Source organism: Lentilactobacillus farraginis DSM 18382 = JCM 14108, assembly GCF_000583655.1.
In the GTDB taxonomy this organism is placed as follows: Bacteria; Bacillota; Bacilli; order Lactobacillales; family Lactobacillaceae; genus Lentilactobacillus; species Lentilactobacillus farraginis.
This window is the reverse complement of sequence record NZ_BAKI01000003.1, coordinates 57,672-115,342: the sequence shown is the minus strand read 5'-3', so window position 1 is coordinate 115,342 and position 57,671 is coordinate 57,672. Positions and strand designations below refer to the sequence as shown.

The following is a 57,671-nucleotide window of genomic DNA, read 5'->3' as shown; positions in this document are numbered from 1 at the left end:
TAAGCGCTGGTATATCAACGATTTAAAGACGATTTTTAAAAAAACGGAATAAAAAATTAGCACTCAAAATTGATGAGTGCTAACGTATTTTGTAATTATTTAATTAATATCAAAAGTGAATTCAACCGCATCTTTTAACGTATTATGGACTGTACACAAGTGAATCGTATCTTCAATAAATTGGCGGTTTTCTTCCTGATTCAAGTTGGTTTGACAGGTTAACTTAACGTTGATTTTTGATACCCGCGATGATTTGTCGGCAAAGCGTTCAGTTTCACCAGTGACGATTACTTCAAATTTCTTAACTTTGATATTGGATTTGGGTCGGTTAACCAATGACGCAGCGCTTGCACCAAGGCAGGCACCGACAGCTCCCAACAAGTATTGGACCGGATTTGGGCCGGCATCTGTTCCCCGGAAGATGGTCGGCTCATCAGCGATAAACTGGTGATCGCCGGCTTGATTCAGCGTTTGGGCACCAATGTTTCGATACGTTGTGTGAATTGTATAAGTTGCCATTTTAAAAGCTCTCCTTTATCATTTTGGTTGATATAGCATACAATAGCAGGTAATAATGTGAATGGAAAGTAAGGTGATTACGTGAAAACATTGATTTTAGTTTCTCACCCAAAAGTTGATGAATCTGCGACACAAGCGTTTTTGAAAACCAGTGCTGATTCCTTGGACAATGTTACTTGGCGGGTGATTGATAGACTTTACGCGGCCGATCGTTTGGACGTGATTGCTGAACAAACGCAATTGCAAAATTTTGACCGAATTATTTTTCAGTTTCCTATGTATTGGTATTCGTCACCGGCAAGTTTAAAACGGTATATGGATGATGTCTTTTCCAGAAAATTTGTGATTGCCAAGCGGGGGCTGAAAAACAAAGAGTTTGGGCTTGTCATAACAATGGGCGATAAGCTGGTCGATTTTCAGGCAGGTGGTCGCGAAAAATTCACGATTTCGGAGCTTATGAAGCCATTTGAGGCTTTTGCCAACAAAGCAGGGATGATTTACTTGGCACCGCTTATAATCGCCCAGTTCGGCTATTGGAGCGTTTTAGAGAAGCAAAAAAAATTGGTTGATTATTTGCAGTATTTGAGCGCACCAATGCCCTTAAACCTTGAAAATCGCGAAAAGTGGCTGCTCGTTCGTCTTAAACAGCTGCAAGTCGGGAAAAGCGCGCAACAAAGAGAGATGCTTGATTTAATTATTGATTCAATTGACAGCCGGCAAGACCAAATTGATGATTTGAAAATGAACATAAAGATGATTCGGGACCAGGAGGAATAGACCATAATGGACGATACTCAAGATGGGGCTGTTCAACAGCTTGCAAAAATGGCAGAAGCTGAACCAGCCTTTATTAATAAAGCTGTTTTAAAAGCGGCTCAAAATTTGATTAGAGAACAAACCAGGCGAATCGATCAGGCTCAGCAGGAAATAGATGGACGAATTTGGAGCCCGGAGAAATGGTAACTTTGATCGGGCTCGTCAGCACGTTAAATGATTATTAACTGATGACACTAAAAACCACCAAATCAATTTAGCCGGCGGCAAATGGTTTGGTGGGTGAAAAGTTATTGTATTTTTGGATTAAGCTGTTTGGTTATAGTTGGTCTGCGGGTGCCCAATGATTGATTGGACCGAACTTGTGACCAACCTGGATTTCATTTTCAATCGCCGTATCAACGAATTTTTTAGCAATCCGGCAGGCAGCTTCAATAGAGGTGCCCTTTGCCAATTCAGCAGCGATACATGCGGAGAGCTGTCGCCAGTACCGTTTTTACGGTCGGTATCAAAGAAAGCACCGGTTAACCAGAAACTTTTCCCGGATTCAAGCAGGATATAGTCGGAAACCTCGGATTGATTGGGATCGTGATGACTGCCCTTTAAAACAATATTTTTGGCCCCGAGTGCTTTTAGTTTCCGAGCAGCGGTTTGCATATCGTCTTTGGTTTCAATTGTCATTTCAGCTAACTTTTGGGCTTCAAAAAAGTTGGGGGTAATAACCGTTGCTAATGGAATCAGTTCGTCTCGAAGCGTCTGATAGGCACTTTGTTCCAGCAGCATATTGCCATGCTTGGTAGTAATTACCGGATCGACAACCAGCGGGCCAAAATCATACTTTTGATAATTTTTAATCACTGTTCGGATTAATTCGGAATCGGAGAGCATTCCCGTCTTACTTGCCCGAATGTGGTAATCGTCCGCCAAGTCTTTAAATTCCTGATCGATAAACGATGTCGGCAGGTTGACTGCGTCGTGAATCCCGTAACTGTTACCGGCAACACACGCTGTTAGAACGGAAGTCCCATATACGCGGCGTCTAAAGAAGGTGTGAAGATCAGCCTGCATCCCGGCACTGCCGTCACTATCTGATCCTGCAATTGTTAATGCTTGTGGAAATTCATTTGCCAATATAATCACCCTATCCCGATTTCTTAATTGTTTAATAATAAGATACCACAGATAGGGGCAGCGTGTTTATTTTTTTGAATTTGTTGAAGCGGTTGGCTTAAATCAGAGTGTTAATCCGCTGGTTAATCGATGTGGGGATCAAACACCCAAATAAATTTGCTTTCAAACTGCTATTTGTATTATAATAATTTAGTCTATTGGAATTTTATAATTGGAAAAATATTAAGGAGAGTTTTACTATGCGTATTTGTCATCCAAACGGCGTTCAGGGCCGTCGACCAATCAGCCGCAAGAAAGATATCAAGCGGAACAAAGCATTAGCAGATCTGCAACACTTCTTGAAGCAGAAACCTGCTAAGTAATGCAATCAAAAAAGCACCAGGATAAACCGAAAGGCGAATCCTGGTGCTTTTTTAGTTATTTGGTTGCCAAATCTTCGAATTTTTGAACGTCCTTGCGGGTGCCGATAATCGTCACAACATCGCCGGGCTCGACGATGGTTGACTGATTGGGAATAGCGGCACCTTCTTCATTGGCATGGGAAATGGCAATAACGGAAACCTGGTAGCGGTTTGTCAGATTGAGTTCCTTAAGCGATTGGTTGAAGAATTTCTCGTTGGTTAATTCGAATTCAACGACGGCCAGTTCGCCCTTTAACTTTAAATCGTTTAAAATTTTAGGCTCCATGACATGAAGCGCGACCCGTTGCCCCATGTCACGTTCCGGTTGAATAATTTCATCGGCACCCAACTTTTCCAAAACCTGCGCATGACGGGCATTTTCTGCTTTACAGATCAGGTGTTTAACGCCAAGATCTTTGCAGATTAACGTTGTCATAATGCTGGCCTCCAGATCGGTACCGATTGCAACAAAAACGTTATCGAAGTTACCAATTCCAAGTTGCTGAAGCGCCAGTTCATTTTGAGTATCGGCAACCACGGCTTCAGTGGCGACGTCTCTGAATTTATCGACGTTTTCTTCTTTTTTATCAATTACCAGGACTTCCTGGTGGTTTTTAATCAGTGTGTTAACGATACTGCTGCCGAAAAGTCCCAGTCCGATGACGGCGTAATTGCTTTTCATTTAAAAATTCCTTTCAATATAATTTGTAAGGGATGGTTATCCAATCATGACATTTTCTTTTGGATACCTGAAAGCATCTTCCGGTCTTTTGGAGTTAAGCAGTGAATACATAACGGTAAAGATACCAACCCGGCCCATAAACATCAATGCGGCAAAAATCAGTTTGCCGATAAAAGTCAGATGGGGTGTCAGCCCTAAGGTTAAGCCGGTCGTGCCAAAGGCTGAAACGACGTCGAAGAGAATGTATTCAATACCAAAGTGCTTGGGGATACTTTCAGTAATACATAAAATCAGCGTGGCAATTGACAAAACTACGGAAACCAGGAAAACCAGCGTGAGCGACCGTGAAATGTTATCGTTGGTGAAGCGGCGACCCATGAAAGTGGCGTCCCGTTTTCCCCGTAATGTGGCCCAAACCCGGATTAACAGGATGCCGACGGTGGTTGTTTTAATTCCCCCGGCTGTCGATCCGGGCGTCCCGCCAATTAACATTAAAATCATTGTAAAAAACATACCGGCCATCGAAATTTTGGGATAGGGGTAGATATAAAAGCCGGCGGTTCGGGGAGTTACAGCCATGAAATAGGTATCCATGAGGCGCTGAAAAATATTTAAATGGGTGTTTTCCCCGAAGTTTCCTTCTGTCAGCAGGTAAACAATAAAACTGATGCCGATTAGTCCCAAGTAGGTTGTCAGTGCCAATTTGGTATGCAGACTCAGAAAGTGGTCCTTTCGATACAGTAGAATATCTTTCCAAACTAAAAACCCGAGTGAGCCGGAAATAATTAGACACGTTAGCACAAATAGGAGATAAGGGTCGTTTTGAAACCGAACCAGGCTGTTGTCAAACAAATCAAAGCCGGCATTACAAAAAGCACTGATTGAGTGAAACACACTGTAACCGATTCCCCGTATCAAACCATAACGCGGATAAAAATCAACGAACAACAGACCGACTCCCAAGGTCTGAATCGCTAATGACAGTCGAACCACGAGAAAAACAACGCTTCTCGTATTGGCAAATGTTTCCAGGTTTAGGGATTGCTGTGTTAATAATTGGGTTGTTAAATCAACTTTTTGCCGCATAAAAACAAACATTAAAACCGCAAAGGTCATAAAGCCCAAGCCACCGATCTCAACTAAAACCAGAATCACGATTTTACCGAAGATACTCCAGTGAAGCGCCGTGTTAACAACGGTCATTCCCGTTACGCAGGTTGCCGATGTTGCGGTAAAAAAAGCGTTAAGGTAATTGGTGGTGGTCCCGGATTGACTGGCAATGGGTAATGACAGTAAAAGCGTGCCGATTAAAATGATTGTTAAAAATCCCAATGTTAGGATTTGTGGTAAAGAAAGTTTTCCCCGCCAACTCACAGTAATTGTGCCTCCAAATTTTTTATGTAATTTCATTGTTTAACTATTCACATTATCTCACATTTTTCAAGAATCTTCTTATTTACCGCTTAAATAAGTTATAATACTAATAAATATGTGTCATGTAAAGGACTGGGAAAATGCTGATTAAAAATGTTCATATTCAAAATGAAGTACAAACAAGTGACTTAAAAATTGAAAATGGCAAGTTTGTGAAAATCGCTCCGGCAATTAAAGCTGAAGCGGGGGAGCAGGTGATTGATGCTACCGATAAATTGTTGCTGCCGCCCTTTGTCGATCCCCACGTTCACCTGGATGCAACGCAAACTGCCGGTGATCCCGAATGGAATCAAACGGGAACGCTGTTCGATGGCATTCGAATTTGGAGCGAGCGTAAAAAGAAACTGTCAGTTGCGGATGTTAAGCATCGGGCCAAGCAGGCGATTAAAACCCAGGTCGCAAACGGTATTCAATTTGTTCGCAGCCATGTTGACGTAACTGATCCTGAATTGACGGCCTTAAAAGCATTAATTGAGGTGCGGGAAGAATTAAAAGATCAGGTTGAATTACAGCTGGTTGCTTTTCCTCAGGAAGGCATTCTGTCTTTTCCACACGGTAAAGACTGATGACAGCGGCCGCCGAGATGGGTGCGGATGTTATTGGCGGGATTCCTCATTTTGAATTTACCAGGGAATACGCTGTTGAATCGTTAAAATTTCTAATGAAGCTGGCGGAAACCCAGGATAAACTGGTTGATGTCCACTGTGACGAAATTGATGATCCGCAATCACGCAGTTTGGAAACTTTGGCGACGTTGGCTTTGGAATCCGGAATGGGTGATAAGGTAACTGCCAGTCACACAACGGCTATGGGGTCCTATAACGATGCTTATACGTACAAATTATTCAGACTGCTTAAGATGTCACACATTAATTTTATTGCCAATCCACTTGTTAATACCAATCTCGGCGGGCGCTTCGACAGTTATCCGAAGCGTCGCGGCATGACCCGGGTTAAGGAATTGACTCAAGACGGCATTAACGTTGCCTTCGGTGAAGATGACCTTAAGGATCCCTGGTATCCAATGGGCAACGGCAACATGCTTGATCCGGTTGAGATGGGCATTCATGTCGGTCATTTAATGGGTTACAATGATATTTTAAATGCTTATCAATTTGTGACAACCAACGCTGCAAAAGCCATGCATATTACGGACCACTATGGGATTGAAGTTGGTAAGCCGGCTAATTGCATTATTATGAATAATGACAATTTCTACAATGCCTTGAATGAACGCTCTGAAATCTTGTATTCCATTCATAAGGGCAATATTTTGGTTAAAACAACACCTAAGAAAGTCGATAATCGCTTGAGCCTTTAATGCTTGACTTTGATTTCCAGATACAACAAAACCACTCCAATCCTGCTCTTGGATATAGGCTGTCTTCAGAGCCGAAGTTAAAGTGGTTGGTATGGTTTAAGTTTTTGGTTTCTGATGTGAAGCGGTATTAACTGCTTTGCTTCGCACACTGATTTAGGACTGCTACACAAAGCAACGTTCTGCATATAAGGGATCGCTTCAAAAAATCCAAATGCAGGATTTCCCGAAGCGACGCCTTATACTCCGAACGTTAAGCGCTTTATTTCGCACACTGTTTAGGACTGCTACACAAAGCAGCACCGCTTCGCACACTACCTTTTTATCTTTTTCTTCTTCGCTGCTGCTGCCGCTTTTCTTTCCAATGACCGTTTGCGGAGAATGTCCTTTAAGACGTTAATATCATCTTCATGTTGCGCTTTCCACTGTTTATAAGAAGTGCTGGTATCCGTATCAGTTGGTTTAAGACCGGTATCCAGCCAAAATATAGCTTCTGTTAAGCTTGGAAAATTGTGCATCCATAATGTTTGCCCGTTTTCTGAGTCAAAAGCAACGTAAGAACGTGGATGTCGCTGCAAAAAAGTATGTTTCCTAATTTTAAAAGCTTCCCGCTTTCTTGTTAGTCGATAATCAGGCAAAATGTATTTTCCCTGCTTTTTGAGTTGCGGAAAACGTTCATTGATTTGGTCGGAACGATCTTTAAGAAGTGCCTTGGCCTCTTCGACCGTGATTAATGTAGCTTTGGTACGGGTCATAATAGTCTTTGCCCCCTTTATTAACTATTTTCGCATAGATTTATCTAATTGAAAAGCAGATAGAAATATTATAAGTAATTTTTTCTGAAAATTTATAAAAAAAGAAGTGATCCTTTGAAATATTACGCTGTTAGGAAGGGCCGAAAAACCGGCATTTTCACTACTTGGGATGAAACCGTCAAGCAGGTTTCCGGCTTTTCGGGTGCCGAATATAAAAGCTTTAAGACGCGGGCGGCCGCTGAAACTTTTTTGGGACAGTCGGAGCAGCCCCAAAATGATAGCCATCGTAAAGAAAATCAATCCAAGTTCCAAGAGATCGTGGAGCGACCGGTTGAGCTTGATTTGAGTGACGAAATTGTGGTCTATACAGATGGTGGTACCAGGAATCATGGTAACCATGCCGGTGGTCACGTTAAAGCTGATGATAAAGCCGCATGGGCCTATTTAATTATGATTGCGGGTGCCGACGCAGTTGCTGACACAGGTGGTGAGTATGGCGCGACAAATAATCGAATGGAAATTATGGGACTGCTGCAGGCGCTAACTTATTTGATCGACCATCACCTTGAAAAACGGTCTGTAACAGTGGTTGCCGATTCCAAGTATGTTTTGGACGCGATTACCAAGGGATGGCTCGAAGGTTGGCAGCGCCGGGGGTGGAAACGAAGCGCTGGGCCACTTTTAAACAAAGAATTATGGCAGCGGGTTGCCGATCTTTTGAAAAAGTTTCCAAATATTCACTATCAATGGACTAAAGGCCACAGTGACAATGACGGAAATGTTTTTGTTGATCAATTATTAAACCAAACGATGGATCAAATGGCTCCCAAGGAGAACCGGGGAGGTAAGGTCACTTTGCCCAAGCTTGAAATTAAACAGCCGAAAGATCAAAAAAACGCTTCGGTGCCTTCACATCATGAAAGTAAGAAGCGAAAAATCAAATTGGACACTGAAAGCATTCATCCAAGTCAACCAACTCCGGAAAAATTATCGCCGGAAGTTGAGAAATCGGTGCATGATATTGAAGAGAGTTTAAAGCAATTGGGCTTGTTTGATGATGATCATCATCAACATTAGTGGTGATCTACACCATGATAACGCCGATCGACCTCTTTGCTCCAAAAACCACCGGATAGTTGAACGGGTTCCTGAACCATAATGAAGGCATCTGGTGAAATTTCCTTGATCTGCTCCATCAGGCGGCGGTCAGCTTTTCGAGGTGCTAAAATGCTGAGTACCAGTCGGGCACCGGAACGACCCTCGGCTCGGCTGACCGTAACACCATATCCAAGGTCGCGCAGCTTTTCGGCAAGCTCTTCGTTATGCGCATGGACCGGATTTTGAGGATCAATTTGAACTGTAACTTGGAAATTAACATATCCCAAGGCAATTTTATTTTCGATAACGATTCCGATGTAAATCCCGACTCCGAATCCAACCGCATAGGACGCGACATTCAACGGACTATCAATGTGATCAAGGGCAATCGCCAAAGCGATAACATAAATCAGTTCTTCACCAACTGCGACCAGTGGTGCCAGAAATTGGTGCCCCTTGACGACCAGCATTGTTCTGAAAGTATTGATTGAAATATAGAGTGCGTTTAAGATAAAAATCGTAATTGCAAGTTCCATCAGCATTTCCTCCCAAGTGACTTTAACTATTAGTTTACACTTCTTAGCGTTAATATAGTACTATGTTGGTACTAACGAAAGCTGGTTTGATAAGGGATGCGGCTTGTTAACGTTGACAACTAATGTAATTAACGGTATTCTAAAATTTGAACAAAAATCACGAAAATAATAATATCTTAGATAGTAAGGGTTGCTGACCTAATGGCTAATACAAATTTAATTCCATACTTAACATTTGAAAACACAAAGAGTGCGCTTGAATACTATAAGCGGGTGTTTGGCGCAACAGATGTTACCCGCGAATCGCCAACCGAAAAGCAGGCCGAGGAAATGTCTTTAAATCCAGACGTTAACCTCGATAATCTCACGTTACAGGCGAGTTTTCGGGTGCTGAATCAACCGATTTATGCGGCTGACAGTTTTCTTGGCAAGCCGGTTGTCTCCTCTCTAATTTCGTTAATGTTGGAGGTTGATGCCCACGATTCTGATGCCGAATCTGCGTTGGAAAGCCTTTATAAGCAGGTTTCTGATTCTGAAGAGGTGAAGGTAATCGTAACGTTTGAGAAAAAATCGTCCGGTAATAAATACGGTCAGGTTGTTGATAAATACGGGATCACCTGGATCTTCAGTGCTGTTAAATAGTGTTAATGTGAAGTTAACGATTATTAAAAAAACGAGGGAGAGAAAATAAACCTATTTTCTGGCCCTCGTTTTATAATATAAATTAATGGGTATCCATCTTGATAGAAAGGGTGGTTATAGAGATGAGCAATTTTGCAGACGTAAAAGGTGTATTGTTTGATTTAAATGGCATTATCACCGACTCTTGGGCTTACCACAGCCAATCGTGGCGCCAAATCGCCGATCAATTGGGAATTGAGTGGTCGGCCGAATTAGAAGAAGCAATAAAGGGGCGTGACCGGATTGATTCACTGGATGCAATCTTGGATTCTGCGGGCAAGAGAGGTCAATACACCCGTCAACAAAAAGAGGCGCTTGCGAATCAAAAAAATGATATTTATCAAACCATGTTGGATAAGATGAATCCTAGCGATATTTTGCCGGGAATTCTAGCTTTTCTAGATGACTTAACCCGTCATGGTTACAAAATGATTATTGCTTCGGCGTCAGCCAACGCACCTAAAGAGATTCGTAAGTTGAAACTGGAAAATTACTTTCCACTAATCGTTGATTTAAAAACGATCAAACATAATAAACCGGCGCCGGATGTTTTTGCCAAGGCAGCTGAAATGCTTCATCTGCCGCCGGAAGCCTGCGTTGGGATTGATGATGGAATTGTAGGAATTAAATCAATTAACGCTGCCGGGATTGTCTCAATTGGGGTTGGCGATCCCCAGATACTCCATGAAGCGGCTATTAATTTCGAGCGAACCGATCAGCTGACTTTGGCTAACATTCGTCAGGCTTGGCCCAAGTGAGTTTCCAAGTACTGTTTTAAAACAACGGCTTGGTTGTGTTCCCGATCCTTTGCACCGTATAACAAGATAACGTTATCAGTTTTAAGTTTTTCCTTAATGGTAGTCATAAAAGTTGGTAGTTGATCATTACCATCCAATTCAGCGATGTATTTTTTCTCGAACTCGGCAAACTTGGCCGGATCATGGGAGAACCATGAACGGAGCTCTTTTGAAGGCGCAATCTCTTTTTCCCATTCGTCCAATTTGGCATTCACCTTTGAAATTCCCCGGGGCCAAAGTCGGTCGACTAAGATACGGTAGCCGTTTAGATCCTGTGGTTTATCGTAAATTCGTTCAAGTTTTAGTTCCATTAGAAAATCCTCCTCGTAAAAAATAAATTTGAAAGCTGTGATAATTTGAGTACCAGTGATCCATTTTATGCCAGCGCCTCGACTGATCAAGTTGCCCAGGAAATGTTGGGGATGCTGCTTACATATCAGTCACCGAAAGGATTGGTCGGCGGCTGGATAGTTGAAACGGAAGCGTATCTGGGCCAGCTGGATTCGGCAGCCCATGCTTTTAAGGGACGTCGAACCGCATCCAATGAACCATTGTATGGGCCTCCAGGTACAGTTTACATCTATTCGATCCATGGCAGGTACCTGCTTGATGTCGCTGCCCAGGCTAAAGATGTCCCTCAAGGAGTCTTAATCCGTGCCGTTGAGCCGTTTATCGGCAAAGAAATAATGCTGAAAAATCGGGCAAAAACCGGATTCGATTTAACAAATGGTCCCGGTAAATTAATGGAAGCCTTTGGTATTTCCGATAAAAAAATGAATTTTGAAATCTTTGGTGATAACAGTAAGCTTGATATCCACAAACATCGCAAAAAAATCCCTCAGATGATTGAAACTTCGAATCGAATCGGCGTTTCAAACCAAGGGGATTGGGCGGGAAAACCGTTGAGATATTTTGTGAAGGGCAATCCATTTGTCTCTGGTATGAAAAAACGGGATATGGATTTAGATCATTTTGGGTGGCGGTGAAGTAGGGGCTGAGTGATTTGTTCCGCATGCTTTTTAGGACTGCTACACAAAGCAGCACCACGCCATATAAGAGATCAATCTGAAAAATCCAAGCCCGGGATTTCCCAGATTGATCTCTTATACTCTGGGTGCTAAGCGCTTTGTTCCGCACACTTTTTTAGGACTGCTACACAAAGCAACGTTCTGCATATAAGGGATCACTTCGAAAAATCCAAGTGCAGGATTTCCCGAAGCGACGCCTTATACTCCGAACGTTAACCGCTTTGTTTCGCACACTAAACTGAAACGTGTTCCAAGAGACAGCTTCCGGCCATATAACTTAACTAAGCCAACATTCCAAAATCAGGAATATTCGCTTAGTTAAGTTATATTGTTTTTAGGCAACGGAGATGTAGGACTGCTCCGCTAACCATAAACCTGCATGTAAGGATTCATTTCAAAAATCCAAGTCCAGGATTTCCGAAATAAATGCCTTACACGCCGGTTTATCCCAGGTTAGCTCCGCACACTAAGCTGAAATGTGTTCCAAGAGACAGCTTCCGGCCATATAACTTAACTAAGCCAACATTCCAAAACCAGGAATATTCGCTTAGTCAAGTTATATTCTGGAAGCTAACCGTCTCTTTCCACACTCTAATTATTTCTATGCGCAATTCTTGCCGATACCGCACTTGCTATCGCGCCCACTATATCATCAACGAATGTATTGGACTTGCCGTTTTTTGACTCGTCCAATTTTTTAACAACGCCGGTTTTGTCTCGGTCGATATAACCATAGTTAGTGATCCCAATCGTGCCATAAATGTTGGCAATATTAAGGGCAATCCCTTCATCGACGCCGAAAACGCCTGAATCGTTCATAATGATGCTTTCAAGGGGTTCCTTTAACAGCCCTTCAGTTGCCAAGCGGTCCAATTCCAAGCCAACCATGGCATTATTTAACACTTCCCGCTTGTGCAAAACGTTGGTGGTATCTTTTCGGACTTCTTCCATCGAAAGGTTTGGAATGAATGGCTTTTGAAGATCAATAGCCATTCTTGAAATATCGTCAGGTGTGATGCCCCGTTCTTTTAATGCTTCGATAACAAAATTATAGGCTTTGGTATCTGGAAATTTAAATTGTTTGTTGTTCAATGAGTTGACCTCCAAGTGATTGCCCTGTGGCAGATTTCTCTAAAAATAAGTAATGGGTTCAAAAATGCATTTGAACCACTTTTAATGTTTAACCATTTTGTTCAAAATGGCATATTCAATAAAAAGGCTGTACAAAATTACTTTTGCGCCAGCCTTTTATCGGTTGAAAATTAGTTATTATGATAAATATACTTTGCGTCGATATCCGGATCCTGAATAGTCAAAATCTTGGGACCATCTTTGGTAATCGCTAAAGTGTGTTCATACTGAGCTGATGGACTGCCGTCTGCTGAAACGTAGTAAGTCCAATCGTCCGCCTTGTCGTAGCGGTCCTTGATTTCCCAGGTGCCGGTGTTGACCATTGGTTCAATGGTAATGGTCATCCCTTCTTTCAAGCGAAGTCCTCTGTGAGGCACACCGTAGGCAGGAACGTTTGGCTCCTCGTGCATCTTAGGCTGGATACCGTGACCAATCAGTTCACGGACGTCGCCCATGTGATGCTCATCTTCAACGTAAGTTTGAATTGCGGCACCAATATCACCCAGACGGTTACCGATAACAGCTTGGTCGATGCCAAGGTATAAGGCCTTGCGGGTAACATCCATTAAGTTTTTAATTTCAGGCGAAACATCACCGACAGCATAGGACCAGCATGAATCACTTTCAAAGCCGTCTTTGTTGACCGTTAAATCAACCTTGACGATGTCGCCGTCCTTTAGGATTAGGCCCTTGCGGGGAATTCCGTGGGCAACTTCATCATTGACGGAAACGCAGGTTGCAAATTTGTAGCCCTCAAATCCCATTTCGGAAGGGTAGGCATTGTGGTCCTTGATATACTGGCGGGCAAACTCTTCAATATCCCATGTGTCCAAGCCGGGCTTGATCATTTTACGCAGCCCCAAATGAACACCGGCCAAAACTTTTCCTGATTCGGCCATCTTTTCAATTTCACGTGGTGATTTTAATGTAATCAATTCATTTTACTCCTTAGGAATTATTTACTGAGTTTATACTATAATCGATTAAACCACAATTAGTGGTATTTCTGCAACCAAGGCAGCATAATTTGAGGAGAGCCGCCCTCTTAATCTAACGATAGGAGTGGCCCGGTTAACTATTAATCAGCTTTAACATGCGACCTATCTTAACGCAAATAAAATGAGGTTGCCAACAAAACGACTGTTTCGCCTCAACCTCGTTGTTATGCTTCGTCGATGATGCCTTTTTGCAATGCTTCCAAAATTAACTTAACTTCCGTTATTTTAGAATCAACTAAATATTGCGTGGTTTCATCTTTTTCCTTTTTCGCTGAACTCATTTGATCGTTCAAAAATTTCAATTGATCATGAAGATATTCTGTTAGTTTCATGATGGTCACCTCACAGGTTCTCTTTACTTATATTATATATCATTTATAAAAAGTGTACATGAATATGTTCCCGTATCATGATTGCGCTTCGGGTCGGCAGCTTGATGATTAATCTTAAATTCAAACCAGCTATAAATGACAATTAGCCTTATCATATCACAAATTCAGAATGCCGACATTTGAAATGTATTGACGTTAGTTTTATTCTGGTTAATAAGGGGATGAGAAGATGATGGTCAATAACATTTGGCTAAAGTGGTTCTTTGTATTGTTTTATTTGGTAATGGGAATCCTGCTATATAAGGGTCAGAGCATGGTTGTCATGTATATGATGGTTGTTGGGATGTTTTTGGAGGCTTTATATAGTTTGGTAGAATCATATTTTAAGAGGGGGAACGATTAAAAAAGCAAATAAGCGAATGAACCAACTGTTTCGGGATTAAGTAGTTGCTTGATTCGCTTATTCGATGATGCAATTGGATTTACTTATTTAAGTGCCGGGCTGGCAATCCTGATTTAGCCGGCTCGATATATATAAAACAGCAATCGACTGAGAAACGCCAAAGTGGTTTTTCAGCCGATTGCTGTTTTTTGGTGTTATTAAGCGAACTACCAGATTTTAACGCGATCTTCCGGCTTCAGGTACATACCGTCTCCCGGCTTAACTTCAAAGGTTGAATAAAAATCATCCAGGTTTTTAACCTGCACGTTGGCCCGTAATTCAGCCGGTGCATGAACATCGATATTCAGTAGTAATTGCTTATATTGGGTCGTAGCCTTCATTCGCCAAATTTTGGCCCAATTGATAAAGAAATCATACAGATTGTAATCCCGTTCGTTCTTAGCCGCCTCGTTGGCACAGCTTAAGCCACCGGCATCGGCAATGTTTTCTGAAACGGTTAATTTGCCGTTAACCTTGCCACCGGCAAATGGAATACCGTCAAATTCTTTCACCATTTTATCAGCCAGTTTGGTGAAATACGCATGATCTTCTTTGGTCCACCAATTGTTTAAATTACCATATTCATCGAAGAGCGAACCATTGTTGTCAAAGGCGTGTGAAATTTCATGCGCCATAACGGCACCGATACCGCCATAGTTTTGGCTGGGCGTTTGTTCCAAACTGTAGAAAGGTGCCTGCAGGATGGCTGCCGGAAAGACGATCAGGTTCTTAAATGGGTCATAATAAGCATTGACGGTGCTGGCACTCATTTCCCATTTGGTTCGATCAACCGGTTTTCCAAGTTTGGCGTAATTATCTGCCTGCGCAACCTGGCCGATTTTGGTCATGTTGTCAAAGAGGGTGCCACCTTGGTTTTCCGGGATAATCTGATATTTATATTCAAGTTCATCAATATGGTCTGGATAACCGACATGCAGGCCCAGTTTATTCAACTTAACAATGGCTTTTTGACGGGTTGCTTCGCTTAACCAAGTATTATTTTCAAGTCGGTTTTTGTAAACGCTGATCATGTTGCGAACCATGTGTTCAACATCCGCTTTGGCTTTAGGGCCAAAGTATTTTTTAGCGTAGTAATCACCGATTGTTTGGCCAAAAGTGCCAGTTGCCAAATAAAAGGCTGACTTCTTTTGTGGTGTTGCTTCCTTCTTTCCGGAAAGCGCCCGGCTGAAGGTAGAGCCGGTTTGTCGGAATTCCTCTGAAAGATAACCGGCTGCTGAATAAATTGTTTTAACCAGCATCCAATTCTTCATATCCTGGAAGGAATCTTCGTTGACAATGTCATCAAGGGCTTCAAAGAATTTGGGCTCCGTGACAATTATCTGCTCGGGTGCTTTTTCAAACAAGCCGTCAGCTAATGTCACCAGATCAAAATGACTGCTGGATTTGGCAAAGTCGGCAAATGATTGTGGATTGTACATTTTACTGTAATCAGCCACTTCTTCTGCCGACTTAACGTGTGGCGCAATTGCTGCGTCAAACTTTTTGGCGGATTCGACAATTTAGTCAGCCTCGTTGCTGCTGTAATCTGCCAAAATCAGTAATTGGCTGAGGGTTTTGGTTAGAACCGGCATTAACTGTGCGTAAGCCGGATTGTTATTTTCGTAATAGGTTCGGTCAGGTAAAAACAGGCTGGGACTGTTGGCAAACAAGGCATTGACTTTGGTATTTTTCATATCTGGTTCAACGAAAAAGCCAAACGGCAATGGGAAACCGGTTTTGGTCCAAGCCACAATTTGACTGTTCAGATCGTCAAAGCCGGAGATGTTTTCAATCTTTTCTAAATAAGGTTTAAGCGGTTCGGCACCATCAGCATCCCGCTTCTTGAAATTCCGAGCCAGTTCATATAGCTTCAACATTTCTGAGAAAGGTGCTTCGAAACTATCCTTATTTTGGGACTCGATATCGTCCAAGTCACGCATCAATTCTTTATCGATGTTATCATTCAGGTCCATGAATCCACCGGTTGAAGAATGATCAGCGGGGATTTTCGCGGTCTTTTCCCATCTTCCGTTAACGGCTTGATAAAGGTCGTCTTTTAATTGTGATTCATCAATTGAATCATCTGTCGGTTGATTGGCATTTCCGCTTCAGCTTCGGTTGCGGTTACAATTAATTTTTTCAAACTGATTCCTCCCTGTCTAACGTTCATTGAAATAAGTATATGCTTTTAAGCAGGGATTTCAAAGTGATTGTCGATAGATAAAACCAACTTTGGAAAAAATGAAGAATTTGTTAATTTGGCAGTTTTGAGTGACGGGGTTGCTGACAATAAATGCAACACAGGATTTGAATATGGAAGCACAATTCGGCCACCTGTTATGGCAGTGTGCTATCTTTTAATTAACAGGACGGGAGGGATTCCTTTGGACAACAAGAAGCTATTTAATCGTGAAAAATCATTTCGCTATAACGGCGGTGATAATTTCAAACTGAGAAAGCAACCGACCGCTGCGACTGCCGAAAATCTTAGTAAGAGTGAAATTAAAGCCCGAATTGAAAACAATATTATGACGTTACAGGATCTTCAGGGGAAATTATATGCTCAAAACCGGTTTGGTATTTTAATTATTTTTCAGGGAATGGACGGCTCTGGTAAAGACAGCATGATTCGACACATCTTAAGCGGAGTCAATCCCCAGGGATGTGAGGTGACCAGCTTTAAGGTACCAACATCTATCGAGCTGAATCATGATTATCTGTGGCGGGTTCACCGGCATATGCCGCCTCGAGGGATTATCGGCATCTTCAATCGTTCTTATTACGAGGACGTACTGGTCAGCCGGTCCATCCTCAGTTGATATTGAATGCCCATATCGGCGGGATTACGAAATTAAAGCAGGTTAATGATGAATTCTTTGAGGGGCGTTATCAGGACATTAATTTTTTGGAGGACTACATGACCAGAAATGGTTTTGTTGTCTTAAAGTTCTTTTTGCATATGTCCAAAAACGAGCAGAAGAATCGATTCAAGCGTCGAATCGAAATGCCGGATCATAATTGGAAATTTTCCGCGGCTGATATTAAAGAGCGCAAGTATTGGGATGACTATGTCGATGCTTATGAAAGGGCATTAAGCAAAACTGCTACCAAGCAAAACCCTTGGTACATTATTCCATCAGACGATAAATGGTATTCCCGGCTTTGCGTATCAGATATTATCGATCGGCGAATCAAAGAGCTGCCACTCAAGTACCCGGACTTGGACGCGGACAGTAAAGCTCAGTTGGAAAGTGCACTGGATGAACTGGAGAAAAATTAGGGTAGGGCGTGCAATTATCAAACAACCTGCGACTAATGTTACATTGATATAGCTTTAGTATAATTAATGGGTAATAGTCTAAAAGTGAAAGCGGTTATTTTTAATGGCACAAAAAAAGTCGATGAAAATGTTTAGTGGCAACGTTTTCATCGACTTTTTCGCTTGCATTTGGATATAACATGATTACAATGAAAATTAGTAGATGAGCTAAAGAGCTTATTTACATAATCGGTGTTTCTGAGCTTCTTAAAGAGAGAAAAGAGAAAGGAAGTCTTTATAATGGCTGAAGAAACTGAGACTGAATGGAAGGAATCATTGAAGTCAAAGGAAGCCTTTCAAGACTTTATTAGAACGTATTTTGCAAGCCACAAAGAAATGAAAGGTCATTACGATGATTCGTATTACTTTGAAGATTATGACATTCATTTGGACAGCCGGGATGGCTTGGTTGTAACCTTAACCACCGGATCATATGGTGGTCAGGGAATGCCAATCAAGGATACAGAGCACATTTCGATTGAAGACTTTAGACAATTACTTCTAAACAAACGGTTTGCAAGTAAAGGCGTTTCATTGGCCAATGCATTTCATATGGCAGCTGATTTGATCGCTTGATTTGAAAACAAACAATTTTTTAAACGAAATATTTTTCATTTAAACTGTCGGGTAATTCACTACGGCAGTTTTTTATTTGGATTATCCATCGAACCTAAGTTCGCAAGGGCGTGCTATAATAAGACTAAATTCACCAGAGTGGAGGTGTTACTTTGAAACAGCAATCATTATTTGCTGCCAATGAATTTGCCAATCAACCGTTAGCATACCGGGTTCGACCAAAAACACTTGAAGAATTCGCTGGTCAGCAGCAATTGTTGGGCAAAGGGAAAGTCCTTCGGGAAATCATCGAAAGCGATCAGTTGCCGTCCATGATTTTTTGGGGACCGCCGGGCTCTGGAAAAACGACTTTAGCTGAGATTATTGCCAGAAAAACCAAGGCTAAGTTTGTTACTTTTAGTGCGGTTACCAGTGGTATCCGAGATATCCGCAAGTTAATGAAGGATGCCGAGGCCAATTTGGATATGGGTGGCAAAACCATTGTTTTTGTTGACGAAATTCATCGATTCAATAAAGCGCAACAAGATGCTTTCTTACCGTTTGTCGAAAAGGGGAGCATTACGTTGATCGGAGCAACGACTGAAAATCCGTCATTTGAAATTAACGCAGCGCTTTTATCCCGGTGCAAGGTCTTTGTTTTGCAGCCACTTCAGACAGCGGAGATTGTCCGTTTAATTAAGCATGCGCTGATTCATCCGGATGGTTTTGCCAAGCAGCATGTTGAAATAGATGAAAGGGCAATTAAGCAAATTGCCGAATTTGCCAACGGGGATGCCAGGGTCGCCTTAAATACGCTGGAAATGGCTGTTAATAATAGCGAAAAAACTGACGATCACGTTAAGGTCTCGACGGATAATCTTCATCAGTTGATGGCGACCAAATCATTTCTTTATGACAAAAGTGGTGAAGAACATTACAATTTAATTTCTGCGCTTCACAAATCAATGCGCAACAGTGATGCGGATGCGGCCGTTTATTGGCTGTCCCGGATGATGAATGGTGGTGAAGATCCGCTGTACATTGCGCGACGATTAGTTCGATTCGCGAGTGAAGATATTGGACTAGCGGATACTAATGCGCTAAATGTTGCGGTAAATGTTTTTCAGGCGTGCCAATTTATTGGAATGCCGGAGTGTGATGTCCATTTAACAGAAGCAGTGATCTACCTTTCATTGGCACCGAAATCCAATGCTGTTTATAAGGCCAAGTTAAAAGCGGCGTCAGATGTTAAGCATTCGATTGACGAACCGGTACCGTTGCAATTGCGGAATGCCCCAACATCATTGATGGCCGATCTGGGCTATGGCAAGGGGTATCAGTATGCCCATGAAGCTGAAGCTAAACTAACGACGATGCAGACAATGCCCGATTCATTAATCGGGCATACGTATTACGAGCCAACTGAACAGGGAAACGAGGGCCGTTTCAAACGACGCTTGGAGCAGATAAAGCGCTGGGAAGCTGAACATCGGCAGTGATTCCCCCACCTAAGTAAAGCGTTTCTTGCGCAGATTCGTTTCTTTTCGGTTATAATGATTTTAAAAAATGGAGGGAAATTGAATCATGAAATTATCACAAACCGATTTTGATATTTTAAACGCGATTAAATCAGGCCGGGTAGAATCAGGGACATTAATCAGCCACTTTGTGGATTACTGCGACAATGCGATTGGCGGCCACCCGCAGCCACTGATTGATGCCGGCTTAATTAAAAGTGACGGCACCTCGGTCACCGGTTTGACGGCCGCCGGCTTAAAGGCTTGGGAGGATTATAAAAAATAAGTGTGCGAAGCTAACCTGGGATAAACCGGAATGTAAGGCGTTCATTTCGGAAATCCCGGGTTTGGATTTTTGAAATGAATCCCTTACATGCAGGTTTATGGTTAGCGAAGCAATCCTCAACCAGTGTGCGAAGCAAAGCGTTTAATGCCCGGAATATAAGGCGTGAATCTTAGGAATCCCGGTTTTGGATTTTTCGAATCGATCTCTTATATGGAGCGGTGCTGCTTTGAGTAGCAGTCCTAATAGCCATGTAAAACAAACCACTTCCACCCCAATAACCCAAGTTAAAAATCAAAAATTGCCTATAACTAAACGACAAACGGGCACATCGAATTTCTATTTTGCGATGTGCCCGTTTGTTGTATAGAATATGGTTAATGATTGTTAAAAAAGTTTTTTGGAGGACATGATGACACTTGTTTTGGTTGTTTTAATTGCCCTTTTTGGAGCATTGGTGCGAACGGTTTTTGGCTTTGGTGAAGCCTTGGTAACAATGCCGTTGTTGGCTTTGATATCATTTAACCTGCAAACGTCGGTTGCACTGATTGGGGCTTTGGGGCTAATTGTTGCCTTACCGGGCGCCATTCGTTATCGAGGCCATATTAATTTTGCGATTGTTCGTCGGTTGGTGACTGGTTCACTTTTGGGTGTGCCCGTTGGTATTCTATTAATTAAATACGTCGACAAAACACTGATTATACGTTTTTTGAGCCTTTTCTTAATTGGATATGGCAGTTATTGTTTGATTCGGATTTACCGACATCACAGCAGTAAACCCCGGTTTCAATCTTCTTTTTCTGATTACATAGCCGGTTTGATTTCTGGTGTAATGGGCAGTGCTTATAACAGTCACGGTGTTCCGATTGTTGTGTATGGCACACTAAAGAAATGGCCGGTAATGGCACTTCGTGGTATTTTGCAGGCGCATTTCTTATGCGTGGGCGTTTTAGTCGTTGCCAGTCAGGCAATTGCAGGCTTTTGGACAATTGAAGTATTTCAGTTATTAGCAATTATTGTCCCGTTGTTGCTCATCATTATTCCACTTGGTAATTGGTTAACTGATCATATTTCCAGTGAAATGATGGTGAAATATGTGTATGCATTATTGGTAGTGTTTGGAATCCTACTTTTTCTAAAAGCTTAGGCAAAATTATATTAAAAAATCGAGACAAACTGCGTCTCGATTCTTGATTAACTGTTTATTTAATTCTCTAAAAAATTGGGTAACATCAACTTACCTTGGCGCGGAAAGCTTCTTTCTCGTCAACTTCTTCGTAGTATTGGTTAAGGGCATCGATGCGCAATTTATCTTCGATTGCCAAATCAAATTCCGCTTCTGTATCAAACGGGTCTTTATCTGCCCGTTTTTTGTTTTCACAAAACGTCTGCGGGCATCTTCCGGATAGTTGGGTGCGAATAATACTTTCTTGCCTCTTACTTTCAGTACAAAAGGACGAACTTTCACCATGCTTTGAATCATAGGAATGCCTCCGTTTCAAGGATTGATTGAAGAAACAATGCTCCCTGAAATTGATGAACAACTTCAGGAAACATTATTGTATTTCAAACCATGAAAGAATTCAAGCTGATTTAATAATTTCTTGAAAGTTTTTTCAGACCGGATAGAAATTAATGATAACCGTTTTCAAAATACCGGTACCGGTATTACGATAGGTATGGTTACCCGTTGAATCAAATCGGGTGGCATCGTCTTTATTGAGAATCAATTTTTCACCGGTAACTTCCAATGTTAATTGACCCGCCAAGACCATGACATATTCTTCCGAATGGCCAGTGTGGTTTACCTTTGAATGACCAGTTGATTTATAATCATCACCTTGGTCTAGTTCCATTTGAAATAATTCAAAGTTGCGGTGGGCGGAATCCGGATAGTAGCCATAAATACGGTAGTGACCGTCGGCGGATTTCTGCTGATTGGTTTCCGATCTTCGGATAACCCGGGATACCTCAACCCGGCCTTCTAACAGAGCCGTGTACGGCACATTTAAACCGGCACAGATTTTCCAAATCGTGTTGATGGTGGGGCTGGTGCCGTTATTTTCAATTTGGGATAGCATTCCTTTACTGACACCGGAAAGTTCTGATAATTTGGTCAGGCTAAATCCTTTTTCACTGCGGATGTGCTTAAGGTTCGCGCTGACAATTGCGCCTATATCCATGCTAAAAAGCCCCCAAGTAGTGTTGACATAAGATGAAAAATGAATTAAAATTCCATTAATGTTCAATATATTATACGCTTGTCTTTTATTTTAAACAACGGTGAGGGGAAAAGTCAAACACAGTGTGCGGAGCAAAGCGGTTAACACCCAGAGTATAAGACGTCGATTCGGGGAATCCCGGGTTTGGATTTTTCGAATCGATCTCTTATACGGCGTGGTGTTGCTTTGAGCAGCAGTCCTAGAAAGTGTGCGGAGTTACACCAAGTAACCCAACGGAAAGGAGAGAAACAATGCGTGGATAATGAATTAACAGTTTCAAGTGCAGCCAAGGAGACCCTACCAACAGTTTTTGGTTATATCGGTATTGGTTTAGCATACGGCATTGTTGGTAAAGCATCGGGAATCAGTCCGTTGATGATTACACTGATGTCGTTGATTACATATGGTGGTGCGTCACAATTTATTATTGTCAGTATGTTGGTTTCACACAGTCCGATGGTTTCCATTATTCTATCGGCTTTTTTGGTCAATTCACGGATGATTTTGATGAGTACAACACTGGCACCTTATTTTCAAAAAGAAAGTCTACTGAAAAACATTATTTTGGGCGGCTTGGTAACGGATGAAAGTTTTGCCTTGGGGATGAACAAACTGAACTATACCAACAGAAGACTGAACTTCGCGTGGTTTAATACCGTTAACTGGTTTGCGTATACAGCTTGGGCACTGGCTTCGCTAGTTGGGGCTCTTTTGGGAAATTTTATCAGTAATCCGGAAAAGTACGGCTTGGATTTCGCGCTGGTATCGATGTTCATTGGGCTGTTATACCTGCAGCTGATTAGTGATAAATCAATTAAGTTTAAGCTGCAGCTGTTGGTGGTTGGCTTTGTATTGGTCGCAACTTTTGTTGGGATTATTTTTATTCCGGCCAATCTGTTAACGTTGGTGGTAACATTATTAGCTTGTGCATTTGGGGTGGTGATGAAGCATGCCTTCTTCTAGTTTTGTCTTTTTTACAATTTTGGGATCAGGGATTGCGACCTGGTTATCCCGAATTATGCCGTTTGTTATTCTAAAGAAATTCAAGCTGTCGGCGGGGGTCATTGAGTTTTTAAGTTTCGTACCAATTGCGATTATGTCGGCGCTGTGGTTTGAAAATTTGTTTATTCAGCATTTGGGGCATTTACCATCATTGAATGTCCCTAACCTGATTGCTTCTTTACCAACAATTTTAAGCGCAATCATTTCAAAAAGCCTTCTGGTAACGGTGGTTGTCGGCGTCATTTCGCTGGCCTTTCTACGTTTGGTGTTGGGGATGTAGCTTGTATTCGTTTGGAAATAGATCAACATACTTCTGAATTTTGTCAGCCTGCTATAATAAATAACAGCAACTAATCATTTCGGAGGAATGCCCATGCTTACATTAAAACAAATGTCACAAAAAGATTACGATGCTTATTTATCGACAGCGGTCACTTACTATGCCAGTGAAAAAGTAAAGGCTGGTACTTGGACAGAACAGCTTGCGTTTCAAAAGGCAACTGAAGAGTATCAACGCTTATTGCCTCAAGGTATTCAAACGCCGGATAATTATTTCTATCGACTTGATCAGGATGGTACCAAAATTGGGGTGATCTGGTTTGCGAAAAGCAAAGATAATCCAGAAACTGCCTTTATTTATGATTTTCAGATAGGTAATGCCTATCAGAATCAGGGGTATGGTAAGCAGGCGCTTAAACTAGTAGACACGGAAGCTGCCAAGTTGGGGTTCAGAAACATTGCCCTGCACGTATTTGGTAGTAATCAACGCGCCCTGCATCTTTATCGGGAAAGCGGTTTTGAGGTTACCGATATTAACATGGAAAAAAGGTTATAAGCTTGGTTTAAGAAAAAATCCACTGGTAGATTGCTATCAGTGGATTTTTTATAAGGAGATAATCATCTAATACCCTTCCACCAAAACAGAACCAGGAAGTGGGTAAAGCGGAAGGGCGGCGGTTCTGTGGTTAAAACTTTGTTCAGGAAATTAAATACTGTTATAGTGACGGATCAATTAAAATCTTAACCTGTGATTTGTCAGTTGACAATGCCTTGATTCCTTGATCCAACGCATCGTCCAAGCTGACTTTCTTAGTGACAATCTTCTTAAATAATTCTTTGTGATTATCGATAATGCCCAAAACGTTCGGGAAAGAATTGTTGTAGCAAAGCGTCGTAATAATATCTAGGCCCTGCATAATTAAATCATCTGTCATATTCATTGTAAGCGGCTTGCCGTAAAGTGCAACGATTTGAAGGGTACCGGTTCGTTTGGTAACTTTCAGTGCGGTATCAAAGGTGGCCTGAACGCCGGCACATTCAAAGGTGATATCAACACCATTTGGAAAGTCCTTCTTAATTTCTTTTTCAACGTCAACCTGAGTTGGGTCAAGAACGTTTTCCAAGCCCAGTTCTTTGGCTTTGGCTAAGCGAACTTTTGAAACATCGACAATGTAGACTTTGTTGGCACCGGCAATTTTAGCTAATAAAGCCTGCAGTAAGCCGATTGGGCCGGCACCCATGACAGCGACACTTTGACCTTCACGCAGACGGCTCTTCTTGATAGCTTCGTAAACAACAGCAGTTGGTTCTGCCAAAGCACCCAGTTCAAAGCTCATGTCTTCAGGTAATTTGTGGGCGAAGACGCCTTGAACGTTGGCGTATTGCGCCATCCCACCGTCTTCTGAAAAGCCGAGAAAATTACCGGCACCGTCCGTTGAAACAGCCCGGTTACAGAAGTTATAGTTACCGGCTCGACAATTTTCACACTTACCACAAGCAAGCAGTGGTTCTACTGCCACATGGTCACCAACCTGCAAATTGTCAACGTCTTTGCCAACTTTAACGATTTCACCGGAAAATTCGTGCCCAAGTGTGATTGGTACGGTTTTACCGGTTAACGGATACGGTACGGTTGGCAGTCCCCACCCTTCCAGGTAGGCATGTAGATCGCTGCCACAGATACCACAATACTTAACTTTTAACTGAACTTGATCATCCTTTGGTTCGGGAATCGTCACATCTTCGACACGAATATCTTTTTCACCATAAATCCGAACTGCTTTCATAATAATGGCCTCCTAGTGAAAATGTTCTTTTTCTGTACGCCTTCATTTTACATCTTTGAGAAAGCGCTAACAATAAAATTCGGGTATTTGTAATAATTAATTCACAAGCATGGAGTTATTGGGCGTGGCAGTTGCGATTTCACTAATGAAAAGGGTATCATATTGGTAGGATTTACAATTCAGCTGAAGCGGAGGGGATGACAATCATTGAATCAATAACATGTGCCCAAACGGCGGCTATTCATGAAAGCTACGTCTTTCCTGGTGACATGAATAATAATCAGATTCAGTTTGGCGGCCGGACCTTGGCAATTTTAGACGCCAATGCCGGCTTGGCAGCCGTTAAATTTTTACCCGGTAATTTATCGTTTGTGACAGCGGGCTATGACCACACGCAGTTTTTGGCGCCGATAACGCCGGGGGACCTCAGTAAATGTACGTCATATGTGACCGGAGCCAACCAGAAGGCGGTTGAGGTTTTTAGTAAATTTGAAACTTATCAAAAGCGGACCAAAAAAATCGAACCGGCATTTATTTCGTTTTGTACCCTGATTATTACGAACCCGCTTGAGGAGATTCATTTTCCAAAGCTTATCCCGGAGTCGGATGAAGAAAATTACCTGGTGGCACATTATCAGGAGCGACTGTTAAAGCGACAGGCGGAACTTCGCGAAAATAAAACGATTGTTGCGCACTTGTCCAGTAAATAAGTGCTTTGAATGCGCTTTTTCGATAATGTTGGCTTGTCATTCTAATAACTGGTTTGGCAGAAATTAAATGGTAAACTTTACTTGTAGGATAATAAATGGAGGCGAGTAGGTTATGTATGAAACAATTTTGGTGCCGGTTGACGGTAGTGAAAATTCGAAGCAGGCTGTTGAGGAAGCCGCAAAATTAGCCAAGCAGTTTGGTTCGACACTGCAGATTGTCTCGGTAGCCAGCGATCAGCGTTATGTTCAGTACGGCGTGACATTGGGGCAGGATGTCATGCAGTCGTTTCAGGAACGGGCTGAAGAGATTCTGGACGATGCCCGGGAAACGGTTGAAAAAATGGGTGTTAAAGTGGAAACCCATTTTGTTGTCGGCATCCCCAAAATTCAAATTGCCAAAGAACTGCCCAAGAAATACAATGCTTCGCTGATTGTCATGGGTAAGTCGGGTGTTAACGGCATCTCAAGGGCAATTTTGGGTTCAACAACCGCTTACGTGGTACGGCATTCAACCGTGAATGTGATGGTGATTGATTATCCCAAAAAGTAGTCGCGTTTAATGGTCGGGGCGTTTTTAACCCCGATTTTTTTATTTACCGGGCTTCATTTTGAAATTGCTGAAAATAAATTGGCATGACTCTTTCAATTTTATTAATATTGCCCGCCGCGCCCGTCATCTTAAATTTACTAATGGTACAATGGTTCTAAAATTCGCACGAAAAGATGTGAAACATGATTTCTAAACTGACAAGCAGAATGACTTGGTTACAGGTGTTGGCGGTCGTCTTTTTTTGTTTGGCAGCTGTGTTGATAACTGCCCATAACGATCGACTGTACTCTGAACCAATTCTTCAAGTAACGAAGGTAACCAGTGGTAAAGTAACGAAGATGTCCGATGAATTTCACAATGTGGACCATTATCACCAGCAGGTGTTAACCGGTCGGATTACAAACGGCAAGTACGCCGGCAGGCAATTAAAAATTCAAAATGCGTATTCCGATTCCGGCGCCATGGACCATCAATATCGCGTTCATCAAAAACTATTTATTTCACTGCACACCAAGCCTAAATTGCACGCGACTGTCAAGGATTTGAAGCGGGATACGCCGATTGTTTTCCTACTGGCACTAGCTGTTGGATTAATGTTTATCATTTTAAAGCTGAAAGGTGTTACGGTGATTGCCAGTATCGTTATTAATACGCTTCTTTTCTGGGTTGCGGTTAAACTTGATCACTATAATAACGGTGCGGCAGTGATTCCGATTTTTAGTGTTTTGGCAATTATTTTTTGTTTCATTACGCTTCTTTTGGTAATGGGGTGGAACCGCAAAATGTTTGTAACTTTGGCTGCGGTTGTTTCGGCAACGGCGGTTACATTATTGTTGACCCTGCTGGTCTTTGGCGCTACCCATGAAAAGGGAATGTACTATGAATCCATGCAATATGTAACGCAGCTGCCCAAGCCACTCTTTTTAGCTGAAGTTTTAATCGGTGTTTTGGGAGCCGTTATGGACGAAGCAACCGATATCATCGCCTCTTTGGCCACCCTTAAGCAGGAACGGCCCCAAATCGGTAAAATGCAGCTTTTTAATTCCGGTCGGCAAATTGGGAAGTCCATTATGGGACCGCTGATTAACGTGCTCTTTTTTATCTTTATGGCAGAAACGATCCCGATGACTTTATTGTACTTGAAAAATGGCAATACTTGGAAATACTCATTTTCAATGAACATGTCCTTAGGGGTAACCTCCAGTTTGATCAGTGCAATCGGGATTGTTTTAACGGTGGTGCTTTCCAGTCTATTCGCCGGATTGTGGATAAAGGGAGATGAAAATTAATGGGCTCATTAACAGCATTGGGGTTGGTACTGCTGATTCTAATGATGATTGTTGGCGGCAAACAGGGAATTACGTCTTTTTTGAGTATGGTTGTTAACTTCGGGATCCTGTTTTTCAGTATTGTCCTGATTGCTTTTCATCTGCCACCCATCGCGGTAACCCTTGTAGCCAGTATTATTCTGTTATCGATTACTATTTTTTGGAGCAGTGCCAGTGATAATGCATCAGCCACTGCCTTTCAAGCTTCGGTTATTATTTTAATTGTTTTGGTTCTGATTATTATCCCCGTGGAATATTGGGCTCGAGTCGGTGGCTTCGGTCTTGAAGACAGTGAGGAACTTGAAGGCCTGTCCCTGTACGTTGGTATCAGTTTTACCAAAATCGCCGTTTCTACTGCAATCTTAAGCTCTTTGGGAGCGATTGCCGAAGCCGCAATTGCGATTGCTTCCGGCTTGGACGAAATTGTGACGCAGCATCCCAAAATCCGCAGTAAGCAGCTGTTCTCGGATGGCATTGTGATTGGCAGACAAATTATTGGAACAGCTGTTAATACGTTGTTCTTCGGCTTTTTCGGTAGTTCGATGGGGCTGTTTATTTGGTTTTACGGGTTGCACTATTCGCTTGGCAGCATTTTAAATGATAAGGTTTTTGCGGCGGAATTGATCGCAATTGTCATTTCGTTAATTGGCGTTGTGCTGACAATTCCCGGAACTACGCTGATTATGAGTTATAAGTTAAAGCGTCTGCAGGATAAGGAAAAATCAACTATTGACTGATTCGGCTATTGTGCCGGGGCGGTTGGACAAGTAAAAAAGGGAAGCGTGCTGGACGCTTCCCTTTTTATCAATGGGTCTATTTGCGGATCTGACCATTGCCCCTAACAACGTATTTGGTAGTTGTCAGTTCTTTCAAGCCCATTGGGCCACGGGCGTGCAGTTTTTGAGTACTGATGCCAATTTCGGCACCAAAACCGAATTGAAAACCGTCGGTGAAGCGGGTAGAAGCATTTACATACACGCAGGCGGAATCGATCTGATTCAGGAAAGTTTGGCTATTTTGATAGTTATCGGTAATAATGACTTCTGAATGACCGGTTGAATAGTGGTTGATGTGTTCGATAGCTGCCTGTTCATCGTCGACAATCTTAACGGCCATAATCAGGTCATTGTATTCGGTTGACCAATCGGTATCCTGAGCCGGCTTGATCGAACTGACAATTGCGCGGCTTCGCTGATCACCGCGTAATTCAACGCCGTGAGCCTCCAAGGCTTTGGCGATTGGCGGCAGCAATTTGGCAGCCGCGGCTTGGTGAATTAATAGTTTTTCGGCGGCATTGCAGACGGAAGGCCGCTGAACTTTCGCGTTGACAACAATATCAACCGCCATTTTTTCTTCAGCAAATTGATCAACGTAGATGTGACAGTTGCCGGCACCTGTTTCAATTACCGGAACAGTTGCGTTTTTAAGGACAGCCTGAATCAGCCCGGCACCACCTCTGGGAATCAGCACGTCCACGTAACGGTTTAGATGCATGAGGTCATCTGCAGTTTGGTGGCTGGTATCATGTAGAATCTGGATAATATTTTCATCCAAACCGGCTTGTTTTAAGACGTAACGGAGCGTGTTGGCCAAAGCAAGATTGCTGTTAAGCGCTTCTTTACCACCCCGGAGAATCACGGCATTACCACTTTTAAAGGTCAAGGCTGAAGCATCGACCGTTACATTTGGCCGGGCTTCAAAAATCATTGCAATGACCCCCAGTGGGACCCGCTTTTGTTCGATTAACAAACCGGCTTCGTTTGTCCAGCCACGATCAAGATTGCCGATCGGATCCGGCAGTGTGGCTACCTGTCGCAATCCCGCGGCCATGTCTTTAATGCGTTGTTCGGTCAATTTTAGCCGATCTGTAAATTTAGCCGGCATGTCAACAGCGGCACGGAGATCCTTTTGATTAGCTGCCAAGATTGTCGGTGTTCTGGTTACCAGTTCAGCTGCAAATTGATTTAAAAGCCGGTTTTTGGTAACCGTATCCAGTTGACTCAATTTAGCGGCAGCTCTTTTAGCCTGGCTGCCGATTTGATTTAATGTTTGGTTCACTAGAATTTCATCCATTTGACTTATCCTCCTTGGGGTGTCTTAGGCCGTTTCAAAGTTAAGTTGACTTCAATGATTAATTGTTGGTGATGTTTCGGACTGCGGTTGGTTTTCGGAACGGTTTTTAGTAAATAACGTACCAATTTTTTTGCCGGCCAGGATATCCAAAATAATTCGGGGGTCCCGACCATTTGCCAAAATCATCTGGCGGTTTTCAGCCAGCATACGTTTGGCGGCTAATAATTTTGTCTGCATGCCGCCGGTCCCAAAGCGGCTCCCAGAACCGCCGGCAACGGTAAAGGTCTCTTCGTTAATGATGTTGACGGTTGGAATGAGGCTGGCGTTGGCAAATTTCTTTGGATTCTGATCGTAAAAACCGTCAATGTCCGATAAAACGATTAGTAAGTCGGCGTTGACGTGACTAGCAACGATGGCCGATAGTTGGTCGTTATCACCAAAGGTGGTCTTATGATCCAATTCGTCGGTAGCGACCGTATCGTTTTCATTTACTATGGGAATTACATTATCTTTCAGCAGACAATTAAAAGTATCCATGACATATTTATTACTTTTGGGATAGTCAAAAATATCGTGGGTCAGCAGTACTTGGGCGATATCCGTTAAATAATGGTTGAATCTTTGGGTAAATAAAGTCATCAGCTCGGATTGACCGATGGCTGCCAAAGCTTGTTGGGCACCGATTTCCGATGGCCGCTTTTTGAGATGCATTTTATTGAGGCCAACCCCAATGGCCCCCGATGAAACCAGAATTAATTCTTTTCCCTGGTTGTTAAGGCGCTCAATGTATACGCGAGTTGGTCAAAGGTTTCCAGGTTAACGGCGCCGTTGGGGTGGATCAAGCTACTGGTGCCGACTTTCACGACGATACGATTTGCTTCAATACTTCGATGATTCATAATAGCCACCTGCATTCTTTTTATGATAAACCAAAAAACGCTGCTTTGAATTGAGACACCCGATTGGGCGGTACCATTCTCATTCAAAGCAGCGCTTCACACTTTTTGATTTCGTAACGGGAAAATCCGTGTCTGATTGGGACATAATCGTAACGGAAGGTAGGATTCGTGTCTTTAAAGGCGTTTCAGCATCTCGCCCTTTCTCTGTCCTGACACTACTTGGTCTTCCAAAGTAGCCTTATCATATATAATTAACATCAAAATGTCAAATAAATAAGGCTAAAAGATAACGACTGGTCACCTGATCATTCATCGGCTGATGTGTCCAGATTCAGGGCTTTACTATAAACCCAATACTTCTGGACACCCTGATCACTGGCAAAGCGAATCCGGTACCACGTGCTGCCGGAAGATTTCTTACCAATATCGTCGATATAGACTTTCTTGCCAACGGTTGCCCCAACTGATGACCAAGAATACTTTTTAACGTTTGCCCGCGAATTCTTAACGTGGTTATACAACCTGTAAGACTTGTATTTATCTCCTAATAGCGCCTCTTCATCTGCCGACTTATACGAAACTTTATCAAAGGCCTTTTTTTCGTGTGAGCCGGAAAGGTTGTTATACGTTGTCTTAACAAGTTGATAGAACTGCGCGAAGGTGTAGCCGGCACCAAAATACTTTTTGCCCATTGAAGCATAATAGGCAGTTGGATCGGTATGATCGGTGCCGCCCAAGTATTTGGAAACGCCCTTGTGTGACCATACTGTGCCTTTGCCATCGTAAGCGGCGTCATTTGGCTTTAAACCATACTTATCCAAAATGTACGCGGTGTAATAAGCCGCGTTGGCAATCTCGTGGGCAAACGCCGACTTACTATGAACGCGAACCTGTTCAAACTGCACAAACCGGGCGTTGGCCGGGTATCCGGCACCCCAAGCCAGATAGTTTGTGTTTGCGATATTGATAATTCGGCTGGCGTCCACAAAGGTATGGACGAAAGCGGATTGATAATTGCGTTTCATATAGGCAATTTCATTATAAATGGTTGAACTTGGGTTTGCGGTTTCGTGAACGACAACGCCCTCTGGTTTTCCGGTACCATGGCGGTAGCCATTTTTAGGAAACCCGCCCCATACGGAAGAGGTAACGCTGGCGTGCCCAATATCATTATTGGCGATATACGTATTGACACTTTCAGCGTGGGCACTGCCCCCAAATGAAAATAACCCTGCAGTGGCGAACGAAAGCGCGCAAACCGCCTTAATCAAGTTTCGTTTTTTCAAAATAATTTTTCCCTTCAGAAGTTGATAAAGTTGATTTTTAAATTTGATGATGGTTGCTTTTTTTAAGTTAAGTTAGTCTGGTTTAAATATATCAAATGTTTACATGCTATTAGATTACGCTTAGTAATATAAACGATTTAGCAGGGGAAATTCAAGCAGTAAAAAAGCCCGTAATCCGCATTTTGATGCGTAATTACGGGCTTTTAGCGACTTATTGTCAATCATATTAAAAGTTGTTGACAAAATACTGAAAAAAGCGGTTTAAAGCCTATCAGACAAGCTGTTGCGGCTTGTAATATTATTTGGCAACCGTCTTTTTGGCAGCCAGCTTCTTTTCACACTTCGGACAGATACCGGTAACTTCAAGTTGCGCGCCGGTAACTTTAAACCCGACCCTCTCCTGGGCAACCTGCTTCACATGGGCCACAATTTCAGGATAGGATTCGTCAAAAATATCAAAGATTTTGCCACAGTTTTCACAAATTGCGTGATAATGGGGAACCCCAAAAAAGTCGTAACGCAGGCCACCGTCTTTGTTCGGTAATTCAATGGCCAATCCGTTATCGACAAATAGTTTCAGCGTATTATAAATCGTTGCCACACTTAAATTCGGTAACTTTTCGTCAATGCCATCCCGAATTGTTTCAACGGATGGATGATTATGGTGACTGATCAGGTAGGTTAAGATAATTTCACGCTGGGGGGTAATCCGAATCCCTTTTTTCTTAAGCCGTTTCAGTGATACATCTAACTGCGTGTTGGTAGCCATACGTGATTCCTCCAATGCATGGGTGGAAGGTGGCAAGTTTTCTGAACTTCAACCGATCTTCAGAGTTACTTTAATTCTTATCTTAGAATTATTCTAAACTATCTTTTCGGATAAATCAATAAACTGGCCATTATTTTACTAATTTTTTATTAGTCGGCAGGCGGCAGCGTTAGCTTAAAGTGTCGCTGATCGGTGGTTTTGAAGTGGTTTTCGCTGAGAATATCTTCGATAGCTTTTACCGGTGTGTCTATGTTAACTGCCAGATGAGTAAAGGAAAAGTGATCTTTAACGAATTCAACCACGCGTTGAATCACCTCACTCAGTCCCTGGTCTTCCTGTTTGACAAATGTGAAGTCCAAAATGCCGGTTTGCTGATTAGCGTTAAATCCTGAAACGGTGATAATCCCTTTGAAGACCATGGTATTTGAATTGGTTATGCCCCAAGTCAATTGACTGCCGTTCATCACTTTTCGCATAATCCGATTGACCCCCTTGATGGTATCGAAAATCTCATTCGGTAATCGTTCGGCAGATACCGTTGTAAAGTAGGGACTGTTAAATAAATCATCAACTTGTTTAACCGGTGTTTGGGTAAGCCAATCCAGCGTGTAGTGGGCGGTTAGAACCGGGTGGAATTTTTCAAATGAATTCATAATGAGCATCCTTTCGTGAAAAAGCTTTCATCATATATTTGGAATAATGTTTATCTGTGGCATAATAAAGATATAAATAAATTCTGGAGGTAGCGCTTTTGATAGAAAAATATTTGATCGGAACTTATACCAGACGAATCAGTAAGGGTGTTTATCAACTTGAGTTGGACACCGACAACCAAAAATTGCAGCATCTTCAATTTGTTGGTGAGGCCATTGATCCGACCTACGTCGCTGAGTCTAATGCCAAGCGAATTTATGCGATTACCAAGGTTAAGGGTGATGACGGTAACGTTACGGGCGGTTTTAAAGAATGGGACGGTAGTTCTGAGGACTTTCCGTTGGCAGATATCGCGGCCATTCACGATCAGGAGACCTCACCGGCTTACATTGCCGTTGATGAGACCCGCCACCTCGTTTTCACAGCCAACTATCACGCTGGAACCATCTGTACGTATAAGATTGGTGATGACGGCTCAATTACCCGGGCGGACAGAATTATGGATAAAGGCACTCTTGGCTTTCGGCCTGAACAACAAGACGGCCCACATCCCCACTATATTAATTTAACACCTGATAATCGAGTAGTCGCCGTTGATCTGGGTGTCGACAAAGTCTTTATCTATGACTTGGACAATAATGGCAAGTTGACGCCTGTCAGTGAGCTTCAGATGGAAGATGGTTATGGTCCCCGTCATATCGCTTTTGATGAAAAGAAAGGCGTTGCTACCTGGTTGGTGAATTAAGCAGCAATCTGGCGGTTTTGGATTATGATGAGCAGACCGGCAAGCTGTCTTTGAGAAGCATCTCATCAACAATCCCTGAAGATTGGACCACGCATAACGGTGCGGCTGCCATTCGAGTTTCCAAAGACGGCCGGTTTGTCTACGTTTCAAATCGCGGGAACAACACGATTGCGGTATTTAGTTCTGATGAAAAGGGTGATGTCCGGCTGGTTCAACGTATTTCAACCGAGGGCGATTTCCCACGGGACTTTAACTTTAGCGATGATGAATCATTTGTAATTTGTGTTAACCAGAATTCGGATAACGGTACGTTATATACTCGAGACGCTGAAAACGGTAAGTTGACAATGGTCCAAAAAGACGTTCAGGTTCCCGAGCCGGTTTGCGTTTTAAGGAAAAAATAACCGGTGAATTATTTTTAATTTAAGAGAGTGGCAGGAAGTTGCCTTTCGGCGCATGTTTTTACTCAGTAATAATTGCGATCACACGAAGGAGGCTGGACAAAAGTAATTTTGTCCAGCCCCCTTCGTCTATTAATTGATTAGATTCAATCATCCTTTTAAGCCGGTTTTTAACCAGCCGATGTGGTTAATTAACTTTTGTTTCAATTGCACCCAAGCCATCGATTTCACTTGTAAAGACATCTCCGGATTTTAGAAAAATTTGGGGATCTCGGCCGACACCGGTACCACTGGGCGTTCCGGTAAAGATCAGGTCACCTGGATATAATTCGATGACACCGGAAATGTATGAAACCAGGGTTTGAATATCAAAAAGCATTTGGCCAACCGTTGCCTGCTGCATGACTTCGCCGTTAACCTTGGTAATAATCTTTTTTGAAACAATATCATCGGTATCGGCGATTGTTGAAATATAGGGGCCGATTGGCGAATAGTTTCGATATGATTTTCCCAAATCAAACTGGGTGCCGGGCCCGTCAATTGACTGCATCGTCCGATCAGAGATATCCTGACCAACCATGTAGCCGGCAATGGCGTCTTCAGCGTCTTCTCTGCTGATATTGCGACCGCCGTTGCCGATAACAACGACCAGTTCGGATTCCCAATCAACCGTATCACTGCTTAAGTGAATGGCGTTTTTCGGACCTGCAAGGGAACTGACAAATTTATTGAATACATTTGGCCGCTTTGGCCGGGCAGTTGACATCTCTTCCATGTGATCAAGGTAATTAAAGCCGATCGCCGGTAACTGACGGGGGTGGGTAACGGGCTGCTCAAACTTTTCGGGGTCGAGCGGCTCAGCGCGATCGTCGTTAATAATGGCTTTGTCTGAAATATTGATGAGTACTTTGGATTCGAAGTTCTGCCAATCATTCAAGATATCGTCGATTGTGTCATAATCAGTGATTGGTACACCCCAAATCTGGTTATTTTGTGGCGCGACAAACATTGGTTTCTGATCATACATTGCTAATTTCAAACTGAATCCCTCCTGGCTTAATTCGATGAATGAATGGTGATACTAGTATACACCTTTAGGTTTGATTTCGGAACTGATTCCAAAAGTTTTGAAGCTGCTGTCTTAGCTGGTCAGAGTTATTGGCGACTTGAATATTTGTCCAGTGTTTTGGGAAAATCCGGCGATAGCGGGTTTGATTGAAACGTTGATCCATTAAGACAATGACACCTTTGTCAGTATCGGTCCGAATGACTCTGCCGGCGGCTTGACTTACATTATTAAACCCTGGCAGCTGATATGCAAATGAAAAGCCCTGACCATTCAATGAATCAAAATAATCACGGATCAAATCGGATTCTGCGTTCATGCCCGGCAGGCCGACGCTGACAATCCCGACGCCGATAAGCTGATCGTTTTTTAAATCAATGCCTTCTGAAAAGATGCCACCGAGAAGCGCAAAGCCGACTTTGGTTTGATCAGGGTTCTGGCGAAATTCGGCCAAGAAAGCCTGCCTAGCCGTGTTATCCATTGTCGTTTCCTGTCGAAGTGTGTCAACATCGGGATACATAGCGGTAAATTGGGCTAACACGCTGTCAAGATATTGCATGGACGGAAAGAAGATCAGATAATGACCGCGCTTTTGTGAAACTAGTGTAAAAATAGTTTCACAAATCGGCTGAATACTATTCGTTCGATTGGCGTATATCGTGTTGATGTTGTTGGCAATGATTACTTGACAATTTTGCTGGGGAAACGAAGAAGTTGACAGCATCTGCAGGCTGTCGGCTTCGTTGCCCAGTACCCGGCGATAATATGACATTGGACTCAGTGTTGCCGAAAAGAGAACGGCGGCACGGCCCAGGTCAAGGCTTTCCTTGAGGTGAATGCTGGGGTCCAGGCAAAATTGCCGAAAGATAATGTCATGATGGTCATCGTCAATAATGACCCGGGTGCGATAGGTATCGTCATAAAGTTGAGAAATTAAGTAATAACTGCGGCACTGCAGGTAGTAGTCGACTACCTGATCGACCGTCTCGCCCGGTTGCTGATCAGCCAGCCATTCATGAATGGCGGCAATCAACTCGCCGAGGATTCGGTTAAAGTTATCCAGCGGCGCAGGCTGGGCAAGTTGGTGGTCGGCGGCGGCTTCGGCCGGCTTGCTGTAACGCTTAAAAGCGCGTTTCAATGAATTGAGTTTCCGGATTACTTTTTGGTTGGCGGTTTTTTGCGTTGAAAGGGCCGTAACCAGTGGTGTGATCGGTGAGCGGGCCAGGGTGGCAGAATACATTTCACGGGAACGCTGCACCAGGTTGTGTACTTCGTCGACCAGGAAACAATTCGCTTTGTCCGGAACGGAAAAGAAACGCTGCAAATGGACTTGGGGATCAAATAAGTAATTGTAGTCGCAAATGATAATATCGCAGAATAAGCTGACATCCAGGGAAAATTCAAACGGATCAACCTTGTGCTTTTCAGCGTAGGCCATAATTTTTGGCTTGGTGATCTGATCTTCATTGGTGATGATATCTTTAATAGCTGGTCGAATGCGATCATAGTAACCAACCATATAGGGATTTTTTTCAGGTGGGACATCTTTTTCGGCTGAAAATGTAATTTTATCCTTAGCCGTTAGTGTGATGCTCTTAAGTCTTAGACCGGTCCGTGACATTAGCGAAATTGCGTTTTCAGCGACGTGTCGGGTGCTTTGCTTGGCGGTGAAATAAAAGACGCGGCTGATGAGTTCCTCGCCCATGGCTTTAACGGCCGGAAAAAGTGTTGAAATGGTTTTGCCGGTTCCGGTCGGTGCTTCAACAAATAAGTGCTTTTCAAGCGCGATGCTTTTGTAGACATTCACGGCTAGTTGATGTTGGCCGGGTCGGTACTGACCAAAGGGAAACGATAAAGCTTGGCAGTTTCGATTCGCTGTTTATCAAGTTCGTGGCGGAGTTTCAACCAGTCCTGATAGTCGGCAATCAATGCATTAAAGAAGCTGGTGGCTTCGGTAGCGGTGTACGACCGGGTACTGGTTGTGATTTTTCATCGGGGGTCTGTACGTAGGTCAACTGTAGTTCAAGCTCGTTAAGGTGGTCCTGTTGCATTAGAATGTAGGCGTAAACTTGCGCTTGGGCCCAATAAAGTTGAATTGTCGCGTCCGGAACCGTTTGAAAATCCAAGTCGGACGTTTTGATTTCTTCAATCATGACCTGATCGTCTCGGTAATCAATGCCGTCAGCCCGGCCTTCGACAACGTAATCTTCGTCAAGATACCGGAAAGTAGTTTTCAAGCTGACTTCGGCTTGATAACTGTCAGACCGACTCTTTTGGAGCTTTCGATGAATCCGGCTGCCTTCCTGGGCCGTATTGTCACTGGTAGTTAGCGGACTTAAGTCGCCGGTTCTTCTTAAAAATTCAACAAGTTGTCGGATGCCGATTTGATGAGCTGCCATGATAATCCCTTCAAAATTAAAGTCCTTTTAAAATACAACGATAATAGCTAAAATGAACGTGTGTTCCAATCCATTATACGTTAAAATGAATGGTACGTACACAATATTTTGAAAATCATTTTAAGCGAACGGAGGATTTCTATGCAGCCACACTTTGGTCAATTGGTTAAAAATAAGCACCAAACCTATTTCTCTTTGGGGGAAGTGGTTATCAATAATCCACAGCTGATTTTGGATAACGTTAATTACATAGGCAAGAAGAATTTCGTTGTTCACATTAAATTCGGTGCCGGCATCACCAGAAAAGCCATTTTATTGGTTCGGCTGACTAACAGGGAGTTGCCAAGTTATCTAACGACAACCGAGCTGTCCACCTACCAGCGGGCGGTTGAAAATGGTGATTTCCAGTTACTTAACCCGGATGCGGCCGAATTAAATGATTTTCGGCTGGTGGAGGAATTGGAAATTGAAGATCCGGCTGATGAACAAATTGCTAATCTGGCAAGCATTCGGGAGAATACGCTGCAATTCGTTGAACAGAGGTTAAAGAAACTTCAAGTAAAAATAGATAAGCTGTCTCAACGAAAGGCCAATCACTATTTTTCAAGTAAAGCTCACTATGAGCAAGTGAAAGACTTTTTATTATCAGTTTCCCAGCTGATGGATTTGCGATTAAAGACAAATCAGGTCCGTCAGGATGAATGGCGGCTGAAGTTAAGGTTGGGAGGGCAATAACTGTGATGAATCAAGAAAAGCTGACTGCGGTTGTCAAAACCTTTGCGCGATACAACGTTAAAATCAAAACCCGGGGGATGCGATTAACCGCCATCAATGAGGAGCCGGTTGATTTTGATGCCAACACGTATATGCAGGATCAATTAATTGAATTGATCTGCAAAGTTTTGGCTAATCAGCTGATCAAAGCCGTTTGGCAGCGGGAACACCCGACAATCTAGCGGCAGACAAAAAGCCCGGTCAAATCAGCGTACTTCAATTTAAAAGCTGATTTGACCGGACCTTTTTGATGTTATTGGTTATACTTCTTGTTGTTTTAAGTTATTAACAAAGTTTAAATAGTCAATCTGCTCACCCGTATCGCTGATTTTTGCCCGGGTTAAATTGTTGACATGAAGATCGGCTTCCGGCAAATCGATTTGGTGGGTAAACGTTGCGTTACCGATCAAATCAATGTGGTAGCTGCCATCATCATCGTGAACCCGAGTTTTTACCATCCCGCCCGGATTGTAAACAGCGATAGTTTCCTCAAAGTCGGCTTCGTTGGGGTGGTTTAGACAGAAGGCAAGGCTGGTTGCCGACATTCCGGTCCCACAGGCATTGGTGAAGCCAACTCCCCGTTCGTAGGTCCGGACAAACAACTGATTGTGGTCCAGAATTTGCGCGAAACTGACGTTGACACCATCTGGGAAATAGTTGTTCGGCTGATTCAAACTTCTTCCCAGCCGGCCCAATAAATCGGAATGCAAAACATCTTCACTGACAAAGCTGATCAGGTGCGGGTTGGGAACGGCAATGGCCGTAAATGTCAAATCCTTTGCGAATGCCGGAACTTTACGATCGACCAGGGTATCACCGCCTAGATTTTTGAATGGCAGGCTTTCCTTGTTGAAGGTTACGGGCGAAATTTCAACACTGAAAGTCGGAACGCCGGGGGCCAAGCTGGTCTCTCGATGAACGGCCAAATCACTGTCCATGGTTTCCACCTTGAAAGCATCTTGATGATATTTGTCTGCCAGATATCTTGAAACCGTTCTTAAGCCGTTGCCACACATTGAGGCAATACTGCCGTCTGTATTAATGACCTGCATGCTGCCCAAAGCATCGGCATGATCAGTGTGGTCAATTACCAGAACACCATCGGCACCATCAAGCAGGCCCTTGGTCGGATCAGTAATCTGTTTTGTGAGCGCGACGAGTTCTGCTTGACTTAATTTGGTCTTTAACTCGGTTTGATCCAGAATAAAAAATTGATTTTGTGAGCCGTGGACTTTTAGTAATTGTGCCATAGTTATGCCTCCGTTAGTTTGAAAAATTAGCTGATTGGCGAATCGACACTGGCTTGTAATTGGGCCACCGTCGATTTGCCTGTTTTAAAAAAATTATCGTAAATATATCTAATCGCGTTGTCTGCGTCGGATTCGCGGGTTCCCAGCATGATTGAAATTCGGGAAGCCCCTTGGTTAATCATATGAACAGCGATATCGTGATCAGCAAGCGGTCGGATAATGTTCTCTATCGTTCCAATTCTAGCACGCATTCCCTCACCGACAACCATAATGATTGCGTAATCATCAATCCATTCCATATCATCCGGATTGACAGTGATTTGAATATCGTGGCACATCTTGTGAATTGTGTCATCGTCAAGCTGGTTACGATCAAAAATAATGGTTAAATCATCAATCCCGGAAGGCATGTGTTCATACGAAACGCCATATTTGTAAAGAATTTGAAGGATTTTCAGAGTGAAGCCGACTTCTTTGTTAAGCAGGTACCGGTGCAGATAGAGTGCCGCGAAACGGTTGGAACCGGTGATACCGGTCACGGGCCGCTTGATTGAAAGCGCCTTTTCCGGAACGATCAGCGTGCCGGGAAGTTCGGGACTGTTTGTGTTTTTGACGTTAATCGGGACCTGACCTTGAATGGCCGGAATAATGGCTTCATCATTAAAAACGGAAAAACCGGCGTATGATAGTTCCCGCATTTCCCGGAAAGTCATCTTGGAAATCGGAATTGGATTTTTAACAATTTTGGGATTGGCAGCGTAAATTGCGTTTACGTCGGTGAAGTTTTCGTATAACGACGCATGAAGTCCCCGGGCCAGAATAGAACCGGTAATATCTGAACCGCCGCGGGCAAAGGTAACGATATCACTGTGCTTGGTGAACCCAAAGAAACCTGGGAAAACCAGCTTTTCATCGGCAAATTTTAATTTGGCCAGATTGGCATAGGTTTCTTCCAGAATCGAAGCACCATTTGGATTATCGCTCAGTAAAATACCGGCTTCGGAAGGATCGATAAAGCGGGCTTTGGTACCAAGTTTATTCAGGCAGGCAGCGAATAATTCCGCGTTTAATCGCTCACCGTGGGCTTTGAAAGCAGCCATGAGGTAATCCGAATTTGGATAGGTTTTATTTGGCAAAGCGACTAATTTTGCTTGAATATCCGATAATACGGCCTGATCAACATCAAAGCCGGTACCAATTTCCTGATAACGGGCAAAGATATCGGCCGCATAGGTGTTCTTTTTACCGGCCAATGTTGCGTTGGCGTATTTGATCAGAAGATCCGTTACTTTGATGTCACCGTCAAATCGTTTTCCGGGTGCCGAGGTGACAACTACTTGTCGCTTTGGATCAGCTTGTATGATTTGGATCACTTTTTTAAATTGCGCGGCGTCTGCCAATGAGCTTCCGCCAAACTTAACAACTTTCATCTCAACAGTCCACTCCCTAATTCCCATAAATTAAAAATTCAGTTAAAAATCGTTAAGTCGAATTCTAGCACATTTTGAAAACTAGTAAAGACTCTTGGTGAATAAAGTCGATTCAAATAATGAATTGAGCAGCCGTAAAACCGATTAGATCGCGATTTAAAAAGATTACACCGGTGTGTTATTTTAAACGATATTTTTTGCTGTGAAAATAGTGGTGTTTTTCCAAAAGCACGGTAAAAAACGTGTATAATATAAAACATAATCAGTTGTTGAGTGTTTAAAATTGTGCTTTTGTTTATTTTTTTGAAGGTTTCATCGGTGTGTAAAAATTAATCGGTACGAATTTCGGTTAAAAGGTTGACGGATGATGAGAAGCATTATAAACTGATTAATAAATAATCATTAGAGGTCGCAACCAACAAGAGTAGTCAGTGGAGTTTCTGCTTAAGCTAAGAAGCTGATGAAAGGGGCGGTTGCCGAAGCACCAGGGAAAGCAGTCCTTGGCGCGCTGGGACCAGGCTTAAGAGGCTTGGGACTGTCGCAGCGAAAATCGTCAGCTGCGGGGCGCTAACGACGACAAAATTGATAAAGAATATTAGGTTTGTATTTTAAAATTCTGAATCTCTTTGTTTAGTTAGCCACTAAGCAAAGAGATTTTTTCGTACCTTTTGAAAAATGAGTTGGAGGAAAATTGAAATGAGTAGTGATATCAGTCAGATTCAAATTAATCAAGCCGGACATTTGGAAATCGGGGGCGCGGATGCCCTTGACCTGGCGAAAAAATATCAAACACCGCTGGTGGTCTATGATGTATCGGCTATTCGAAATCAGATTCATCATTTTCAAAAGGTATTTGAAGATAACCACGTAGATTACGCTGTCAGTTATGCCAGTAAAGCATTTGCCTGCATTGCGATGTTTCAGTTGGTCAATCAGGAAAACGCGCATATCGACGTAGTTTCCGGCGGTGAATTATATACGGCTATTAAAGCCGGCTTCCCAATGGACCATGTCAGTTTCCATGGTAATAACAAGTCCGTTGAAGAATTGGAAATGGCGGTTGATCATCAAATTGGCGTCATCATTTTGGACAACTTCCATGAAATTGAACTGTTGAAGCAAATTTTGGCGGAAAAAGACACGCAAATCAACGTCATGCTTCGGGTGACACCGGGCGTATCGGCCCACACACATGAGTATGATCAAACCGGTCAGACCGACAGTAAATTTGGGTTCGACCTGCAAAGCGGCCAAGCCCGCCGAGCACTGGATGCCGTTTTGGCGGAGCCGCGTATGACCATGCTTGGTATTCACGCTCATATCGGTTCTCAGATTTTTGAAGTCAAGGGTTTTGAAATGGCCGCAACCAAACTAATTGAAACGCTTGGCCAATGGCATCAGGAAATCGGTTATACTGCTAAAGTAGTCAACGTCGGTGGTGGGTTTGGCATTCGTTATACTGAAGAAGATGACCCGATCGCCCCGGAAATGTTTGTTGACGCGATCGTCAAAGCCATTAAGAGACGTGCTGGTGAACTCGGGTTGCCGATGCCGGCTGTCTGGATTGAACCTGGTCGATCAATTGCCGGTCCGGCCGGCTACAACCTTTATACGGTTGGCAGCCGAAAAGACGTCCCTGGTATTCGGCCATACGTGACAGTTGATGGCGGTATGGGTGACAATATTCGACCGGCGCTTTATCAGGCCAAGTATGATGCGGTCCTTGCCAGCGATCCAAAAGCACCGGCAAAGGAAACCGTCCGGGTAGCCGGCAAATATTGTGAATCCGGTGATATTTTGATTCAAAAACAAGCGTTACCCAAAACCAGGCCAGGCGATGTTTTGGCAATGCTGGCGACCGGTGCCTATGGTTACGCAATGGCGTCCAACTATAACCGTAACCCCCGTCCAGCAGTGGTCTTTGTGGAAGATGGCAAAGATCAGCTGGTAATTCGGCGGGAAACTTTCGAAGATTTAATCAGACTTGATCAACCGTTGGTTTAATCGAACAGTCAAAAATTAAAACTACTACTTATAAGGGAGAATTTACCGTAATGGAACAATTAAGTGCACGCGAAATCATTGAATATATCGCAACGCCGAAAAGAAGACCCCAGTTAAAGTCTATGTAAAAGGTGGTCTGCGAAAAGTTGATATCCCCAAATCAATTCAAGCGTTTGTTGAAAAACATACAGCAGTTTTGTTTGGCGACTGGCAGGACGTCAAACCGTTTTTAAAAGCTAACAAAGATCAGATCAAGGATACCCGGATTGAATCCGACGCGACCAATTCAGCTGTTCCATTACTGGATGCCAAGAACATCAATGCGCGAATTGAACCGGGCGCTGTTATTCGTGATCACGTCACAATCGGTGACAACGCGGTTATTATGATGGGCGCCATTATTAATATCGGTGCTGAAATTGGTGCCGACAGCATGATCGATATGGGCGTTGTGATGGGCGGCCGGGCAATTGTTGGCAAGCATTCGCATATTGGTGCCGGCGCAGTGTTGGCCGGGGTAATTGAACCGGCATCTGCCAAACCGGTTCAAATTGACGACAATGTTTTAATTGGCGCCAACGCGGTTGTTATCGAGGGTGTTCACGTGGGTGAAGGTGCCGTCGTCGCTGCCGGTGCGGTTGTGACGGAGGATGTTGCCCCACATACGATGGTTGCTGGCATGCCTGCTCGAAAGATCAAGGATGTCGATTCAAAGACTGAGTCCAAAACGGAACTTGAAGACGATTTAAGAAAGCTGTGATTGAATGGCACAACTAACAAAGCAAGACCTGATTGACATTCGTCGCCACCTTCATGAGTATCCGGAATTGGCGATGCAGGAAGTTCAAACGCATCAATATTTATTGGCAGTGATTCAAAAGTTTAAGCAGGATTACCTGGAGATCAGGGAAGTTCCGGAATTACCGACGGCGCTGCTGGTTTATGTGACTGGCAGCGCGCCCAATCGGACCATCGGTTATCGGACTGATATTGATGCATTACCGGTTATCGAACAGACGGGATTGCCGTTTGCCTCCAAGAACCCCGGCATCATGCACGCCTGTGGTCATGATATCCACATGACAGTTGCCTTGGGAGTTCTCAACTGGTTTAGCGAGCATCAGCCCAAAGATAATCTGGTGTTTTTCTTTCAGCCGGCTGAAGAAAGTCAAAATGGCGGCAAAGTAGCCTATGAAAAAGGTGTTTTTGAAGGTAAATGGCGGCCGGACGAATTTTACGGCCTGCATGACAATCCCAATTTACCAGCCGGCGCGATTGGCTGTCGGATGGGTACCTTGTTTGCCGGGACCACCGAGGTAAATGTAGATTTGATCGGAAAAAGCGGCCACGCGGCCTATCCACAGGACGCAAACGACATGGTGGTTGCTGCGGCTCAATTCATCAATCAGGTTCAAACAATTGTTTCAAGAAGCGTGAACCCGATTGAAGGCGGTGTGATTACGTTTGGTAGGCTGGATGCCGGGACAATCAGAAACGTGATTGCCGGCAAAGCCCGAATCGAAGGTACGATTCGGGGACTTACTCAGAAAATGATTGAACACATTGTGGATCGTTTAAAGCAGGTTGCCGATGGTATTGCTACCAGCTATGGTGCGACGGTTAATATCGCATTCAACCAGGGGGGCTACCTGCCGGTTGAAAATAATGATTCATTGACTCGTCGATTTATCGCGTTTGCCAAGCAGGATTCCCAGACACAGTTTATTGAAACCCAACCCGCAATGACCGGTGAAGACTTTGGGTATTTGTTATCAAAGATTCCGGGAACAATGTTTTGGCTGGGAGTTGATGACAATTCGGCTTTGCATTCGGCAACGCTCAATCCAAAAGAATCATCAATTTCAAAGGGGATTAACTCAATTGTTCGGTTTCTTGAGTATCGACAGACAGCAGATTAATGATTGATAGTGGCAGAATATTGAAACTAAGTATATAGAAAGTAGGGATTTTTATGATTAATGCAGATATTATGACAGCAATTATTACCCCGTTCGGTGACGATGGGACCATTAACTTTGACGCACTTGAGAAGTTGACCAACCATTTGCTTGAAACCGGCAGTAAGGGATTTGTAATTGGCGGGACAACTGGTGAGACACCAACATTGAGCCATGATGAAAAAATTGAGCTATATACCAGATTTGCCAAAATTGTTGACGGGCGTGGTGTTGTGATTGCCGGAACGGGTAGTAATAATACTTATGAAACAGCTCAGCTGACAGCTGAAGTTAGTCGAATTCCCGGCGTTGATTACGCGTTGGTAGTTGTGCCATATTATAACAAGCCAAATCAACGGGGAATGATTGCCCACTTTACGGCAGTTGCCGAACAATCATCAGTACCATTGATTATTTATAATATCCCGGGTCGAACTGGCGTTACGATGGCCAATGAGACGGTGGTTGAATTATCAAGGAACCCTAACATTGCCGGCGTTAAGCAATGTACGGATATGGATGATTTTGAATATATCGTGGAGCATACTGATGATGACTTTAATGTCTTTACCGGTGAAGATGCCCAGGCACTTTTCGCCAGAGTAGTTGGCGGCAGAGGCGTCATTTCAGTTGCCAGTCATATTTACGGTAGGGAAATGCGTCAAATGTATGATGACCTTTACGATGGTGATTATAAAGCTGCTGGTGACTTGATGCGCTTTTTGAGCCCAAAGATCAAGGCGCTCTTCAGCTATCCATCACCATCACCTGTAAAGGCGGTGCTAAACGCTCAAGGTTATCAAGTAGGCGATTGCCGTCTGCCGATCCTGTCGTTAAATGACGAGGAAAAGGCAATCTTAGCAAAGCGTTTGGGAATTAGCAATTTGGAGAGTGTGCAAAGTTAGAGTGTGCGGAGCAAAGCGGTTAACACCCAGAGTATAAGACGTCGATTCGGGGAATCCCGGTTTTGGATTTTTCGAATCGATCTCTTATACGGCGTGGTGTTGCTTTGTGTAGCAGTCCTAGAAAAGTGTGCGGAGCAAAGCGGTTAATGCCCAGAATATAAGGCGTGAATCTTAGAAATCCCGGTTTTGGATTTTTAAGATTTATCCCTTATATGGCGTGGCATTGCTTTGTGCAGCAGTCCTAAAAAAGTGTGCGGCGCAAAGCAATAAATAATTTTATAGTTACAAAGGAGTTTACTATGATAAAGGTTCTAGTTGCTGGTTTTATGGGATCAATGGGTCAAAAAACGGTTCAAATGATTAATGAAAGTGATGAGTTTGAACTGGTTGGCGGCTATAATCCCGGCATTGATGTTGCTCATATGCAAGATGGGGCTAAACGATAATGTTAAATTGTTTAGTCAACTGGATGAGATCGAAACGGATGCCGATGTTTGGATTGACTTTACTGTGCCAAGTGCGGTTTTTGGTAATGTCAAGTTTGCGATAGAACACGGCATTCACCCGGTAGTTGGGACTTCCGGAATGAAAGAAGATCAGATTAAACAGCTGCAGCAACTTGCCAAAGAAAAGCAGGTTGGCGGTATTATCGCGCCAAACTTTGGCTTGTCGGCTGTTTTACTAATGAAGTTTGCCAAGGAAGCAGCTAAGTATCTGCCGGATGTTGAAATTATAGAAATGCATCACGATGATAAGCTGGATGCCCCTTCGGGAACGGCATTGTCAACTGCTCAAATGATCAGTGAGGTTCGTGGTGATAAGCCGGCACCTAAATCTGAGGAGACGTTACCAGGAGTTCGTGGCGGTGATTATAAGGGAATTAAGATTCACTCAGTTAGACTACCGGGCTACGTTGCCCATGAACAAGTTTTATTCGGCAGTAAAGGCGAGGCGTTGACAATTCGTCAGGATTCGTTTGACCGGGGTTCGTTTATGAATGGAGTCAAACTTGCCGTCCCAGCTGCAGCAAAAGCGACTGAATTAATTGTTGGTTTGGAAAATATTTTATAATCGGGACGGAGGATATTATGCCAGAATTAAGAAAAGGCCTTTCAGAGGTTGTTAACAGCCATGTTAAAGCAGTTGGACCATCCGGTATTCGGGAATTTGACCAGAAGATCTCATCAATTCCGGGAATTGTTAAGTTAACACTTGGTGAACCTGATTTTAACGTGCCAGAGCACGTTAAACAGGCTGCTATCAAAAGTATTGAAGATAATAAATCTCATTATTCGTCTCAAAAGGGCATTATCGAATTAAGAAGGGCCATTAGCAGTTATTTAAAAACTAAAACCGGTGTTGATTACGATCCGGAATCAGAAATTGTGGTGACTGTCGGAGCGACCGAAGCCATTTTTTCAGCATTAACGGCCATGCTGAACCCGGGTGATAAAGTAATCGTACCGACGCCGGCCTTTGCACTGTATTTTCCGGTTGTTCAGGTAGCCGGTGCTGAATTGATTACAATTGATACGTCGGAAGACGGTTTTGTCTTGACACCTGAAAAACTGCAGCGAGTACTGGATGAAAATGATGACAGTGTCAAAGCAATCGTTTTGAACTATCCTTCCAATCCTACCGGGGTTGAGTATTCGAAAGACCAATTAAAAGCGCTGGCCGATGTCATTTCAAAGCATGATCTGTTTGTGTTGGCTGATGAAATCTATAATGAATTAACTTATGGGGTTACCCACCATTCGATTGCCAATCTTTTGCCGGAGCAGACGATTGTGGTTAATGGTGTTTCAAAATCCCATGCCATGACCGGTTATCGAATCGGGTACTTTGCGGCGCCGAAGGATTTTATTACCAACGCAGCCAAAATGCATGGATTTGCCGTAACCTGCCCGTCCAATCCGGCCCAGTATGCGGCCCTGGAAGCTTTGACAAACGGCTTGGAAGATGCTGTGCCAATGCGTGAGCAATATAACAAGCGACGGGATTACATTGCCAAGCGGTTAAGGGAAATGGGCATGCAAACGGCATTGCCGCAAGGCGCTTTTTACATCTTTGCGAAAATTCCTGATACAATAAATGAAACCCCGGTTGAATTTGCAACCAATCTTGCTGAAAAAGCCAAGGTGGGCGTTGTTCCCGGATCGGCTTTTGGCCCGGGCGGTGAGCACTATATTCGGTTGTCTTATGCGGCATCTGATGAAGATATTAAGTTGGCAATGGATCGAATGAGTGCTTATCTGTTGGATAAGGTAAAATAACGTCATTAAAATTGACGCTTGTGCTTCGTCTGAGATTAAAGTATGATTATATTATAATTAGAGTTTCTACAATCAATAAGGGAGTATTTTGAGATGAGAGAATTTAACGTTGCAATTTTAGGTGCTACCGGTGCTGTCGGCACTCGAATGATCAGTCAGTTGGAACAGTCGACCATTCCTGTTAAGAATGTAAAGCTGCTTGCTTCTGCCCGTTCAGCAGGCAAAAAACTTAAATTCAAAGATCAGGAAGTAACCGTGGAAGAAACCAAGCCTGAATCGTTTGAAGGTATTGACCTGGTTTTGGCTTCAGCCGGCGGTTCAGTTTCCAAGAAATTTCTGCCGGAAGCTGTTAAGCGCGGTGCAGTATGTGTTGATAACACCAGTTACTTCAGAATGAAACCGGAAGTCCCATTGGTAATTCCGGAAGTAAACGAAAAAGCACTGTATCAGCACCGGGGCATCATCTCTAATCCAAACTGCTCAACAATTCAGATGGTGGTCTGCTTAAATCCGATTTATAAGAAATACGGCTTAAAACAAGTGATTGTTTCAACTTACCAGGCTGTTTCCGGTGCCGGCCAATCGGCTTTAAATGAACTGATGGAAGAATCACAACAGGTACTAAACGGTGAAAAAACCGATCCTAAGATTCTGCCAACCAAGGGTGATAAAAAGCATTATCAGCAGGCATTTAACCTGTTACCACAAATCGATGTCTTCGAACAAGACGGTTACTATACTCATGAAGAATGGAAAATGATTCATGAGACCAAAAAGATTATGTTGGATGACATGGACGCTAAAGATATTAAAGTGACGGCCACTTGTGTCCGGGTACCGATCAGAATTGCGCATGGCGAGACGGTTTATTTTGAAGTTGCCGATGATAACGCCAATACTGACGAAATCAAGCAGGCATTGGCCGATGCACCGGGAGTTGTTTTACAGGATGATACGGCACATCAAGTATACCCACAGCCAATCGAAGCTGAAGGCAAGCGGGAAACCTTTGTTGGCCGGGTTCGACCAGATTTTGAAAATGACGGTAGTTACCATATGTGGGTTGTTTCCGATAACTTACTAAAGGGAGCTGCCTGGAATACGGTTCAAATTGCCGAGCGACTGGTTGATGATGATCTTGTAAGGGTACCTGATAATCCTTACTTGGGTGACTAAGACAACTGCAAGTGATATTAATAGCGTGTCAAAAAGGACAAATGTTTTTGTCCTTTTTTTGACATTTGCAGCAGTTTTAACCATGAAAATTCAGTGCGATCATTATTGGGAGAGGTCCTACTTGTAGGCAGGCCGTTAAATATCATATAATATTTTTAAGAGTAAATCCAAATATTTTTAAGGCAACTCTAATTTTATCAAGAGAGGTTGATACATCGAATGGAACAAAAAATTACCGAGGCACCTCCCGAACAGAGGTTGTGGCAGGATGCCACAGCAGAATTGGTTGAAAAATACCGAACTGATTCGGAAAGTGGTTTGACTGAACAAGAAGTGCAGAAGCGGTTGAAGCGGGATGGCTACAATGAATTGACGGTTAAAAAACAAAGTAAATTAATTAAGTTCATTGCCCAGTTTAATAACAGTATTATTTATATACTGATTGCCGCGGCTGTAATTACACTTTTGCTGCATCATTATTCTGATTCAGCTGTTATCGGAATCGTGATTATTGCCAATGCGTTTATCGGCTTTTTTCAAGAGATTCAGGCGGATAATGCCTTAACTAAGATTAAGGAGTTATTGGTAAGTCAAAATTACGTTATTCGTGATGACCAGAAGGTTGAAGTACCGGCTCGAGAGTTGGTGGTTGGCGATTTGGTTAATTTGGAAGCCGGGGATGCAGTGCCAGCGGATATGCGGTTGATTTCGGCTGATAATCTGCGGATTCAGGAATCAACACTGACCGGAGAGAGCAATTCCGTTGAAAAGACCGAGGATCCCATCAAGGCCAACACGGTTCCCCTGGCGGAACGGTCGAATATGGCCTATGCATCTACCGCGGTTACACAAGGTTCGGGAATGGGGATCGTTGTTGGAACTGGTTCGAATACCGAAATCGGTAGTATCCAGCAGAGTGTCTCCAACGTGAAGGCTCAGGTAACCCCGTTGATGAAGAATCTAAACAAACTGGGTGTCAATCTGTCTGTCTTTATCGTGGTGATTGCCGTCTTGTTATTTTTACTGGGCCTATACACGAAGATATACAGTCTGCCGGTCTTAATCATCGCGATTATTACGATGGTGGTTGGATCGATTCCGGAGGGGCTGCCGGCTTCAACGTCGGTTGTTTTGGCCCGGGGTGTCCAGGTGATGACCAAGCGTGGGGCGATTGTTAAAACACTGCCGGCCGTTGAAACCTTGGGAGCTGTCGATATTGTTGATACCGATAAAACCGGGACGCTGACTAAGAATGAGATGACGGTAACCGATGTTATTACGCACGATCATCATTATCGGGTAAGCGGTACCGGGTTTGTTGATAACGATAACGGCGTTTCAGGAGAGGTTTTGCTTGATGGTCAAAAAGTTAATTGGCAGAAAGATCAAAACTTCATTGAACTGGTTAAAATTGCCGGTACTACCACCGATGCCGAATTAGTTCAAACGGACGGCGAATGGAGTTTAACGGGTGAACCGACCGACGGCGCCTTAACGACCCTGTTTCATAAGTTGATGGGCCGGGCACCGGAAGTTGATGAGTTGGATACGCTGCCGTTTGATTCAGCTTACCGTTATAGTGCCCGCTTGATTGATGATGATCGACAGCATAACGAACTGATGGTTAAGGGTGCGCCCGGTACGATTTTTGATATGGTTAAGAAAAGCCATCCTGACTTCGATGCCGATAGTTGGTATCAACAGGTGAATAAATTGACCGATCAAGGGTTGCGGGTAGTTGCGCTGGGATGGAAAGACGTTTCCAACGATGAAAAAGAAATTGTGATGGATCAAATACCACAAGGCATTCAGCTTAGTGGGATTGTCGGTATTATGGATCCGCCACGTGAAGAAGTCATTCCAGCTATTCAGCATTTGCGACGGGCCGGTGTTAAGGTTAATATGATTACCGGTGATCATCCTGATACGGCGACCGCCATCGCCAAAAAACTTGATCTGGCCGAAAGCATTCATGCGATTACCGGACCTGAGATTAATAAAATGTCTGATGAAGAATTGAAGCAACAAATTGGTCGATACAACGTTTTTGCTCGGACAACGCCAGCGGATAAGTTACGGATTGTTCGGGCCCAACAAGCCAATTCAAAGATTGTTGCGATGACCGGTGACGGTGTCAACGACGCGCCGGCTTTGAAGCAGGCCAATATCGGGATTGCGATGGGAATTAAGGGAACCGATGTTGCTAAGGAATCCGCAGATATGGTACTGGTAAAAGACAGCTTTACCACGATTGTGGATGCGGTAGCGGAAGGTCGACATGTTTTTGACAATATTCAAAAAACAATTCGCTTCTTGCTGCCAACCAGTTTTGCAGAAGGTTTGGTTGTTTTGATCAGCATGATGATGGGACAGGAGTTGCCTTTATTTCCAACCCAGTTGCTTTGGATTAATACGGTTTCGGCGTTGACAATTCAATTTGCCTTTATCTTTGAACCGGCTGAAGAATCAATTATGATTCGAGGACCACGGGATGTCAAAAAGGGCATTTTAGGTAAAATGGACACGCTTGAAATTGTCTACGTTTCCATTTTAATTTCATCATTGGGGATCTTTACGTTTGACAGGTTTGTTGATGCCAATATATTAAATCCAGTTCTTGGCAGTACCATGGCGGTTAATATTATTATCTTCGGTAAGATCTTCTATCTGTTCAACATTCGAAATTCATATCCAATTATCTCCAAACACTTTTTTGAGAATAAGATGGCGTTTGGGATTATTGTGATTTTACTGGCACTGCAGGCATTTTTGGTTTACGTACCGTTTATGCAGGAAATTTTCCACACAGCTACCATTAGCTTTTACTATGGTTGGGTGGTTCCGGCAATCTGCGGCTTTGTCGTGTTGATTGTAACGGAAATTATCAAACTGCTTCGGATTCAGTACCGAAAACGGGCTGGCCAGGTAACTAAAATACGTTAATCTGTATACGAGAAAAACGGGACCGAGACAAAAGTAATTTTGTCCGGCCCCGTTTTGATTAATCACGATTATTCCCGAATGGAAAGGTGCGCTGGGAGTAACCGACTTTTGGTCCACGCTTTATTTTTGAATAATTATTTTAAATCGGATGCCTTTACATTTCGCCCTTGAAGAACGGACAGGATGAAGGCACCCACTATAATCAATAACGAGATTGCAAACGCCAGATGCATGCCGAAAATAAAGGTTTCCGGTTGGCTGGGTAAGTAATTAGTGACGCGAAAACCGGCTTTAAGACTCATCCCGATAAATAATGCGCTGGTCGATAGGGCAGTTCCGGAAATCATACCGATGTTTCGAGCCAGAGCGTTCAAACTGCCGGCACTGCCCAATTGGTCTTTGGGAACGACAGACATGACAATATCGCTGTTGGGCGACTGAAATAATCCGGTTCCGATTGCCATAATGATTGTGATCACAACGTAAACCCAAATTGGGCTGGTCAGGGTCAGAAAGTAATACATGGCTTGGGCTATCGCAACGATTGCCAGTCCGATTGAGGCCACTCTGGCTTGGGAAAAGTGATCGGCGAACCAGCCACCAATCGGTCCGGCAAAAACCATTACGACCGGGAAGATAATCAGTAGCGTACCGGCTTGGCCGGCACTTAATCTCCGGGCATCTTCCAAATAAAACGGGAGAATGATTACCGTAAAGAAGTTGGCGAGGAAAATCAAGACCGCTGCACCCAAGCCATAGGCAAATGCTTTGATTTTAAACAGTGAAAGTGGCATTAGCGGGTTTGAAGTCCGCTTTTCAGTGTGAATAAAACCCCAGAAAGTAAGCATCGCAATTAAGAATAGTCCCAGTGGCAATGGGGCAGTATAGCCAATTTCCTGACCGAGAAAAACGCCCAGGAAAAGGCTGAAGATAAGCAGCGCAAAGTTGAGAAACCCCAACCAGTCAATGCCTCGACCCGTCGTTTGATAATTTTTCGGCATGACAACGGCTCCCAGAATGATCGCAAAAATGCCAAATGGCAGGTTTACCCAGAAGATGTATCCCCAGGAAAGCCGGGAAAGAATTAAGCCGCCCAGACCGGGGCCTGCAATGGCGCCCAATGCGACGAAGGTACCGACAAATCCCATTGCCCGGCCGCGTTCCTTGACGCCGAACGTTGACGTAGTGATGCCATAGGTGTTGGAAAGCGTCATTGCCGCACCGGTTCCCTGAATGGCCCGACCGATCAGCAGTATCGAAAAATTAATTTGCAAACCGGAAATAAATGAGCCTGCCAGAAAAACGAGGGTCCCAATTCGAAAGACCTTCACCTTGCCGTAAAGGTCGCCTAATTTTCCAAAGAACAGGAGCAGTGCGCTTAAAATAATAAGGTAGGCTGAAACGACCCATTCAACTTGGTTCATTGGGACCTGCAGCTGTTTCGCCATAATTGGTAGTGCGATATTTACGATACTGGAATCCAAATTGGACATAAAGGCAAAGGTACCAATAGAAACCAAGATCCACCAGCTGTTTTTCTGAGTCGCCGGTGGTGTCGAAGGTGTGGGTTTGGTCACTGAATTATTCACTGCTGAATCCCCCTTTGAAAAAGTGATACTTGAATGATCAAACTTCATTATACGCAGTTTGACCGAAATCAAGCGGGATTTGCTCAGCAAATGACCGGCTTTGATTTTTGAAAAATAAAATAAAAGAGCCGGACAAGCAAACGGTCTGTCGTGGCTCTTAATTAACATTAAAATGTTTTGTTTGTGGCTTAATCTGTTCGCCATGTTTCGAAAAAGTCGGCATTTTTCCCCAGGTAATCAATAGCCTCTTTTGCCAGTTGATCTGCCTGCTGCTTGGCCTCTGCTTCATCCAAGCCCTGCCAATCACGAAGAAAGCCTTCACCAATATTGACGAATTTATTCTTGCGACCAAAACCGTTATCTTTAAATAAATCATCCATTTTAGTCAGGTCGTCCTTTGCGGTTTCATAAATCAATTGTGACAGATTTTGGGATGGATCTAATAGTGTTGCCGCGTACGTGACGATAAATTCGTTCATATCGATAATAATTTCTTTGATTTCTTTTTTCTTGCTTTTTCTTGCCATTCCTAACTTCACCTCATATTTCAGTTTAAATCTTTTCTCTGATTATGACCAATTAAATTCCGATCGTTCAGGGATTCTTAATGATGCATTTTAAATTCGAGATATAAATCGTTGTATTGCTGGACTTTTTTGGCACTGAGGTTTTGGTAAACTTCCAGTCGGTTGATTACCTGTTGAGACGGATAAAATTGCTTGTCTTCCCGGACGGCTTTTGGCAGACGTTTATAGGCGGCCATATTAGGGGTTGCGTACCCAATGTAGTTGGCGTTTTGAGCAGCGTTTTCCGGACGGTTCATAAAGTTCAAAAAGGCATAAATCGCTTTGAAGTGTTTGGCTGTTTTGGGGATGACCAGATTGTCAAACCACATGTTACTGCCCTCGGTAGGAACAACGTAGTGTAAATGACTGTTTTGCGACATCATTTCACTGGCCTCACCGGACCAATCAACTGCAATCGGGGCTTCACCTTCAGCCATATACATTTTGATTTCGTCGGCCACTACCGCTTTTACGTTGGGCGACAGCCGGTTAAGCTTGTCTTTGGCCGCGACGAGTTCCCGGGTGTTGGTTGTGTTAACCGAATGGCCTTGTGAAATCAAGGAAAGCCCCATGACATCTCGGGCGGAATCAATCAACATAATATCATTTCGATATTTGGACCGCCACAACTGATTCCAATGAGTCAATTCACCCGATTTGATGAATTGATCGTTGTAGATGATCCCCAAAGTCCCCCAAAAGTAGGGGATTGAATAACGGTTGCCGGGATCAAATGACTTGTTCATAAACGCGGCACCGTAGTTCTGCATACCGGTCAATTTACTTTTATCCAACGGGATAAGCAGGTGATCAGCTTTCATCTTTTGAACCATGTAGTCACTTGGCACTGTCAAATCATAGCTGGTACCGCCTTGTTTAATCTTGGTGTACATAGCCTCATTGCTGTCAAAGGTTTCGACATTTACGTGGTAGCCGGTCTGTTTTTCAAATTTGGATAACAGGGCGGGGTCGATATAATCACCCCAGTTATAAAGATTTAGGACTTTACTGCCGGAGTCACCGGTTGATTTGGTTAGTTCGTGGCTGCCAAATCCCAGCCCGGCACAAATAGCCAATAAGATAATAATGACAAACATGAATCTTTTCATTGATTTGGCACCCCCAGTTTATCTTTTTTTCGACGGGCAACCAGGTTATGATTTTCGATAAAGTAATAAACCACGACCAAGACAAGCGAGAAAATGAACATAATTCCCGCCAAAGCGTTGATTTCCAAGCTGATTCCCTGCCGGGCCCGTGAATAGATTTCAACTGAAAGGGTGGTAAAGCCATTGCCGGTTACAAAGAAGGTAACGGCAAAGTCGTCCAGCGAATAGGTAATCGCCATAAAGAAGCCGGCAATAATCCCGGGTTGAATGAATGGTAGAATAACTTTGCTTAAGACCTGACCCGACGTCGCGCCCAGGTCCGTGGCAGCATTAATTAAGGAAGTACTCATTTCATCCAGCCTCGGCAGGACCATCAAAACGACAATCGGGATTTCAAAAGCGATGTGGCTCAGAAGAACTGACCAGAATCCCAGCGGTACTTTAAGTGAAGTAAAGAAGATTAGAAAGCTAGCACCCATAATAACATCGGGTGAGACCAGTAGGACATTATTCAACGAAAGCAGCGTCTGCCGAGATCGCTTTCGCTTACTGTTGTTAATTCCCAAAGCACCCATGGTACCGATAATGGTCGAAAAAACAGAGGAGAGCAGGGCAATTAAAATGGTATCCAGAAAAATTGCCAGCATTCGCTTATCATGGAACAGCTCATTGTAATGTGTCAGGCTGAAACCATGAAAATTAGTCATCGTGGTGCCCTTACTGAAAGAATAGATAATCAGGTAAAAAATTGGTAAATATAAAAGCAGAAAAACAAGGGTAATATAGAGTTTCCCAAGCTTTGAAGAACGGTTGGCCATCAGTTACGCCCCCTCTTTCGCTTGGTGTTGGTAAACAGCATGACAACAACCATGGAAATGATGAGGACCACGCCGATTGTTGAGCCCATTCCCCAGTTCATGGTGGTTAAAAAATGTTCTTCCACGGCAGTCCCAAGGGTGATGATTTTATTACCGCCGATTAGTCGTGACAGCATGAAGAGGGAAAGTGACGGGATAAAAACAATTTGAACGCCGGATTTGATTCCCGGCATGGTCATTGGGATAATAATTTTGGTTAATGTCTGCCAGTTAGTTGCCCCCAGATCATGGCTTGCTTGATATAAGAGTCGCTGATGTCGGTCAGGGCATTATAGATTGGCAGAATCATAAACGGAATCTGAATGTAGGCGGCAACCAGGATAAAGCTGGTATCCGTAAACAGCATATGCTGTGCCGGTAATCCGACCAGTTCAAACAGATTATTTACCAGCCCATCATGACTGAGCAGACCGATAAAAGCGTAGGCCTTCAAAAGCAGGTTGATCCAGGTTGGCAGAATGACCAGCAGGATCCATAAATCACGGTGTTTTAACTTACTGATCACCAGTGCCATCGGGTAGCTGATTAAAAGTGAAATCAGGGTGATTAGGAAAGCGTATAAAACCGAGTTGGCCGTCATCGTCAGGTAGGTGCCTGATCGGAAAAAGGTGACATAATTGGCAAAGGTAAACTGATGGGAAATATTGAAAAATGAGTAATAAACGATTAAGCCGACCGGTGCGATAACAAAAAGGGCCAACCACATGAGATAGGGCGTGTAGAACATCGCCCGAAAACTTTTTTTCAATGATTACCCCTCCTGTTCTTCATAAGTTTCCAACCGGGAATTAAACTTGGCTTCAGTCTCGTTGTAGCGCATAACGTGCATATCGTTGGGGCCAAAGGTTAGGCCGACAATTGCGTTGTCGGTAGTTGCGTTTGTGGAGTGAATCAACCATTCATTATCCTGCT

At 43.4% G+C, this 57,671-nt stretch carries 50 protein-coding genes, 10 pseudogenes and 1 riboswitch (1 of these 61 only partly in view); of the genes and pseudogenes, 32 read left to right on the top strand and 28 right to left on the bottom strand.

Annotation, left to right across the window (positions count from 1 at the left end; translation table 11 throughout):
- Nucleotides 1-99 precede the first annotated feature (99 nt).
- Nucleotides 100-519, bottom strand: coding sequence for an OsmC family protein (locus tag JCM14108_RS02345; protein WP_035178117.1), 420 nt, complete (start codon nucleotides 517-519; stop codon nucleotides 100-102).
- 81 nt (nucleotides 520-600) lie between these two features.
- Between JCM14108_RS02345 and JCM14108_RS02340 the strand changes: the two genes are divergently transcribed.
- Together JCM14108_RS02340 and JCM14108_RS02335 are read left to right on the top strand one after the other, a co-directional pair.
- Nucleotides 601-1,296 carry an NAD(P)H-dependent oxidoreductase gene (locus JCM14108_RS02340; RefSeq protein ID WP_035178114.1) on the top strand — a complete coding sequence of 232 codons (696 nt, stop codon included), beginning with the start codon at nucleotides 601-603 and terminating at the stop codon, nucleotides 1,294-1,296.
- A gap of 6 nt (nucleotides 1,297-1,302) precedes the next feature.
- Nucleotides 1,303-1,482 (top strand): hypothetical protein, encoded by a 180-nt coding sequence (locus JCM14108_RS02335; RefSeq protein ID WP_035178112.1) that lies wholly within the window; start codon nucleotides 1,303-1,305, stop codon nucleotides 1,480-1,482.
- A gap of 130 nt (nucleotides 1,483-1,612) precedes the next feature.
- On the opposite strand, the pseudogene thiD reads toward JCM14108_RS02335, so the two are convergent.
- Nucleotides 1,613-2,424 (bottom strand): annotated as a pseudogene (thiD, locus tag JCM14108_RS02330) (bifunctional hydroxymethylpyrimidine kinase/phosphomethylpyrimidine kinase).
- Between the two features lie 239 nt (nucleotides 2,425-2,663).
- Here thiD and JCM14108_RS15755 point away from each other — a divergent pair.
- Nucleotides 2,664-2,786, top strand: a complete 123-nt coding sequence (locus tag JCM14108_RS15755; protein ID WP_003558898.1) for a hypothetical protein — start codon at nucleotides 2,664-2,666, stop codon at nucleotides 2,784-2,786.
- 55 nt (nucleotides 2,787-2,841) lie between these two features.
- Here JCM14108_RS15755 and JCM14108_RS02325 read toward each other — a convergent pair whose 3' ends face one another.
- The gene (locus JCM14108_RS02325) at nucleotides 2,842-3,507 is read right to left on the bottom strand and encodes a potassium channel family protein (protein WP_035178110.1); all 666 of its coding nucleotides are present in this window, start codon (nucleotides 3,505-3,507) and stop codon (nucleotides 2,842-2,844) included.
- Nucleotides 3,508-3,543: 36 nt separating this feature from the next.
- Nucleotides 3,544-4,917 carry a TrkH family potassium uptake protein gene (locus JCM14108_RS02320; protein WP_191978521.1) on the bottom strand — a complete coding sequence of 458 codons (1,374 nt, stop codon included), beginning with the start codon at nucleotides 4,915-4,917 and terminating at the stop codon, nucleotides 3,544-3,546.
- A gap of 104 nt (nucleotides 4,918-5,021) precedes the next feature.
- On the opposite strand from JCM14108_RS02320, the pseudogene codA reads away from it, so the two are divergent.
- Nucleotides 5,022-6,262, top strand: a pseudogene (gene codA / locus JCM14108_RS02315) (cytosine deaminase).
- A 311-nt stretch (nucleotides 6,263-6,573) separates the two neighbouring features.
- On the opposite strand, the gene JCM14108_RS02310 reads toward codA, so the two are convergent.
- Nucleotides 6,574-7,014, bottom strand: a complete 441-nt coding sequence (locus JCM14108_RS02310; protein WP_035178105.1) for a hypothetical protein — start codon at nucleotides 7,012-7,014, stop codon at nucleotides 6,574-6,576.
- Between the two features lie 114 nt (nucleotides 7,015-7,128).
- On the opposite strand from JCM14108_RS02310, the gene JCM14108_RS02305 reads away from it, so the two are divergent.
- Nucleotides 7,129-8,091, top strand: a complete 963-nt coding sequence (locus JCM14108_RS02305) for a ribonuclease H family protein (protein WP_051995983.1) — start codon at nucleotides 7,129-7,131, stop codon at nucleotides 8,089-8,091.
- On the opposite strand, the gene JCM14108_RS02300 is transcribed toward JCM14108_RS02305, so the two are convergent.
- The gene (locus JCM14108_RS02300; protein ID WP_051995982.1) at nucleotides 8,088-8,648 is read right to left on the bottom strand and encodes a DUF2179 domain-containing protein; all 561 of its coding nucleotides are present in this window, start codon (nucleotides 8,646-8,648) and stop codon (nucleotides 8,088-8,090) included. The genes JCM14108_RS02305 and JCM14108_RS02300 overlap by 4 nt on opposite strands.
- 201 nt (nucleotides 8,649-8,849) lie before the next feature.
- Here JCM14108_RS02300 and JCM14108_RS02295 point away from each other — a divergent pair, with 201 nt between their 5' ends.
- Together JCM14108_RS02295 and pgmB are read left to right on the top strand one after the other, a co-directional pair.
- The gene (locus JCM14108_RS02295; protein WP_035178098.1) at nucleotides 8,850-9,290 is read left to right on the top strand and encodes a VOC family protein; all 441 of its coding nucleotides are present in this window, start codon (nucleotides 8,850-8,852) and stop codon (nucleotides 9,288-9,290) included.
- Between the two features lie 122 nt (nucleotides 9,291-9,412).
- On the top strand, nucleotides 9,413-10,087 hold the full coding sequence (gene pgmB, locus JCM14108_RS02290) for a beta-phosphoglucomutase (RefSeq protein ID WP_035178095.1): 675 nt from the start codon (nucleotides 9,413-9,415) through the stop codon (nucleotides 10,085-10,087).
- Here the strand turns inward: pgmB and JCM14108_RS02285 are convergent.
- A complete protein-coding gene (locus tag JCM14108_RS02285) occupies nucleotides 10,069-10,437 on the bottom strand; it encodes a DUF488 domain-containing protein (protein ID WP_035178092.1) in 369 nt (122 codons plus the stop codon). The two genes, pgmB and JCM14108_RS02285, sit on opposite strands and share 19 nt — an antisense overlap.
- Nucleotides 10,438-10,482: 45 nt before the next feature.
- On the opposite strand from JCM14108_RS02285, the gene JCM14108_RS02280 reads away from it, so the two are divergent.
- Nucleotides 10,483-11,112 carry a DNA-3-methyladenine glycosylase gene (locus tag JCM14108_RS02280; protein ID WP_035178090.1) on the top strand — a complete coding sequence of 210 codons (630 nt, stop codon included), beginning with the start codon at nucleotides 10,483-10,485 and terminating at the stop codon, nucleotides 11,110-11,112.
- Between the two features lie 633 nt (nucleotides 11,113-11,745).
- On the opposite strand, the gene JCM14108_RS02275 is transcribed toward JCM14108_RS02280, so the two are convergent.
- The 3 genes from JCM14108_RS02275 to JCM14108_RS14795 form a co-directional block, all read right to left on the bottom strand.
- Nucleotides 11,746-12,246: a phosphatidylglycerophosphatase A family protein gene (locus JCM14108_RS02275; RefSeq protein ID WP_035178087.1), complete on the bottom strand. Its 501-nt coding sequence runs from the start codon at nucleotides 12,244-12,246 to the stop codon at nucleotides 11,746-11,748.
- 170 nt (nucleotides 12,247-12,416) lie between these two features.
- Complete coding sequence (gene map / locus JCM14108_RS02270; RefSeq protein WP_035178084.1) at nucleotides 12,417-13,220, bottom strand: type I methionyl aminopeptidase; 804 nt, start codon at nucleotides 13,218-13,220, stop codon at nucleotides 12,417-12,419.
- 227 nt (nucleotides 13,221-13,447) lie between these two features.
- The gene (locus JCM14108_RS14795) at nucleotides 13,448-13,615 is read right to left on the bottom strand and encodes a hypothetical protein (RefSeq protein WP_169790399.1); all 168 of its coding nucleotides are present in this window, start codon (nucleotides 13,613-13,615) and stop codon (nucleotides 13,448-13,450) included.
- Nucleotides 13,616-13,844: 229 nt separating this feature from the next.
- Between JCM14108_RS14795 and JCM14108_RS14790 the strand changes: the two genes are divergently transcribed.
- Entirely contained in the window at nucleotides 13,845-14,018 is a 174-nt protein-coding gene (locus JCM14108_RS14790; RefSeq protein WP_169790398.1) for a hypothetical protein, read from the top strand.
- Nucleotides 14,019-14,224: 206 nt separating this feature from the next.
- On the opposite strand, the pseudogene JCM14108_RS02265 reads toward JCM14108_RS14790, so the two are convergent.
- A pseudogene (locus JCM14108_RS02265) lies at nucleotides 14,225-16,227 on the bottom strand (M13 family metallopeptidase).
- Between the two features lie 169 nt (nucleotides 16,228-16,396).
- Here JCM14108_RS02265 and JCM14108_RS02260 point away from each other — a divergent pair.
- The 5 genes and pseudogenes from JCM14108_RS02260 to JCM14108_RS02240 all read left to right on the top strand — a co-directional run bounded on the left by JCM14108_RS02260 (nucleotide 16,397) and on the right by JCM14108_RS02240 (nucleotide 20,878).
- A pseudogene (locus JCM14108_RS02260) lies at nucleotides 16,397-17,337 on the top strand (polyphosphate kinase 2 family protein).
- A gap of 279 nt (nucleotides 17,338-17,616) precedes the next feature.
- On the top strand, nucleotides 17,617-17,952 hold the full coding sequence (locus tag JCM14108_RS02255; RefSeq protein WP_035178082.1) for a hypothetical protein: 336 nt from the start codon (nucleotides 17,617-17,619) through the stop codon (nucleotides 17,950-17,952).
- 152 nt (nucleotides 17,953-18,104) lie between these two features.
- On the top strand, nucleotides 18,105-19,430 hold the full coding sequence (locus JCM14108_RS02250) for a replication-associated recombination protein A (RefSeq protein WP_035178079.1): 1,326 nt from the start codon (nucleotides 18,105-18,107) through the stop codon (nucleotides 19,428-19,430).
- A gap of 85 nt (nucleotides 19,431-19,515) precedes the next feature.
- Nucleotides 19,516-19,734 (top strand): hypothetical protein, encoded by a 219-nt coding sequence (locus JCM14108_RS02245; RefSeq protein WP_035178077.1) that lies wholly within the window; start codon nucleotides 19,516-19,518, stop codon nucleotides 19,732-19,734.
- Nucleotides 19,735-20,143: 409 nt separating this feature from the next.
- The gene (locus tag JCM14108_RS02240) at nucleotides 20,144-20,878 is read left to right on the top strand and encodes a sulfite exporter TauE/SafE family protein (RefSeq protein ID WP_035178074.1); all 735 of its coding nucleotides are present in this window, start codon (nucleotides 20,144-20,146) and stop codon (nucleotides 20,876-20,878) included.
- A 469-nt stretch (nucleotides 20,879-21,347) separates the two neighbouring features.
- Here JCM14108_RS02240 and JCM14108_RS02230 read toward each other — a convergent pair whose 3' ends face one another.
- Nucleotides 21,348-21,914, bottom strand: coding sequence for a helix-turn-helix domain-containing protein (locus JCM14108_RS02230; protein ID WP_035178071.1), 567 nt, complete (start codon nucleotides 21,912-21,914; stop codon nucleotides 21,348-21,350).
- Nucleotides 21,915-22,208: 294 nt separating this feature from the next.
- Here JCM14108_RS02230 and JCM14108_RS02225 point away from each other — a divergent pair, with 294 nt between their 5' ends.
- The 3 genes from JCM14108_RS02225 to JCM14108_RS02215 all read left to right on the top strand — a co-directional run bounded on the left by JCM14108_RS02225 (nucleotide 22,209) and on the right by JCM14108_RS02215 (nucleotide 23,790).
- Nucleotides 22,209-22,916: an AzlC family ABC transporter permease gene (locus tag JCM14108_RS02225; protein ID WP_035178069.1), complete on the top strand. Its 708-nt coding sequence runs from the start codon at nucleotides 22,209-22,211 to the stop codon at nucleotides 22,914-22,916.
- On the top strand, nucleotides 22,903-23,235 hold the full coding sequence (locus JCM14108_RS02220; protein WP_035178066.1) for an AzlD domain-containing protein: 333 nt from the start codon (nucleotides 22,903-22,905) through the stop codon (nucleotides 23,233-23,235). The genes JCM14108_RS02225 and JCM14108_RS02220 overlap by 14 nt, the downstream gene beginning before the upstream one ends.
- A gap of 93 nt (nucleotides 23,236-23,328) precedes the next feature.
- Entirely contained in the window at nucleotides 23,329-23,790 is a 462-nt protein-coding gene (locus tag JCM14108_RS02215) for a GNAT family N-acetyltransferase (protein WP_035178063.1), read from the top strand.
- A gap of 160 nt (nucleotides 23,791-23,950) precedes the next feature.
- Here JCM14108_RS02215 and JCM14108_RS02210 read toward each other — a convergent pair whose 3' ends face one another.
- Complete coding sequence (locus JCM14108_RS02210) at nucleotides 23,951-25,021, bottom strand: 2,3-butanediol dehydrogenase (protein WP_035178060.1); 1,071 nt, start codon at nucleotides 25,019-25,021, stop codon at nucleotides 23,951-23,953.
- Between the two features lie 197 nt (nucleotides 25,022-25,218).
- Here JCM14108_RS02210 and JCM14108_RS02205 point away from each other — a divergent pair, with 197 nt between their 5' ends.
- The 4 genes from JCM14108_RS02205 to JCM14108_RS02190 all read left to right on the top strand — a co-directional run bounded on the left by JCM14108_RS02205 (nucleotide 25,219) and on the right by JCM14108_RS02190 (nucleotide 28,346).
- Nucleotides 25,219-25,731 carry an acyl-CoA thioester hydrolase gene (locus JCM14108_RS02205; RefSeq protein WP_235807081.1) on the top strand — a complete coding sequence of 171 codons (513 nt, stop codon included), beginning with the start codon at nucleotides 25,219-25,221 and terminating at the stop codon, nucleotides 25,729-25,731.
- A gap of 112 nt (nucleotides 25,732-25,843) precedes the next feature.
- The gene (locus JCM14108_RS02200; RefSeq protein ID WP_035178057.1) at nucleotides 25,844-26,281 is read left to right on the top strand and encodes a universal stress protein; all 438 of its coding nucleotides are present in this window, start codon (nucleotides 25,844-25,846) and stop codon (nucleotides 26,279-26,281) included.
- 182 nt (nucleotides 26,282-26,463) lie between these two features.
- Nucleotides 26,464-27,570, top strand: a complete 1,107-nt coding sequence (locus JCM14108_RS02195) for a YibE/F family protein (RefSeq protein ID WP_035178054.1) — start codon at nucleotides 26,464-26,466, stop codon at nucleotides 27,568-27,570.
- Nucleotides 27,570-28,346 carry a YibE/F family protein gene (locus tag JCM14108_RS02190; RefSeq protein WP_035178052.1) on the top strand — a complete coding sequence of 259 codons (777 nt, stop codon included), beginning with the start codon at nucleotides 27,570-27,572 and terminating at the stop codon, nucleotides 28,344-28,346. The genes JCM14108_RS02195 and JCM14108_RS02190 overlap by 1 nt, the downstream gene beginning before the upstream one ends.
- A gap of 76 nt (nucleotides 28,347-28,422) precedes the next feature.
- Here JCM14108_RS02190 and JCM14108_RS02185 read toward each other — a convergent pair whose 3' ends face one another.
- The 5 genes and pseudogenes from JCM14108_RS02185 to JCM14108_RS02165 form a co-directional block, all read right to left on the bottom strand.
- Nucleotides 28,423-29,682 (bottom strand): glutamate-5-semialdehyde dehydrogenase, encoded by a 1,260-nt coding sequence (locus tag JCM14108_RS02185; RefSeq protein ID WP_035178049.1) that lies wholly within the window; start codon nucleotides 29,680-29,682, stop codon nucleotides 28,423-28,425.
- 51 nt (nucleotides 29,683-29,733) lie between these two features.
- Nucleotides 29,734-30,581: pseudogene (gene proB, locus JCM14108_RS02180) on the bottom strand (glutamate 5-kinase).
- 305 nt (nucleotides 30,582-30,886) lie between these two features.
- Entirely contained in the window at nucleotides 30,887-31,867 is a 981-nt protein-coding gene (locus JCM14108_RS02175) for a peptidoglycan recognition protein family protein (RefSeq protein WP_035178047.1), read from the bottom strand.
- 298 nt (nucleotides 31,868-32,165) lie between these two features.
- Complete coding sequence (locus JCM14108_RS02170) at nucleotides 32,166-32,636, bottom strand: Fur family transcriptional regulator (RefSeq protein WP_035178044.1); 471 nt, start codon at nucleotides 32,634-32,636, stop codon at nucleotides 32,166-32,168.
- A gap of 149 nt (nucleotides 32,637-32,785) precedes the next feature.
- On the bottom strand, nucleotides 32,786-33,289 hold the full coding sequence (locus JCM14108_RS02165; RefSeq protein WP_035178041.1) for a hypothetical protein: 504 nt from the start codon (nucleotides 33,287-33,289) through the stop codon (nucleotides 32,786-32,788).
- A gap of 98 nt (nucleotides 33,290-33,387) precedes the next feature.
- Here JCM14108_RS02165 and JCM14108_RS02160 point away from each other — a divergent pair.
- Nucleotides 33,388-34,439, top strand: a pseudogene (locus JCM14108_RS02160) (lactonase family protein).
- Between the two features lie 184 nt (nucleotides 34,440-34,623).
- On the opposite strand, the gene JCM14108_RS02155 reads toward JCM14108_RS02160, so the two are convergent.
- Nucleotides 34,624-35,475, bottom strand: coding sequence for a fumarylacetoacetate hydrolase family protein (locus tag JCM14108_RS02155; RefSeq protein WP_035178038.1), 852 nt, complete (start codon nucleotides 35,473-35,475; stop codon nucleotides 34,624-34,626).
- 55 nt (nucleotides 35,476-35,530) lie between these two features.
- Nucleotides 35,531-37,901 (bottom strand): annotated as a pseudogene (locus JCM14108_RS02150) (ATP-dependent DNA helicase).
- A 141-nt stretch (nucleotides 37,902-38,042) separates the two neighbouring features.
- On the opposite strand from JCM14108_RS02150, the gene JCM14108_RS02145 reads away from it, so the two are divergent.
- Both JCM14108_RS02145 and JCM14108_RS02140 read left to right on the top strand, forming a co-directional pair.
- Nucleotides 38,043-38,636: a hypothetical protein gene (locus tag JCM14108_RS02145; RefSeq protein ID WP_035178035.1), complete on the top strand. Its 594-nt coding sequence runs from the start codon at nucleotides 38,043-38,045 to the stop codon at nucleotides 38,634-38,636.
- A gap of 5 nt (nucleotides 38,637-38,641) precedes the next feature.
- Nucleotides 38,642-38,857, top strand: coding sequence for a hypothetical protein (locus JCM14108_RS02140; protein WP_338034168.1), 216 nt, complete (start codon nucleotides 38,642-38,644; stop codon nucleotides 38,855-38,857).
- Nucleotides 38,858-38,935: 78 nt separating this feature from the next.
- Here JCM14108_RS02140 and dapF read toward each other — a convergent pair whose 3' ends face one another.
- On the bottom strand, nucleotides 38,936-39,925 hold the full coding sequence (gene dapF, locus JCM14108_RS02135; protein ID WP_035178030.1) for a diaminopimelate epimerase: 990 nt from the start codon (nucleotides 39,923-39,925) through the stop codon (nucleotides 38,936-38,938).
- Nucleotides 39,926-39,951: 26 nt separating this feature from the next.
- Complete coding sequence (locus JCM14108_RS02130; RefSeq protein ID WP_035178028.1) at nucleotides 39,952-41,355, bottom strand: aspartate kinase; 1,404 nt, start codon at nucleotides 41,353-41,355, stop codon at nucleotides 39,952-39,954.
- A gap of 395 nt (nucleotides 41,356-41,750) precedes the next feature.
- Nucleotides 41,751-41,933, top strand: a riboswitch (Lysine riboswitch).
- A gap of 118 nt (nucleotides 41,934-42,051) precedes the next feature.
- Between JCM14108_RS02130 and lysA the strand changes: the two genes are divergently transcribed.
- The 8 genes and pseudogenes from lysA (at nucleotide 42,052) to JCM14108_RS02090 (ending at nucleotide 52,617) form a co-directional block, all read left to right on the top strand.
- Nucleotides 42,052-43,359, top strand: coding sequence for a diaminopimelate decarboxylase (lysA, locus tag JCM14108_RS02125; protein WP_035178026.1), 1,308 nt, complete (start codon nucleotides 42,052-42,054; stop codon nucleotides 43,357-43,359).
- 50 nt (nucleotides 43,360-43,409) lie between these two features.
- Nucleotides 43,410-44,119: pseudogene (gene dapD, locus JCM14108_RS02120) on the top strand (2,3,4,5-tetrahydropyridine-2,6-dicarboxylate N-acetyltransferase).
- Nucleotides 44,120-44,123: 4 nt separating this feature from the next.
- Nucleotides 44,124-45,278: an N-acetyldiaminopimelate deacetylase gene (locus tag JCM14108_RS02115; RefSeq protein WP_035178023.1), complete on the top strand. Its 1,155-nt coding sequence runs from the start codon at nucleotides 44,124-44,126 to the stop codon at nucleotides 45,276-45,278.
- A gap of 53 nt (nucleotides 45,279-45,331) precedes the next feature.
- A complete protein-coding gene (gene dapA / locus JCM14108_RS02110) occupies nucleotides 45,332-46,222 on the top strand; it encodes a 4-hydroxy-tetrahydrodipicolinate synthase (protein WP_035178020.1) in 891 nt (296 codons plus the stop codon).
- 299 nt (nucleotides 46,223-46,521) lie between these two features.
- Nucleotides 46,522-47,293: pseudogene (dapB, locus tag JCM14108_RS02105) on the top strand (4-hydroxy-tetrahydrodipicolinate reductase).
- 17 nt (nucleotides 47,294-47,310) lie between these two features.
- Nucleotides 47,311-48,498: an aminotransferase class I/II-fold pyridoxal phosphate-dependent enzyme gene (locus JCM14108_RS02100; RefSeq protein WP_035178017.1), complete on the top strand. Its 1,188-nt coding sequence runs from the start codon at nucleotides 47,311-47,313 to the stop codon at nucleotides 48,496-48,498.
- 93 nt (nucleotides 48,499-48,591) lie between these two features.
- Complete coding sequence (locus tag JCM14108_RS02095; protein ID WP_035178016.1) at nucleotides 48,592-49,674, top strand: aspartate-semialdehyde dehydrogenase; 1,083 nt, start codon at nucleotides 48,592-48,594, stop codon at nucleotides 49,672-49,674.
- A gap of 219 nt (nucleotides 49,675-49,893) precedes the next feature.
- Nucleotides 49,894-52,617 (top strand): HAD-IC family P-type ATPase, encoded by a 2,724-nt coding sequence (locus JCM14108_RS02090; protein WP_035178014.1) that lies wholly within the window; start codon nucleotides 49,894-49,896, stop codon nucleotides 52,615-52,617.
- A gap of 134 nt (nucleotides 52,618-52,751) precedes the next feature.
- On the opposite strand, the gene JCM14108_RS02085 is transcribed toward JCM14108_RS02090, so the two are convergent.
- From JCM14108_RS02085 to JCM14108_RS02060, 6 genes and pseudogenes are all read right to left on the bottom strand, one after another.
- Nucleotides 52,752-54,206: an MFS transporter gene (locus JCM14108_RS02085; RefSeq protein WP_035178156.1), complete on the bottom strand. Its 1,455-nt coding sequence runs from the start codon at nucleotides 54,204-54,206 to the stop codon at nucleotides 52,752-52,754.
- A 188-nt stretch (nucleotides 54,207-54,394) separates the two neighbouring features.
- A complete protein-coding gene (locus JCM14108_RS02080; RefSeq protein WP_035178011.1) occupies nucleotides 54,395-54,733 on the bottom strand; it encodes a hypothetical protein in 339 nt (112 codons plus the stop codon).
- A gap of 77 nt (nucleotides 54,734-54,810) precedes the next feature.
- Nucleotides 54,811-55,881: an ABC transporter substrate-binding protein gene (locus JCM14108_RS02075; RefSeq protein ID WP_035178007.1), complete on the bottom strand. Its 1,071-nt coding sequence runs from the start codon at nucleotides 55,879-55,881 to the stop codon at nucleotides 54,811-54,813.
- Nucleotides 55,878-56,699, bottom strand: a complete 822-nt coding sequence (locus JCM14108_RS02070; protein ID WP_035178004.1) for an ABC transporter permease — start codon at nucleotides 56,697-56,699, stop codon at nucleotides 55,878-55,880. Before JCM14108_RS02070 ends, JCM14108_RS02075 begins: the two co-directional genes overlap by 4 nt.
- Nucleotides 56,699-57,507: pseudogene (locus JCM14108_RS02065) on the bottom strand (ABC transporter permease). Before JCM14108_RS02065 ends, JCM14108_RS02070 begins: the two are co-directional and overlap by 1 nt.
- Before the next feature lie 3 nt (nucleotides 57,508-57,510).
- Nucleotides 57,511-57,671 carry the end of an ABC transporter ATP-binding protein gene (locus JCM14108_RS02060; RefSeq protein ID WP_035178003.1) on the bottom strand. The gene runs 934 nt beyond the window's last position, so 161 of the gene's 1,095 nt are visible here — the last part of the coding sequence; its start codon lies off the right edge, out of view — the gene reads right to left on this strand; its stop codon occupies nucleotides 57,511-57,513.

Excerpts from the sequence above, each read along its gene's own strand:
- JCM14108_RS02205 (WP_235807081.1), top strand. The coding sequence starts at position 25,219 with ATGACAATCATTGAATCAATAACATGTGCCCAAACGGCGGCTATTCAT.
- lysA (WP_035178026.1), top strand. The coding sequence starts at position 42,052 with ATGAGTAGTGATATCAGTCAGATTCAAATTAATCAAGCCGGACATTTG.
- JCM14108_RS02070 (WP_035178004.1), bottom strand. The coding sequence starts at position 56,699 with ATGGCCAACCGTTCTTCAAAGCTTGGGAAACTCTATATTACCCTTGTT.
- dapA (WP_035178020.1), top strand. The coding sequence starts at position 45,332 with ATGATTAATGCAGATATTATGACAGCAATTATTACCCCGTTCGGTGAC.
- JCM14108_RS02335 (WP_035178112.1), top strand. The coding sequence starts at position 1,303 with ATGGACGATACTCAAGATGGGGCTGTTCAACAGCTTGCAAAAATGGCA.
- JCM14108_RS02100 (WP_035178017.1), top strand. The coding sequence starts at position 47,311 with ATGCCAGAATTAAGAAAAGGCCTTTCAGAGGTTGTTAACAGCCATGTT.
- JCM14108_RS02185 (WP_035178049.1), bottom strand. The coding sequence starts at position 29,682 with ATGGATGAAATTCTAGTGAACCAAACATTAAATCAAATCGGCAGCCAG.
- JCM14108_RS02310 (WP_035178105.1), bottom strand. The coding sequence starts at position 7,014 with ATGACCCGTACCAAAGCTACATTAATCACGGTCGAAGAGGCCAAGGCA.
- JCM14108_RS02095 (WP_035178016.1), top strand. The coding sequence starts at position 48,592 with ATGAGAGAATTTAACGTTGCAATTTTAGGTGCTACCGGTGCTGTCGGC.
- JCM14108_RS02165 (WP_035178041.1), bottom strand. The coding sequence starts at position 33,289 with ATGAATTCATTTGAAAAATTCCACCCGGTTCTAACCGCCCACTACACG.
- JCM14108_RS02170 (WP_035178044.1), bottom strand. The coding sequence starts at position 32,636 with ATGGCTACCAACACGCAGTTAGATGTATCACTGAAACGGCTTAAGAAA.
- dapF (WP_035178030.1), bottom strand. The coding sequence starts at position 39,925 with ATGGCACAATTACTAAAAGTCCACGGCTCACAAAATCAATTTTTTATT.
- JCM14108_RS02130 (WP_035178028.1), bottom strand. The coding sequence starts at position 41,355 with ATGAAAGTTGTTAAGTTTGGCGGAAGCTCATTGGCAGACGCCGCGCAA.
- JCM14108_RS02285 (WP_035178092.1), bottom strand. The coding sequence starts at position 10,437 with ATGGAACTAAAACTTGAACGAATTTACGATAAACCACAGGATCTAAAC.
- JCM14108_RS02220 (WP_035178066.1), top strand. The coding sequence starts at position 22,903 with ATGCCTTCTTCTAGTTTTGTCTTTTTTACAATTTTGGGATCAGGGATT.
- JCM14108_RS02345 (WP_035178117.1), bottom strand. The coding sequence starts at position 519 with ATGGCAACTTATACAATTCACACAACGTATCGAAACATTGGTGCCCAA.
- JCM14108_RS02245 (WP_035178077.1), top strand. The coding sequence starts at position 19,516 with ATGAAATTATCACAAACCGATTTTGATATTTTAAACGCGATTAAATCA.
- JCM14108_RS02080 (WP_035178011.1), bottom strand. The coding sequence starts at position 54,733 with ATGGCAAGAAAAAGCAAGAAAAAAGAAATCAAAGAAATTATTATCGAT.
- JCM14108_RS02295 (WP_035178098.1), top strand. The coding sequence starts at position 8,850 with ATGGCTAATACAAATTTAATTCCATACTTAACATTTGAAAACACAAAG.
- pgmB (WP_035178095.1), top strand. The coding sequence starts at position 9,413 with ATGAGCAATTTTGCAGACGTAAAAGGTGTATTGTTTGATTTAAATGGC.
- JCM14108_RS02255 (WP_035178082.1), top strand. The coding sequence starts at position 17,617 with ATGGCTGAAGAAACTGAGACTGAATGGAAGGAATCATTGAAGTCAAAG.
- JCM14108_RS14790 (WP_169790398.1), top strand. The coding sequence starts at position 13,845 with ATGATGGTCAATAACATTTGGCTAAAGTGGTTCTTTGTATTGTTTTAT.
- JCM14108_RS02320 (WP_191978521.1), bottom strand. The coding sequence starts at position 4,917 with ATGAAATTACATAAAAAATTTGGAGGCACAATTACTGTGAGTTGGCGG.
- JCM14108_RS02145 (WP_035178035.1), top strand. The coding sequence starts at position 38,043 with ATGCAGCCACACTTTGGTCAATTGGTTAAAAATAAGCACCAAACCTAT.
- JCM14108_RS02115 (WP_035178023.1), top strand. The coding sequence starts at position 44,124 with ATGGCACAACTAACAAAGCAAGACCTGATTGACATTCGTCGCCACCTT.
- JCM14108_RS02090 (WP_035178014.1), top strand. The coding sequence starts at position 49,894 with ATGGAACAAAAAATTACCGAGGCACCTCCCGAACAGAGGTTGTGGCAG.
- JCM14108_RS02075 (WP_035178007.1), bottom strand. The coding sequence starts at position 55,881 with ATGAAAAGATTCATGTTTGTCATTATTATCTTATTGGCTATTTGTGCC.
- JCM14108_RS02240 (WP_035178074.1), top strand. The coding sequence starts at position 20,144 with ATGACACTTGTTTTGGTTGTTTTAATTGCCCTTTTTGGAGCATTGGTG.
- JCM14108_RS02300 (WP_051995982.1), bottom strand. The coding sequence starts at position 8,648 with ATGGAACTTGCAATTACGATTTTTATCTTAAACGCACTCTATATTTCA.
- JCM14108_RS15755 (WP_003558898.1), top strand. The coding sequence starts at position 2,664 with ATGCGTATTTGTCATCCAAACGGCGTTCAGGGCCGTCGACCAATCAGC.
- JCM14108_RS14795 (WP_169790399.1), bottom strand. The coding sequence starts at position 13,615 with ATGAAACTAACAGAATATCTTCATGATCAATTGAAATTTTTGAACGAT.
- JCM14108_RS02215 (WP_035178063.1), top strand. The coding sequence starts at position 23,329 with ATGCTTACATTAAAACAAATGTCACAAAAAGATTACGATGCTTATTTA.
- JCM14108_RS02230 (WP_035178071.1), bottom strand. The coding sequence starts at position 21,914 with ATGGATATAGGCGCAATTGTCAGCGCGAACCTTAAGCACATCCGCAGT.
- JCM14108_RS02210 (WP_035178060.1), bottom strand. The coding sequence starts at position 25,021 with ATGAAAGCAGTTCGGATTTATGGTGAAAAAGATATTCGTGTCGAAGAT.
- JCM14108_RS02195 (WP_035178054.1), top strand. The coding sequence starts at position 26,464 with ATGATTTCTAAACTGACAAGCAGAATGACTTGGTTACAGGTGTTGGCG.
- JCM14108_RS02140 (WP_338034168.1), top strand. The coding sequence starts at position 38,642 with ATGAATCAAGAAAAGCTGACTGCGGTTGTCAAAACCTTTGCGCGATAC.
- JCM14108_RS02325 (WP_035178110.1), bottom strand. The coding sequence starts at position 3,507 with ATGAAAAGCAATTACGCCGTCATCGGACTGGGACTTTTCGGCAGCAGT.
- JCM14108_RS02190 (WP_035178052.1), top strand. The coding sequence starts at position 27,570 with ATGGGCTCATTAACAGCATTGGGGTTGGTACTGCTGATTCTAATGATG.
- JCM14108_RS02200 (WP_035178057.1), top strand. The coding sequence starts at position 25,844 with ATGTATGAAACAATTTTGGTGCCGGTTGACGGTAGTGAAAATTCGAAG.